57 protein-coding genes, 1 pseudogene and 1 riboswitch (1 of these 59 only partly in view) are annotated in these 55217 nt (G+C 72.6%); of the genes and pseudogenes, 29 read left to right on the forward strand and 29 right to left on the reverse strand.

The annotated features are described in order from the left end of the window. Positions 1 to 237: 237 nt before the first annotated feature. The 4 genes from ACFY6S_RS07550 to ACFY6S_RS07565 form a co-directional block, all read right to left on the reverse strand. On the reverse strand, positions 238 to 756 hold the full coding sequence (locus ACFY6S_RS07550; RefSeq protein ID WP_388819909.1) for a SixA phosphatase family protein: 519 nt from the start codon (positions 754 to 756) through the stop codon (positions 238 to 240). A gap of 93 nt (positions 757 to 849) precedes the next feature. Then, positions 850 to 1059 (reverse strand): hypothetical protein, encoded by a 210-nt coding sequence (locus tag ACFY6S_RS07555; protein WP_388819911.1) that lies wholly within the window; start codon positions 1057 to 1059, stop codon positions 850 to 852. A gap of 235 nt (positions 1060 to 1294) precedes the next feature. After that, entirely contained in the window at positions 1295 to 1411 is a 117-nt protein-coding gene (locus ACFY6S_RS07560) for an SGM_5486 family transporter-associated protein (RefSeq protein ID WP_388819914.1), read from the reverse strand. A 4-nt stretch (positions 1412 to 1415) separates the two neighbouring features. After that, positions 1416 to 2735, reverse strand: a complete 1320-nt coding sequence (locus ACFY6S_RS07565) for a CynX/NimT family MFS transporter (protein ID WP_388819917.1) — start codon at positions 2733 to 2735, stop codon at positions 1416 to 1418. 69 nt (positions 2736 to 2804) lie between these two features. Between ACFY6S_RS07565 and ACFY6S_RS07570 the strand changes: the two genes are divergently transcribed. Next, a complete protein-coding gene (locus tag ACFY6S_RS07570) occupies positions 2805 to 3479 on the forward strand; it encodes a FadR/GntR family transcriptional regulator (RefSeq protein WP_388819920.1) in 675 nt (224 codons plus the stop codon). Between the two features lie 52 nt (positions 3480 to 3531). Here the strand turns inward: ACFY6S_RS07570 and ACFY6S_RS07575 are convergent, their stop codons facing one another. From ACFY6S_RS07575 to fabG, 3 genes are all read right to left on the reverse strand, one after another. Next, positions 3532 to 3906 (reverse strand): hypothetical protein, encoded by a 375-nt coding sequence (locus tag ACFY6S_RS07575; RefSeq protein ID WP_388819923.1) that lies wholly within the window; start codon positions 3904 to 3906, stop codon positions 3532 to 3534. Positions 3907 to 4075: 169 nt separating this feature from the next. Further along, entirely contained in the window at positions 4076 to 4843 is a 768-nt protein-coding gene (gene fabI, locus ACFY6S_RS07580) for an enoyl-ACP reductase FabI (RefSeq protein ID WP_388819926.1), read from the reverse strand. 4 nt (positions 4844 to 4847) lie between these two features. Next, positions 4848 to 5567, reverse strand: coding sequence for a 3-oxoacyl-[acyl-carrier-protein] reductase (fabG, locus tag ACFY6S_RS07585; RefSeq protein ID WP_388819929.1), 720 nt, complete (start codon positions 5565 to 5567; stop codon positions 4848 to 4850). Positions 5568 to 5797: 230 nt separating this feature from the next. On the opposite strand from fabG, the gene ACFY6S_RS07590 reads away from it, so the two are divergent. Genes ACFY6S_RS07590 through tyrS form a run of 3 tightly spaced genes read left to right on the forward strand, consistent with a single transcriptional unit; the run spans position 5798 to position 10042 of the window. Continuing rightward, positions 5798 to 7321 carry a TldD/PmbA family protein gene (locus tag ACFY6S_RS07590; protein ID WP_388819932.1) on the forward strand — a complete coding sequence of 508 codons (1524 nt, stop codon included), beginning with the start codon at positions 5798 to 5800 and terminating at the stop codon, positions 7319 to 7321. Then, a complete protein-coding gene (locus tag ACFY6S_RS07595) occupies positions 7318 to 8718 on the forward strand; it encodes a metallopeptidase TldD-related protein (RefSeq protein WP_388819935.1) in 1401 nt (466 codons plus the stop codon). Before ACFY6S_RS07590 ends, ACFY6S_RS07595 begins: the two co-directional genes overlap by 4 nt. Positions 8719 to 8773: 55 nt before the next feature. Further along, positions 8774 to 10042 carry a tyrosine--tRNA ligase gene (tyrS, locus tag ACFY6S_RS07600; RefSeq protein WP_388819938.1) on the forward strand — a complete coding sequence of 423 codons (1269 nt, stop codon included), beginning with the start codon at positions 8774 to 8776 and terminating at the stop codon, positions 10040 to 10042. Between the two features lie 105 nt (positions 10043 to 10147). Here tyrS and ACFY6S_RS07605 read toward each other — a convergent pair whose 3' ends face one another. Next, complete coding sequence (locus ACFY6S_RS07605) at positions 10148 to 10441, reverse strand: GlsB/YeaQ/YmgE family stress response membrane protein (RefSeq protein WP_388819941.1); 294 nt, start codon at positions 10439 to 10441, stop codon at positions 10148 to 10150. Positions 10442 to 10654: 213 nt separating this feature from the next. Between ACFY6S_RS07605 and ACFY6S_RS07610 the strand changes: the two genes are divergently transcribed. Continuing rightward, positions 10655 to 11011: a DUF3099 domain-containing protein gene (locus tag ACFY6S_RS07610; protein WP_388819944.1), complete on the forward strand. Its 357-nt coding sequence runs from the start codon at positions 10655 to 10657 to the stop codon at positions 11009 to 11011. A gap of 322 nt (positions 11012 to 11333) precedes the next feature. Beyond that, a complete protein-coding gene (locus ACFY6S_RS07615) occupies positions 11334 to 11621 on the forward strand; it encodes a hypothetical protein (protein WP_388819946.1) in 288 nt (95 codons plus the stop codon). Here the strand turns inward: ACFY6S_RS07615 and moaA are convergent. The 3 genes from moaA to ACFY6S_RS07630 all read right to left on the reverse strand — a co-directional run bounded on the left by moaA (position 11604) and on the right by ACFY6S_RS07630 (position 14825). Further along, positions 11604 to 12593: a GTP 3',8-cyclase MoaA gene (moaA, locus tag ACFY6S_RS07620; protein WP_388819948.1), complete on the reverse strand. Its 990-nt coding sequence runs from the start codon at positions 12591 to 12593 to the stop codon at positions 11604 to 11606. The two genes, ACFY6S_RS07615 and moaA, sit on opposite strands and share 18 nt — an antisense overlap. A gap of 208 nt (positions 12594 to 12801) precedes the next feature. Further along, on the reverse strand, positions 12802 to 14460 hold the full coding sequence (locus ACFY6S_RS07625) for a cation acetate symporter (RefSeq protein WP_388819951.1): 1659 nt from the start codon (positions 14458 to 14460) through the stop codon (positions 12802 to 12804). Beyond that, on the reverse strand, positions 14457 to 14825 hold the full coding sequence (locus ACFY6S_RS07630; RefSeq protein ID WP_388819954.1) for a DUF485 domain-containing protein: 369 nt from the start codon (positions 14823 to 14825) through the stop codon (positions 14457 to 14459). The genes ACFY6S_RS07625 and ACFY6S_RS07630 overlap by 4 nt, the downstream gene beginning before the upstream one ends. Positions 14826 to 15088: 263 nt before the next feature. Between ACFY6S_RS07630 and ACFY6S_RS07635 the strand changes: the two genes are divergently transcribed. Next, positions 15089 to 16642: a S8 family serine peptidase gene (locus ACFY6S_RS07635; protein ID WP_388819957.1), complete on the forward strand. Its 1554-nt coding sequence runs from the start codon at positions 15089 to 15091 to the stop codon at positions 16640 to 16642. Positions 16643 to 16886: 244 nt separating this feature from the next. Here the strand turns inward: ACFY6S_RS07635 and ACFY6S_RS07640 are convergent, their stop codons facing one another. Further along, positions 16887 to 17603 (reverse strand): VIT family protein, encoded by a 717-nt coding sequence (locus ACFY6S_RS07640; protein WP_388819961.1) that lies wholly within the window; start codon positions 17601 to 17603, stop codon positions 16887 to 16889. A gap of 164 nt (positions 17604 to 17767) precedes the next feature. Here ACFY6S_RS07640 and ACFY6S_RS07645 point away from each other — a divergent pair, with 164 nt between their 5' ends. The 4 genes from ACFY6S_RS07645 to ACFY6S_RS07660 all read left to right on the forward strand — a co-directional run bounded on the left by ACFY6S_RS07645 (position 17768) and on the right by ACFY6S_RS07660 (position 22479). Then, entirely contained in the window at positions 17768 to 18742 is a 975-nt protein-coding gene (locus ACFY6S_RS07645) for a DEDDh family exonuclease (RefSeq protein ID WP_388819964.1), read from the forward strand. A 181-nt stretch (positions 18743 to 18923) separates the two neighbouring features. After that, on the forward strand, positions 18924 to 19727 hold the full coding sequence (locus ACFY6S_RS07650) for an SURF1 family protein (RefSeq protein WP_388819966.1): 804 nt from the start codon (positions 18924 to 18926) through the stop codon (positions 19725 to 19727). Positions 19728 to 19864: 137 nt separating this feature from the next. Continuing rightward, positions 19865 to 21718 (forward strand): glycoside hydrolase family 15 protein, encoded by a 1854-nt coding sequence (locus ACFY6S_RS07655; protein ID WP_388819969.1) that lies wholly within the window; start codon positions 19865 to 19867, stop codon positions 21716 to 21718. Positions 21719 to 21723: 5 nt separating this feature from the next. Beyond that, on the forward strand, positions 21724 to 22479 hold the full coding sequence (locus ACFY6S_RS07660; protein WP_388819971.1) for an SDR family oxidoreductase: 756 nt from the start codon (positions 21724 to 21726) through the stop codon (positions 22477 to 22479). 84 nt (positions 22480 to 22563) lie between these two features. On the opposite strand, the gene amaP is transcribed toward ACFY6S_RS07660, so the two are convergent. The 5 genes from amaP to ACFY6S_RS07685 all read right to left on the reverse strand — a co-directional run bounded on the left by amaP (position 22564) and on the right by ACFY6S_RS07685 (position 24927). After that, complete coding sequence (gene amaP, locus ACFY6S_RS07665; RefSeq protein WP_388819974.1) at positions 22564 to 23142, reverse strand: alkaline shock response membrane anchor protein AmaP; 579 nt, start codon at positions 23140 to 23142, stop codon at positions 22564 to 22566. 4 nt (positions 23143 to 23146) lie between these two features. Further along, the gene (locus ACFY6S_RS07670; protein WP_388819977.1) at positions 23147 to 23827 is read right to left on the reverse strand and encodes a DUF6286 domain-containing protein; all 681 of its coding nucleotides are present in this window, start codon (positions 23825 to 23827) and stop codon (positions 23147 to 23149) included. Continuing rightward, on the reverse strand, positions 23824 to 24171 hold the full coding sequence (locus ACFY6S_RS07675) for a hypothetical protein (protein ID WP_388819980.1): 348 nt from the start codon (positions 24169 to 24171) through the stop codon (positions 23824 to 23826). The genes ACFY6S_RS07670 and ACFY6S_RS07675 overlap by 4 nt, the downstream gene beginning before the upstream one ends. 6 nt (positions 24172 to 24177) lie before the next feature. After that, complete coding sequence (locus ACFY6S_RS07680) at positions 24178 to 24369, reverse strand: hypothetical protein (protein WP_388819982.1); 192 nt, start codon at positions 24367 to 24369, stop codon at positions 24178 to 24180. 63 nt (positions 24370 to 24432) lie between these two features. Then, on the reverse strand, positions 24433 to 24927 hold the full coding sequence (locus ACFY6S_RS07685; protein ID WP_388819985.1) for an Asp23/Gls24 family envelope stress response protein: 495 nt from the start codon (positions 24925 to 24927) through the stop codon (positions 24433 to 24435). Positions 24928 to 25021: 94 nt separating this feature from the next. Here ACFY6S_RS07685 and ACFY6S_RS07690 point away from each other — a divergent pair, with 94 nt between their 5' ends. Next, positions 25022 to 25759 (forward strand): hypothetical protein, encoded by a 738-nt coding sequence (locus ACFY6S_RS07690; RefSeq protein ID WP_388819987.1) that lies wholly within the window; start codon positions 25022 to 25024, stop codon positions 25757 to 25759. A gap of 31 nt (positions 25760 to 25790) precedes the next feature. Here the strand turns inward: ACFY6S_RS07690 and ACFY6S_RS07695 are convergent, their stop codons facing one another. From ACFY6S_RS07695 to abc-f, 3 genes are all read right to left on the reverse strand, one after another. Next, a complete protein-coding gene (locus ACFY6S_RS07695; protein ID WP_388819990.1) occupies positions 25791 to 26612 on the reverse strand; it encodes an enoyl-CoA hydratase/isomerase family protein in 822 nt (273 codons plus the stop codon). A gap of 145 nt (positions 26613 to 26757) precedes the next feature. Beyond that, a complete protein-coding gene (locus ACFY6S_RS07700; protein WP_030753304.1) occupies positions 26758 to 26979 on the reverse strand; it encodes a helix-turn-helix domain-containing protein in 222 nt (73 codons plus the stop codon). A 382-nt stretch (positions 26980 to 27361) separates the two neighbouring features. Next, positions 27362 to 28960: a ribosomal protection-like ABC-F family protein gene (abc-f, locus tag ACFY6S_RS07705; RefSeq protein ID WP_388819992.1), complete on the reverse strand. Its 1599-nt coding sequence runs from the start codon at positions 28958 to 28960 to the stop codon at positions 27362 to 27364. Between the two features lie 199 nt (positions 28961 to 29159). On the opposite strand from abc-f, the gene ACFY6S_RS07710 reads away from it, so the two are divergent. Next, a complete protein-coding gene (locus tag ACFY6S_RS07710; RefSeq protein WP_388819995.1) occupies positions 29160 to 30050 on the forward strand; it encodes a neutral zinc metallopeptidase in 891 nt (296 codons plus the stop codon). A gap of 77 nt (positions 30051 to 30127) precedes the next feature. Here ACFY6S_RS07710 and ACFY6S_RS07715 read toward each other — a convergent pair whose 3' ends face one another. The 3 genes from ACFY6S_RS07715 to ACFY6S_RS07725 form a co-directional block, all read right to left on the reverse strand. Continuing rightward, complete coding sequence (locus ACFY6S_RS07715; protein WP_388819997.1) at positions 30128 to 31525, reverse strand: hypothetical protein; 1398 nt, start codon at positions 31523 to 31525, stop codon at positions 30128 to 30130. 148 nt (positions 31526 to 31673) lie between these two features. Further along, positions 31674 to 32801 carry an alpha/beta hydrolase gene (locus ACFY6S_RS07720; RefSeq protein WP_388820000.1) on the reverse strand — a complete coding sequence of 376 codons (1128 nt, stop codon included), beginning with the start codon at positions 32799 to 32801 and terminating at the stop codon, positions 31674 to 31676. Between the two features lie 103 nt (positions 32802 to 32904). Next, entirely contained in the window at positions 32905 to 33600 is a 696-nt protein-coding gene (locus tag ACFY6S_RS07725; protein ID WP_388820003.1) for a class II aldolase/adducin family protein, read from the reverse strand. Positions 33601 to 33772: 172 nt separating this feature from the next. Here ACFY6S_RS07725 and ACFY6S_RS07730 point away from each other — a divergent pair, with 172 nt between their 5' ends. From ACFY6S_RS07730 to ACFY6S_RS07760, 7 genes are all read left to right on the forward strand, one after another. Next, entirely contained in the window at positions 33773 to 35032 is a 1260-nt protein-coding gene (locus tag ACFY6S_RS07730; RefSeq protein WP_388820006.1) for an anion permease, read from the forward strand. 13 nt (positions 35033 to 35045) lie between these two features. After that, entirely contained in the window at positions 35046 to 35300 is a 255-nt protein-coding gene (locus ACFY6S_RS07735; protein WP_388820009.1) for a hypothetical protein, read from the forward strand. Between the two features lie 61 nt (positions 35301 to 35361). Continuing rightward, a riboswitch (cobalamin riboswitch) is annotated at positions 35362 to 35514 on the forward strand. Positions 35515 to 35547: 33 nt separating this feature from the next. Continuing rightward, positions 35548 to 36555 carry a cobalamin biosynthesis protein gene (locus tag ACFY6S_RS07740; protein WP_388820012.1) on the forward strand — a complete coding sequence of 336 codons (1008 nt, stop codon included), beginning with the start codon at positions 35548 to 35550 and terminating at the stop codon, positions 36553 to 36555. Next, on the forward strand, positions 36552 to 38096 hold the full coding sequence (locus ACFY6S_RS07745) for a cobyric acid synthase (protein ID WP_388820015.1): 1545 nt from the start codon (positions 36552 to 36554) through the stop codon (positions 38094 to 38096). The genes ACFY6S_RS07740 and ACFY6S_RS07745 overlap by 4 nt, the downstream gene beginning before the upstream one ends. A 61-nt stretch (positions 38097 to 38157) precedes the next feature. Beyond that, the gene (locus ACFY6S_RS07750) at positions 38158 to 40239 is read left to right on the forward strand and encodes a putative cobaltochelatase (protein WP_388820017.1); all 2082 of its coding nucleotides are present in this window, start codon (positions 38158 to 38160) and stop codon (positions 40237 to 40239) included. Then, the gene (gene cobO, locus ACFY6S_RS07755) at positions 40239 to 40838 is read left to right on the forward strand and encodes a cob(I)yrinic acid a,c-diamide adenosyltransferase (RefSeq protein WP_329069579.1); all 600 of its coding nucleotides are present in this window, start codon (positions 40239 to 40241) and stop codon (positions 40836 to 40838) included. Before ACFY6S_RS07750 ends, cobO begins: the two co-directional genes overlap by 1 nt. 13 nt (positions 40839 to 40851) lie before the next feature. After that, entirely contained in the window at positions 40852 to 42273 is a 1422-nt protein-coding gene (locus ACFY6S_RS07760) for a cobyrinate a,c-diamide synthase (protein WP_388820020.1), read from the forward strand. Between the two features lie 92 nt (positions 42274 to 42365). Here the strand turns inward: ACFY6S_RS07760 and ACFY6S_RS07765 are convergent, their stop codons facing one another. Further along, the gene (locus ACFY6S_RS07765; protein ID WP_388820023.1) at positions 42366 to 43160 is read right to left on the reverse strand and encodes a ZIP family metal transporter; all 795 of its coding nucleotides are present in this window, start codon (positions 43158 to 43160) and stop codon (positions 42366 to 42368) included. An 87-nt stretch (positions 43161 to 43247) separates the two neighbouring features. Between ACFY6S_RS07765 and ACFY6S_RS07770 the strand changes: the two genes are divergently transcribed. The 3 genes from ACFY6S_RS07770 to cobC all read left to right on the forward strand — a co-directional run bounded on the left by ACFY6S_RS07770 (position 43248) and on the right by cobC (position 45040). Next, on the forward strand, positions 43248 to 43652 hold the full coding sequence (locus ACFY6S_RS07770) for a cobalamin biosynthesis protein (RefSeq protein WP_388820026.1): 405 nt from the start codon (positions 43248 to 43250) through the stop codon (positions 43650 to 43652). 64 nt (positions 43653 to 43716) lie between these two features. Further along, the gene (locus ACFY6S_RS07775; protein ID WP_388820029.1) at positions 43717 to 43995 is read left to right on the forward strand and encodes a hypothetical protein; all 279 of its coding nucleotides are present in this window, start codon (positions 43717 to 43719) and stop codon (positions 43993 to 43995) included. Then, a complete protein-coding gene (gene cobC, locus ACFY6S_RS07780; RefSeq protein WP_388820032.1) occupies positions 43979 to 45040 on the forward strand; it encodes an Rv2231c family pyridoxal phosphate-dependent protein CobC in 1062 nt (353 codons plus the stop codon). The genes ACFY6S_RS07775 and cobC overlap by 17 nt, the downstream gene beginning before the upstream one ends. Before the next feature lie 148 nt (positions 45041 to 45188). Here the strand turns inward: cobC and ACFY6S_RS07785 are convergent, their stop codons facing one another. The 3 genes from ACFY6S_RS07785 to ACFY6S_RS07795 form a co-directional block, all read right to left on the reverse strand. Then, positions 45189 to 46196 carry an SCO1860 family LAETG-anchored protein gene (locus ACFY6S_RS07785; protein WP_388820035.1) on the reverse strand — a complete coding sequence of 336 codons (1008 nt, stop codon included), beginning with the start codon at positions 46194 to 46196 and terminating at the stop codon, positions 45189 to 45191. Between the two features lie 180 nt (positions 46197 to 46376). Further along, positions 46377 to 46841: an NUDIX hydrolase gene (locus tag ACFY6S_RS07790; RefSeq protein WP_388820038.1), complete on the reverse strand. Its 465-nt coding sequence runs from the start codon at positions 46839 to 46841 to the stop codon at positions 46377 to 46379. A gap of 18 nt (positions 46842 to 46859) precedes the next feature. After that, positions 46860 to 47081: a sulfatase-like hydrolase/transferase gene (locus ACFY6S_RS07795; RefSeq protein ID WP_388820041.1), complete on the reverse strand. Its 222-nt coding sequence runs from the start codon at positions 47079 to 47081 to the stop codon at positions 46860 to 46862. A gap of 435 nt (positions 47082 to 47516) precedes the next feature. On the opposite strand from ACFY6S_RS07795, the pseudogene ACFY6S_RS07800 reads away from it, so the two are divergent. Beyond that, a pseudogene (locus ACFY6S_RS07800) lies at positions 47517 to 48332 on the forward strand (hypothetical protein); the annotation flags it as partial. Positions 48333 to 48486: 154 nt separating this feature from the next. Here the strand turns inward: ACFY6S_RS07800 and ACFY6S_RS07805 are convergent. Further along, positions 48487 to 49578 (reverse strand): amidohydrolase family protein, encoded by a 1092-nt coding sequence (locus ACFY6S_RS07805; protein WP_388820043.1) that lies wholly within the window; start codon positions 49576 to 49578, stop codon positions 48487 to 48489. Positions 49579 to 49669: 91 nt separating this feature from the next. Here ACFY6S_RS07805 and ACFY6S_RS07810 point away from each other — a divergent pair, with 91 nt between their 5' ends. The 5 genes from ACFY6S_RS07810 (at position 49670) to thpD (ending at position 54515) form a co-directional block, all read left to right on the forward strand. Continuing rightward, complete coding sequence (locus ACFY6S_RS07810; RefSeq protein WP_388820046.1) at positions 49670 to 50773, forward strand: pyridoxal-phosphate-dependent aminotransferase family protein; 1104 nt, start codon at positions 49670 to 49672, stop codon at positions 50771 to 50773. Positions 50774 to 51109: 336 nt separating this feature from the next. Continuing rightward, positions 51110 to 51649: a diaminobutyrate acetyltransferase gene (gene ectA / locus ACFY6S_RS07815; protein ID WP_388820049.1), complete on the forward strand. Its 540-nt coding sequence runs from the start codon at positions 51110 to 51112 to the stop codon at positions 51647 to 51649. Between the two features lie 178 nt (positions 51650 to 51827). Next, positions 51828 to 53102 carry a diaminobutyrate--2-oxoglutarate transaminase gene (gene ectB / locus ACFY6S_RS07820; RefSeq protein ID WP_388820052.1) on the forward strand — a complete coding sequence of 425 codons (1275 nt, stop codon included), beginning with the start codon at positions 51828 to 51830 and terminating at the stop codon, positions 53100 to 53102. A gap of 115 nt (positions 53103 to 53217) precedes the next feature. Then, positions 53218 to 53616 carry an ectoine synthase gene (locus ACFY6S_RS07825; RefSeq protein WP_388820055.1) on the forward strand — a complete coding sequence of 133 codons (399 nt, stop codon included), beginning with the start codon at positions 53218 to 53220 and terminating at the stop codon, positions 53614 to 53616. Then, the gene (thpD, locus tag ACFY6S_RS07830; RefSeq protein ID WP_388821533.1) at positions 53613 to 54515 is read left to right on the forward strand and encodes an ectoine hydroxylase; all 903 of its coding nucleotides are present in this window, start codon (positions 53613 to 53615) and stop codon (positions 54513 to 54515) included. Before ACFY6S_RS07825 ends, thpD begins: the two co-directional genes overlap by 4 nt. A 199-nt stretch (positions 54516 to 54714) precedes the next feature. On the opposite strand, the gene ACFY6S_RS07835 is transcribed toward thpD, so the two are convergent. Beyond that, on the reverse strand, positions 54715 to 55217 hold the end of the coding sequence (locus ACFY6S_RS07835) for an aminotransferase class I/II-fold pyridoxal phosphate-dependent enzyme (RefSeq protein WP_388820058.1). The gene runs 889 nt beyond the window's last position; the window shows 503 of its 1392 coding nt (coding positions 890-1392); its start codon lies beyond the right edge, outside the window; its stop codon occupies positions 54715 to 54717.

Here is a 55217-nt window from a genome sequence, read left to right on the forward strand (position 1 = left end):
ATCCCCCGCGTTCGGGGGGGCGGGCCCGGCGGGCGCCCCCCCGGCCCCGCCCCCCCCCCCCCGCCCCCCCCCGGGGGGGGGGCGGGGGGGGGGCGGCGGGCCCCCCCCACGTCGGGCCGCACCGGGCGGGCGGCTCCGTACGTACGGACGGAGCGTAGGGGCGGACCGTGAGGGGCAGGCCATACGGAACCACCCGCCACGAACCGCTACGAAACGGTCGCCGGCGGCCACCCGCGGTCAGTCGTGCGGGCTCCAGAACTGGTCGAGCCTGCCCACGCCGTGCTCCACGGACTTCCAGGTGCCGCTGAAGCCGATCACGGCGAACGAGGAGGTCGGGAACCCGCTGCGCGTCATCCGCCCCAGCGCGCCGGGGTCCGCCTCGCCCGCGAGGGCGTCGGCGAGGGCGTGCGTGCCGGGGTTGTGACCGATCAGCAGGAGGTCGCCCACCTCGTCGGGCGTCTCGTTGACCACGGCGATCAGCTCGCCGAGAGACGCCTCGTAGAGCCGGTCCTCGTAGACGGTCCTCGGACGCTGGGGCAGCTCCTGCACGGCCAGCTTCCAGGTCTCGCGGGTTCTGACCGCGGTCGAGCAGAGAGCCAGGTCGAAGTCGATTCCGGTGCCGGCCAGAGTGCGGCCCGCGAGGGACGCGTCCGCACGGCCTCTCTCGGCGAGCGGACGCTCATGGTCGGACACCTCGGGCCAGTCGGCCTTCGCGTGCCGGAGTAGGACGATCCTTCGGGGTGTATCGACGCTCATGCACTCCAGCTTCGCATGAAAGGCGCCATGGGGCGCAGGGTGTTGACGGGCGGCCCCCGGCACCGGTGAACCCGGCCGGGGCCCCGGGCGCCGCTATCCGGCGAACGTCATACGGACGTGCTCCAGGATGCGCCCGACCGTCGGGTCGCCCGTCGCGGCGTGCGCCTGCTCGGGGCCGGTCATCAGCAGGAAGAGCGCCCCGAAGGCGAGCGCGGGAAGGGCTATGGACCACCACGGCAGACGGACGTCGAGGCCGCCGGAGGGGGCCTGGGGGCTGGTCCGGGAGTGCCTGTGGGCCGGCATGGCCACCTCCGTCGGTCTGGGGTCCGTGGGCTCCGAACCTGGCGGTTCGGGCTACCTCAGAACCTACGGATCGTGGAGCGCCGGGCCCATCCGGTGATCCACCCACTTCACCCTGACCCCTGCCCCCTAGGGGATGCGGGGGAAAGCCCCCCTGTGCTTCACGGCTCGGTTCGCCTCCCGGGTGCTTTCGGGCGCCTCCCGGGTGCTTCGGGTCCCTGTCGGGGGCCGGGCCGGCTCACGGACTGGCGAGGGTCGCGACGATGCCGATGATCACCATGATGCCGATGATGGCGCCGAAGACGAGGAGCAGCTTCCGCTGGCCGTTCTGGGGGTTCGGGTCGAGGACTGGCATGCGCTCAGTCTCGCACCCGGGTCTCGTCCTCGATCGTCCGGTCCCGCCCCGCGACCGCGCCCGCCAGCATCTGCGGCACGAGGAAGGCGGCCATCAGCGCGATCGGCAGCCCCCAGCCGCCGGTGTGCTGGTAGAGGACGCCGACCAGCAGCGGCCCGGGGATGGAGATCAGATAGCCGGTGCTCTGGGCGAAGGCGGAGAGCCGTACGACGCCCGCGCCGGTACGCGACCGCATGCCGATCATGGTGAGGGCCAGGGGGAAGGCGCAGTTCGAGATGCCGAGGAGCAGCGCCCAGAGCCAGGCGCCCTGGGCCGGTGCGAAGTACAGGCCCGCGTAGGCCACCAGTCCGCACAGCCCGAGGGCGAGGACGATCGGCGTCTGGTTCCTCATCCGCGCGGCCACGCGCGGGATCACGAAGGCCAGGGGCACGCCCATGACCATGGTCAGCGCGAGCAGCAGTCCTGCCGTGCCCGCCGAGACGCCCGCGTCCCGGAAGATCTGCGGCATCCAGCCCATGGTGATGTACGCGCCGGTGGCCTGGAGGCCGAAGAAGCAGGCCAGCGCCCAGGCCGTGCGGCTGCGTCGGAGCAGCAGGCCGGTGGGTGCCGCGGAGGGAGCGGCCGACCCGGGCCCGGTGCCGCGCTCGCGGATCAGTCCGAGCCAGGGCAGCACGGCCACGGCGGCGAGCACCGCCCAGATCCCGAGCCCGGGCCGCCAGCCGCCGAGCGCCCGCGTCATGGGGACGGTCACCGCCGCGGCGCCCGCCGTACCGAGGGCGAGGGCCATCGAGTACAGCCCGGTCATGGTGCCGACCCGGTCGGGGAAGTAACGCTTGACGATCACCGGCATCAGTACGTTGCTGACGGCGATGCCCATGAGCGCGCACGCGCTGGCGACCAGGAAGAGGGCCGTGCCGCCGGCGAGCGGGCGCAGGGCCAGCCCCGCGGTGATCGCGACCATGCCCGCGAGAACGACGGCGCCGGGCCCGAACCGCCGGGCCAGCCGGGGCGCGGCGAAGCCGAAGACCGCGAAGCACAGGGGCGGTACGGAGGTGAGGACGCCCGCGACGCTGCCGCTCATGTGCAGTCCGACCCGTACCTCTTCGAGGAGCGAGCCGAGGCTGGTGATGGCGGGGCGGAGATTGAGGGCGGCGAGCACGAGCCCGGCGACGAGGAGCCGGGTGCGCCAGAGCGACGCGCGGGAGAGCGGGGCAGGCGGGAGCGCGTCGGCCGGTCCGCCGGATGCGGGCACCGCCGTCGAGACGGCGGAAGGTATCGGGGAGGTGGTCCGGGGCTGTGTCGGAGGCTGCGGCTCATCGGGCATGGGCCCATCATAGAATGATGGGATGACTTACTCTCCCCTCCCCCTCGACTGATCACTCGGGAGCGACACATGGCGTTGACCTCACCCCGGCGTACGGCACTCTCCGACCAGGTGATCACCGAGCTGCGGACCCAGATCACCTCGGGCGCGTGGCCGGTGGGCTCCCGTATCCCGACCGAACCCGAACTGGTCGAACAGCTCGGCGTGGCCCGCAACACCGTCCGCGAGGCGGTCCGCGCGCTCGCCCACAACGGGCTGCTGGACATCCGGCAGGGCTCGGGGACCTATGTCGCCGCGACCAGCGAGCTGGCCGGGGTGATGCACCGCAGATTCGCCGACGCTGACCCCCGGGACATCGCCGAGCTGCGTTCGACGCTGGAGTCCTCGGCCGCGCGGCTGGCCGCCGAGCGGCGTACGGACCGGGACCTGCGCCAGTTGGAGGACCTGCTCGCCCGGCGCGAGGCCGCGTGGAGCGCGGGCGAGGCGGAGCCGTTCGTCGCGGCCGACGCGGCGCTGCACATGGCGGTCGTGGCGGCTTCGCACAACGAGGTGCTGGCCGCCGTCTACGCGGACCTCGGCCAGGTGTTGCAGGAGTGGCTGCGCCGCGACGTGGGCCAGGAGCTGCGCCCGGAGGACCACATGGACCACGCGCGGCTGGTGGCGGCGATCCGGGCGGGGGACGCGGAGACGGCGGCGAGGGAGGCGGCGGGGTACGCGCTCGCCTGCCTGGCCGACCGGGTCTGATCCGGGGCCCCGGGTGGGCGTCCCGTGCGCCGGAGGGGGGAGGCCGGTCCGGTCAGGGGCGCTCGTGGGTGACCCACGCCGCGCGTATCCCCTTCCAGCACCGGTCGGTGAGCGTGACGTAGCGCGCGGCCCCGACCTCGACGCGCGCGCTGTCGGTGCTCACGTCCCACCAGTGCTCGCACGTGACGTGGAGCTGGACGAGATCGGTGTCCGGGTACGGGTTGTGGCAGGACGCGGTCGCGCGTGAGCCCTCGATCTTCGTCAGACAGGTGGCGCGGGCCGGGGAGTCGCGGGATGGGGCAGCGCGGGACAGGGAGCGGGGTGCGGCGCGGTCCGGGACGGGACGGTCGCCGGCGGCCGCGAGGCCCGACGCGCTCGCCAGTACGGCCACGCCGAGCGCCACCGTACCGAGACGGAGCGGGCGCATGCGCACACCTCCTCCCCCGCGACGACCGGAACGCTCCGGTTCACCCAGTCTGCGGCGAACTGCCGTTCTTTTCGACTCGGGAGGGCGGGGGCGGGCCGGTGCTCACGAAAAGGCCGTGTGACCGTCCGGGGACGGTCACACGGCCTTCGGTCGATCAGGTGGGGCCGGGTCAGGCGCCCATCATGTGCACGCCGCCGTCGACGTGCACGATCTCACCGGTGGTCTTCGGGAAGAAGTCCGAGAGCAGCGCGACCACACCGCGGCCGGCCGGCTCCGGGTCGGTCATGTCCCACTCCAGCGGGGAGCGGTGGTTCCAGACGTCCGCCAGCTCCGCGAAGCCCGGAATGGACTTGGCGGCCATCGACTTGAGCGGTCCGGCGGAGACGAGGTTGCAGCGGATGTTCTGCTTGCCCAGGTCACGGGCGAGGTAGCGGGAGGTGGCCTCCAGCGCGGCCTTGGCCGGGCCCATCCAGTCGTACTGCGGCCAGGCGAACTGCGCGTCGAAGGTCAGGCCGACGACCGCGCCGCCCTCCTCCATCAGCGGCAGGCAGGCCATGGTCAGCGACTTCAGCGAGAACGCCGAGACATGCATCGCCGTGGAGACCGACTCGAACGGGGTGTTGAGGAAGTTGCCGCCGAGCGCGTCCTGCGGCGCGAAGCCGATGGAGTGCACGACGCCGTCCAGGCCGCCCAGCTCGTCCCGTACCAGCCCGGCCAGCCGGTCCATGTGCTCGGTGTCGGTCACGTCCAGCTCGATGACCTTGGCCGGCTTGGGCAGCTTCTTGGCGATGCGCTCGGTGAGCGTGGGCCGGGGGAAGGCGGTCAGGATGACCTCGGCGCCCTGCTCCTGGGCCACCTTGGCGGCGTGGAAGGCGATGGAGGACTCCATCAGCACACCGGTGATGAGGATGCGCTTGCCGGCGAGGATTCCACTCATGTGATCAGTGACCCATGCCCAATCCGCCGTCAACGGGAATGACGGCTCCAGTGATGTAAGAGGCGTCGTCGGAGGTGAGGAACCGCACCGTCGCGGCGATCTCCTCCGGCTGCGCGTAACGGCCGAGCGGCACCTGCGAGACGATGCCCGCGCGCTGCTCGTCGCTGAGGACCTTCGTCATGTCGGTGTCCACGAAGCCGGGCGCGACGACATTGAAGGTGATGTTCCGGGAGCCCAGCTCCCGGGCGAGCGAGCGGGCGAAGCCGACCAGCCCCGCCTTGGACGCGGCGTAGTTCGCCTGGCCCGCCGAGCCGAGCAGCCCGACGACCGAGGAGATGAGAACGACCCGGCCCTTCTTGGCGCGCAGCATGGCGCGGTTGGCGCGCTTGACGACACGGAAGGTGCCGGTGAGGTTGGTGTCGAGTACGGAGGTGAAGTCCTCCTCGGACATCCGCATCAGCAACTGGTCCTTGGTGACGCCGGCGTTGGCCACCAGCACCTCCACGGGACCGTGCTTCTCCTCGATCTCCTTGTATGCCTGCTCCACCTGTTCGGCATCGGTGATGTCGCAGCGGACCGCCAGGCACCCCAGCTCCGTCAGCGCCTCGGGCGGCTCGCCGGAGCGGTAGGTGATGGCGACCTTGTCGCCGTTGTCGGCGAAGGCGCGGGCGATGGCGAGGCCGATGCCCCGGTTTCCTCCGGTCACGAGAACCGAGCGGCTCAACGGATCAGCCTTTCCCTAGCGGTCTTGTATCGCTAGAAACCTATCGGCCCCGCACGGTCCGCAGGCACTCGGCCCCTGACAGCACCCGGGGACGGTCCCTGTCGGGTCCCTACAGAAAGGCGGCCGGCCCGAGCCGCCTCCGCCTCCCGCGTGCGACGACCGTGCTTCACTTCCGTCTGGTGGATTCAGTGGATTCAACGGCGCGAGCAAAGGAAATGGGGAGGCCGCACATGGCCCATGACATCGACCAGGAGTTCCTGGCGCTTCCGCTACGGGCCCTCGCCGACGCCGCGCTGGCCCGGGCGCGGGCGCTGGGGGCCGAGCACGCCGACTTCCGGTTCGAGCGGGTGCGCGGCGCGTCCTGGCGGTTGCGGGACGCGAAGCCGGCCGGGTCGTCGGACACCACGGACACGGGGTACGCGGTTCGGGTGGTGCACGGCGGGGCCTGGGGCTTCGCTTCCGGGGTGGATCTGACCATGGACGCGGCGGCGCGGGTCGCGGGGCAGGCCGTGGCGATGGCGAAGCTGTCGGCGAAGGTGATCGCCGCCTCGGGGTCCGACGAGCGCGTGGAGCTGGCGGACGAGCCGGCGCACGCCGAGAAGACATGGGTGTCGTCGTACGAGATCGATCCGTTCGATGTGCCGGACGAGGAGAAGGCGGCGCTACTGGCCGAGTGGAGCGGGCGGCTGCTCGGTGCCGAGGGGGTGGCGCATGTGGACGCGTCGCTGATGACCGTCCACGAGAACAAGTTCTACGCGGACACCGCGGGCACCGTCACCACGCAGCAACGGGTCAGGCTGCATCCGCAGTTCACCGCCGTGGCCGTGGACGGCGAGAGCGGCGGATTCGACTCGATGCGCACGATCGCGCCGCCGGTCGGCCGGGGCTGGGAGTACCTCACCGGGACCGGCTGGGACTGGGACGCGGAGCTGGAGCGGATTCCGGGGCTGCTGGCCGAGAAGATGCGCGCGCCGAGCGTCGAGGCGGGGACGTACGACCTGGTGGTCGACCCGTCGAATCTCTGGCTGACGATCCACGAGTCGATCGGCCACGCCACCGAGCTGGACCGGGCGCTGGGCTACGAGGCGGCGTACGCGGGCACGTCGTTCGCCACCTTCGACCAGCTGGGCACCCTGGCGTACGGCTCCCCGGTGATGAACGTGACGGGCGACCGCACCGCCGAGCACGGTCTGGCGACCATCGGGTACGACGACGAGGGCGTCGCGGCGCAGTCCTGGGACCTGGTCAAGGACGGCACGCTCGTCGGCTACCAGCTGGACCGGCGGATCGCGAAGCTGACGGGCCTCGGCCGGTCCAACGGGTGCGCGTACGCCGACTCGCCGGGCCATGTCCCCGTACAGCGCATGGCGAACGTGTCGCTGCGGCCGGATCCGGGCGGGCTGGCGACGGAGGATCTGATCGGGGGCGTGGAGCGCGGCATCTACGTGGTCGGGGACCGGTCGTGGTCGATCGACATGCAGCGCTACAACTTCCAGTTCACCGGTCAGCGGTTCTTCCGGATCGAGAACGGCAGGCTGGCCGGGCAGCTGCGCGATGTCGCCTACCAGGCGACGACCACCGACTTCTGGGGCTCCATGGAGGCGGTCGGCGGACCGCAGACCTATGTGCTGGGCGGCGCGTTCAACTGCGGCAAGGCCCAGCCGGGCCAGGTCGCGGCGGTGTCGCACGGCTGCCCGTCGGCCCTGTTCCGCGGCGTCAACATCCTCAACACCACGCAGGAGGCGGGCCGATGAGCAGCGCGATCAGGAGCAGCAAGCCGCACGAGATCGTCGAGCGCGCCCTCGAACTGTCCACGGCCGACGGCTGCGTGGTCATCGCCGACGAGCAGTCGTCGGCCAATCTCCGCTGGGCGGGCAACACGCTCACCACCAACGGCGTCACCCGGGGCCGCACGCTCACCGTCGTCGCCACCGTCGACGGCGCGCGGGGCACCGCCTCGGGCGTGGTGTCGCGCGCCGCCGTGACCGCCGACGAGCTGGAGCCGCTGGTGCGGGCCGCCGAGGCCGCCGCGCGCGGGGCCGGTCCCGCCGAGGACGCGACGGAGCTGGTCGGCGGCGGGCAGGTGTCGGGGGACTTCACCGACGCCCCGCTGGAGACGACCTCCGCCGTCTTCGCGGACTTCGCGCCGGCGCTCGGCGACTCCTTCGCCCGCGCCCGGTCCGGCGGCCGTGAGCTGTACGGCTTCGCCAACCATGAGATGACCTCGACCTACCTCGGCACCTCCACCGGCGTACGGCTGCGCCACGACCAGCCCACCGGGACACTGGAGCTGAACGCGAAGTCCCCCGACCGCACCCGGTCGGCCTGGGCGGGCCGGGCGACGCGCGACTTCAAGGACGTGGACCCGGCCGCGCTCGACGCCGAGCTGGCCCGCCGGCTGGCCTGGGCGGAGCGACGGATCGACCTGCCCGCCGGGCGGTACGAGACGCTGCTGCCGCCGACCGCCGTCGCGGATCTGCTGATCTACCAGCTGTGGTCGTCGGCCGCCCGCGACGCGGTGGAGGGCCGGACGGTCTTCTCCCGCCCGGGCGGTGGCACCCGCGTCGGGGAGACCCTCTCCGCGCTGCCGCTCACCCTGCGCAGCGACCCGCACGAGCCGGGCCTGGAGTCCGCGCCGTTCGTCATCGCGCACGCCTCGGGCGACGACGCGTCCGTCTTCGACAACGGTCTGCCGCTGGCGCCCACGGACTGGGTACGGGAGGGCACGCTGAACCGGCTGGTCACCACCCGGCACAGCGCCGCCCTGACCGGGCTGCCGGTCGCGCCCGGCATCGGGAACCTGATCCTGGACGGCGGCGGCGAGAAGTCGCTGGAGGAGATGGTGGCCGGCACCTCGCGCGGGCTGCTGCTGACCTGCCTGTGGTACATCCGTGAGGTCGACCCGGCGACGCTGCTGCTCACCGGACTGACCAGGGACGGCGTGTATCTGGTCGAGGACGGCGAGGTGGTCGGCGAGGTGAACAATTTCCGGTTCAACGAGTCCCCCGTCGATCTGCTGTCCCGGGCGACGGAGGCCGGGCGCACCGAGAAGACGCTGCCCCGCGAGTGGGGCGACTGGTTCACCCGGGCGGCGACACCCGCGCTGCGCGTCCCGGATTTCAATATGAGCTCGGTCAGCCAGGGCGTGTGACCCCCATAGACTGACCGGTGGTACATCCATTTGACGTGCGAGGAGAGACCCGACCGTGACGGACATCGTCGACGAGCTGAAGTGGCGTGGGCTGTTCGCCCAGTCCACTGACGAGGACGCTTTGCGCAAGGCGCTCGCGGACGGTCCCGTCACCTTCTATTGCGGCTTCGACCCCACGGCGGCCAGCCTGCACGTGGGACATCTGGTGCAGGTGCTGACCGTCCGCAGGCTCCAGCAGGCCGGGCACCGGCCGCTGGCGCTGGTGGGCGGGGCGACCGGGCAGATCGGTGACCCCCGGCCGACGGCCGAGCGGACGCTGAACGATCCGGAGACGGTGGCCGGCTGGGTGGCGCGGCTGCGGTCGCAGATCGAGCCGTTCCTGACGTTCGAGGGCCCGAACGCCGCCAGGATGGTCAACAACCTGGACTGGACGGCGGGGCTGTCCGCGATCGAGTTCCTGCGGGACGTCGGCAAGCACTTCCGGGTGAACAAGATGCTCACCAAGGACTCGATCGCCCGCAGACTGGAGTCGGACGAGGGCATCAGCTACACCGAGTTCAGCTACCAGCTGCTCCAGAGCATGGACTTCCTGGAGCTGTACCGGCGGTACGGCTGTGTCCTCCAGCAGGGCGGCAGCGACCAGTGGGGCAATCTCACCGCCGGTCTCGACCTGATCCACCGCGTCGAGCCGGGCGCCGAGGTGCACGCGCTGGCCACCCCGCTGATGACCAAGGCGGACGGCACCAAGTTCGGCAAGACGGAGGGCGGCGCGGTCTGGCTCGACCCGGAGATGACCACGCCGTACGCGTTCTACCAGTTCTGGCTCAACGTGGACGACCGGGACATCTCCGCGTACTCCCGCATCCTCAGCTTCAGGACGCGGGACGAGCTGGAGCAGCTCGAACAGCTCACGGCCGAGCGTCCGCAGGCCCGCGCGGCGCAGCGGGCGCTGGCCGAGGAGCTGACGACGCTGGTGCACGGCGCGGACCAGTGCGCGGCGGTCGTCGCCGCGTCCCGGGCGCTGTTCGGCCAGGGCGAGCTGACGGATCTGGACGAGGCGACGCTGGGCGCGGCGCTCTCCGAGGTGCCGCACGCCGAGGTGGCCGAGCCGCTGCCGGTGGTGGACCTGCTGGTCGAGGCCGGTCTGGCGCCGAGCAAGTCGGCGGCCCGCCGTACGGTCAAGGAGGGCGGCGCGTACGTGAACAACGTCAAGGTCGCCGACGCGGACGCGGTGCCCGGCCGGGCGGAGCTGCTGCACGGCCGCTGGCTGGTGCTGCGTCGGGGCAAGAAGAACCTGGCGGCGATCGAGGTCGCGGCGGGCTGACCGGGGTACGGCGGCGGCCGGGCCGTACGGGACATCCGTACGACCCGGCCGCCGTCGTCGTTCCGGTCCGTCCCGGCCCGGCAGGTGGGCGGAGGCGGGAGCGGGTCAGATGCGTTCCCTGGTTCCCCGGCTGCCCCGGTCGCCCCGGATCGCGCTCCACAGTTTCGCGCCCACGGCGACCACGATGATGGCCCCGATCAGCTGGAGCACATGGCGGGTCCAGTCGATTCCGCTGGTGTGGCGTACCCCGATCCAGCCGGCCACGGCGTTGCCGAGAATGCTGCCCAGGATGCCGAACACGGCCGTCAGCCACAGCGGGATGTGCTGTTTGCCGGGGATGATCGCCCGGGCGATCAGACCGAGCACCAGGCCCACAACGATGACCCACAACCAATTCATGGTCGCCTCCTCACGCGGCGCGATATGCGCATGAGCGTCAGTCTGCGGTGATCGCCCGGACGCCGCATGTCGGGCACGGCCGTACGGAGCCGGGCCGGAAGCCACCGGCGGGTCGGCGTCGCCCCGCTCTCGTGCCGGGGCGGGGCGCGGCGTACCGTGATAGGCGTCCGGGCCGGCGGCGCCCGGCACGGACACGTCGGGTGGTGGATCGGGATGCGGAAGCAGAGCGGCACGGAGGTCTTCCGGATCACGGGGGCGCGCCAGGGTCTCGCCGAGGATGTGCGGGGCCGTCAGCGCCGCTATGTGATCTCGATGCTGGTGCGGACCGTTTCGGTGATCGCGACCGTGGCGCTGTGGAACGTGCAGCGACCGGTGGCCATGGTGACGCTGGCCCTGGGGGTGCTGCTGCCCTATGTGGCGGTGGTGATCGCCAACGCGGGGCGTGAGAACGTCCCTTCGCTGCCGTCGACGTTCGTGACCCCGCCGGGCCCGACGATGATCGGGCCGCCGCCCGGCCCGGTCGTGGCGGCGGGGCCGTCGGCGGAGGGCGGGGCCGAGGACCGTCCGTAGGGCGGCACCTCCGCAGAGCGACCGCCGGCGGAGCGGCTGCCTGCGCGGTTCCGCCAAGCTCAAGAAAAGCTCAGATCAATCGTGAAGTTCTTGTGCACCACACCCCGTTGCGCGTGACATACTTTGCTTGCGCTCCGCATCCCCCGTCGGAGCGACGGACCGACGCCGGGCAGCTCCCCCCGTGGCTGCCCGGCGTCGCCTTTTCCGGTGTCGCGGCGCGCTCAGGGCCTCCGACGCCGGTGGCCTCGGACGGTGACTCTGCGCAGTGACCTCGGGCAGTGGTCTCGGGCAGTGACGTCGGGCTTGGGCCTAGGGTGGACGGGTGAACCTCCCCTTCCCCATCGGCCCCGCTTCCGGCGGCCACGATTCCGATGCCTCCGACACCGCGCCGGTCTGCTCCGCCAAGGGGTGCCGTACCGCCGCTGTCTGGGTGCTGGCCTGGAACAACCCCAAGCTGCACACTCCGGAGCGGCGCAAGACCTGGCTGGCCTGCGACGAGCACCGTGAGCATCTCTCGTCGTTCCTCGGGGTGCGCGGTTTCCTGAAGGACGTGGTGAGTCTGGCGGAGTGGGAGCGCGGGCCGGGCGCCGGGTCAGCCGCCGATGGCTGACATCGGGCGGTCCGGCTGAAGGAACGTCGGGTCGTCCAGCCCCGAACCGGCCTTCTTCCCCCACATCGCCAGCTTCCAGAGCCGCGCGATCTCCTCGTCGGGCGCTTCGGAGCGCAGCGCGCCGCGCAGGTCCGTCTCCTCTTGGGCGAACAGGCAGTTGCGCACCTGGCCGTCGGCCGTCAGCCGGGTCCGGTCGCAGGCGCCGCAGAACGGGCGGGTGACGGAGCCGATGACCCCGACGCGGTGCGGGCCGCCGTCCACGAGCCAGCGCTCGGCGGGGGCGGAGCCCCGGGCCTTCTCGTCCTCCTCGGTGAGCGTGAAGCGGGTGCGCAGCGAGGCGAGGATGTCACCGGCGGTTATCATCCCGTCGCGCTTCCAGCCGTGCTGGGCGTCGAGGGGCATCTGCTCGATGAACCGCAGCTCGTAGCCGTGTTCCACGGCCCAGGCCAGCAGGTCGGGCGCCTCGTCGTCGTTGAGACCGGGCATCAGGACGGTGTTGACCTTGACCGGGGTCAGCCCCGCTTCGTGCGCCGCGCGCAGCCCGTCGAGGACATCGGCGTGGCGGTCGCGCCGGGTGAGGGTCTTGAAGGCGTCGGGCCGCAGGGTGTCCAGCGAGACATTGACCCGGTCGAGCCCGGCGTCCCGCAGCGCGGCGGCCGTGCGCCGCAGACCGATGCCGTTGGTGGTCAGCGACAGCCGGGGACGGGGCTCCAGCGCCGCGCATCGCTCGACGATCCCCACCAGACCGGGCCTGAGCAGGGGTTCTCCACCGGTGAAGCGGATTTCGGTGATGCCCAGACGGGTCACGGCCAGCCGGATCAGCCGGACGATCTCGTCGTCGCTGAGCAGATCGGACTTGGTGAGCCACTGGAGGCCCTCCTCCGGCATGCAGTACGTGCACCGCAGATTGCAGCGGTCCGTCAGCGAGACGCGCAGGTCGGTGGCGACCCTGCCGTAGGTGTCGATGAGCACGATGACCCTCCTCCCGGTGGAACAGTCCGGTGGCCGATGAGACAAGCCCGGTGGGCGGCCCCGGTCCTCGGCCCGGACAACTCCGAGCCTACGTCAGGCCGCTGACAGCGCCGGGGGTCCTGCCGCCTCCGGGGACGGCCATGACCGGGTCGCGGGGCTCGCGACCCGGCCACGGCCGGGGTCCCGGAAGTGCGGACCGGTGCCCGGGTCAGTGCGCTCCCGTGCCGGTGAGGGACTTGACCTCCAGCTCCGCGTACTTGCCCGTGTCGGGCCGCTCCTTCGACAGGACGGTCCCGAGCCAGCCGAGCAGGAAGCCCAGCGGGATCGAGATCAGTCCGGGGTTCTCCAGCGGGAAGAAGTGGAAGTCGGCGTCGGGGAACATCGAGGTGGGCTTCCCCGAGACGACCGGCGAGAACAGCACCAGCAGGACGGAGGAGGCCAGACCGCCGTAGATCGACCACAGGGCACCCTGCGTGGTGAACCTCTTCCAGAAGAGGCTGTAGAGGATCGTCGGCAGGTTGGCCGAGGCCGCGACGGCGAAGGCGAGCGCGACCAGTCCCGCCACGTTCAGATCGCGGGCGAGGGCGCCGAGCGCGATGGAGACGATGCCGATGGCGACGGTCGCCCAGCGGGCGGCCCGTACCTCCTCCTGCTCGGTCGCCTCACCCTTGCGGATGACATTGGCGTAGATGTCGTGCGCGAACGACGAGGAGGAGGCCAGCGTCAGGCCCGCGACCACGGCGAGGATGGTGGCGAACGCGACCGCCGAGATCACCGCGAGCAGGATCGCGCCGCCGGTCGAGCCCGCGCCGCCGCCGATCTCCAGGGCGGCCAGCGGTGCCGCCGTGTTGCCCGCCTTGTTGGAGGCGATGATGTCGCCCGGCTTGAGCAGGGCTGCGGCGCCGAAGCCGAGCACGATGGTCATCAGATAGAAGGCACCGATGATGCCGATGGCCCAGATGACCGACTTCCGGGCGGCCTTCGCGGTCGGGACGGTGTAGAAGCGGATCAGGATGTGCGGCAGCCCCGCCGTGCCGAGCACCAGGGCGATGCCCAGAGAGATGAAGTCCAGTTTCGAGGTCGCGGTGGCTCCGTACTTGAGCCCCGGCTCCAGGAAGGCCGCGCCCTTGCCGCTGTTGCTCGCCGCCGAACCCAGCAGGTCGGAGAGGTTGAAGTGGAACTTCAGCAGGATGAGGAACGTGATCAGCAAGGTCCCGGCGATGAGCAGGACGGCCTTGACCATCTGGACCCAGGTGGTCCCCTTCATGCCGCCGATGGTGACGTACACGATCATCAGCAGGCCGACCAGCGCGACGATGGCGATCTTCCCGGCGTCGCTGGTGATGCCGAGCAGCAGCGAGACCAGGACGCCGGCGCCGGCCATCTGCGCCAGCAGATAGAAGATCGACACGACGATGGTGGAGGTACCGGCGGCCGTGCGCACCGGGCGCTGGCGCATGCGGTACGCGAGGACGTCACCCATCGTGTAGCGGCCGGAGTTGCGCAGCGGCTCAGCGACCAGCAGCAGCGCCACCAGCCAGGCGACCAGGAAGCCGATCGAGTAGAGGAAGCCGTCGTAGCCGAAGAGGGCGATGGCCCCGGCGATGCCGAGGAACGACGCGGCGGACATGTAGTCGCCGGAGACCGCCAGACCGTTCTGGAAGCCGGTGAACTGCCGTCCTCCCGCGTAGAAGTCGGAGGCGCTCCTGGTCTGGCGGCCGGCCCACACGGTGATGACCAGGGTGGCGACGACGAACAGTCCGAAGAGCGTGATGATCAGCGGCCGGTGCTCGCTGGCGTCCCCGGCGGCGGCGAGCCGCAGGGGCGCCTCGGCGGACGCGCCGACGAGTGCGAAGGGGTGGCTCATGCGTCCGCCTCCATACGGGACTTGATGGCCCGCGCGGCCGGGTCGAGGCGGCGGGCCGCGTGGCGCGAGTAGATCCAGGCGATCAGGAAGGTGGTGACGAACTGCGCGAGACCGAGGATCAGCGCGACGTTGATGTTGCCGAAGACCTTGGTGCCCATGAAACCGCCCGCGTAGTTGGACAGCAGCACGTACACCAGGTACCAGGCGATGAAGGCGAAGGTCAGCGGGAAGGCGAAGGAGCGGTACGTACGGCGCAGTTCGCCGAACTCGGCACTCTCCTGCACCTCGACGAACTGGGCCGTCGTGGGCCGGGCCGGCGTGGACGGGGCCGGCGCGGGCTCGGGCGGCGGGGCATCGGAAGCCACGGAATCTCCTCGTGACGCGGGTGCGGTGGAGTGGGACACGGGGGAATACCTCACAGGGTCGGGCGGACACTCGTCCCCCTGACAACGGCACGGGAAGCGCGGCGACTCGGTTCAACCCCGGGGTTTTTCTTCCGAAAGTGATTCCGGAAATGATTCCGGGAACGATTGAAGGTCACCGGTGATCAGCGATAACTTCACTGGTCATGTACCCGTCCAAGCGCGGCCCGCGCGGGGCGGCTCTCAAAAGATGATGTGGAGACCCCATGGCTCATCCGGGATCCAGACGGCGGCGCGCACTCGCCCTGCCGGTAGGTCTGGCACTCACCGTCTCGCTCGGCTTCCTCCCCGCGGCCTCGGCGTCGGCCGCCCCAGCGGGCGGGCCCACGCCGGTCGTGACGGACGGCCCGAAGCTGTCGTACGTGGTGAACACGTACGGCGGCATCCTGACGGCCAAGTCCGTCAGGAAGGCGATAGACCGGGCCGGCGGCACGGTGGTGACCACCTATGACCAGATAGGTGTCACCGTCGCCACCTCGCAGAACCCGGACTTCGCGAAGACCGTGCGCCGGACCCCCGGTGTCCTGTCGGCCGGCGCCACCCGCACCGCGCCGCTGCCCTCGCAGTCCACCACGGACATCGGCACACCCAGGGAACTGACGGCCGAGCAGGTCGAGGCGGCGACGGCGGCCACGGCGAAGGCGTCGAAGTCGGCGGGGGCCGACGCCCAGGACCCGCTGGAGCCGTTGCAGTGGGACCTGCCCGCCATCAACGCGGACAAGGCGCACCTGAAGACGCTGGGCAGCTCCAAGGTCACTGTCGGGGTCATCGACACGGGTGTCGACGACACCCACCCGGACCTCGCGCCGAACTTCAACCGCGCGGCGTCGGTCAACTGCGTGAGCGGCAAACCCGACACGGCGGACGGCGCCTGGCGCCCGACCACCGGGGAGAGCCCGCACGGCACGCATGTCGCGGGCGAGATCGCCGCGGCGAAGAACGGCGTCGGCGTCACCGGTGTGGCGCCGGGCGTGAAGGTGGCGGGCATCAAGGCGTCCACGCCGGCCGGCTACTTCTACGCCGAGGCCGTCGTGTGCAGCTTCGTCTGGGCCGCCGAGCACGGCATCGACGTGACGAACAACAGCTATTACACCGACCCGTGGTACTTCAACTGCCTGAACGACCCGGACCAGAAGGCCCTGGTCGACGCGATCACCCGGGCCACCCGGTACGCGGAGAAGAAGGGCACGGTCAACGTGGCCGCGGCGGGCAACGAGAACTACGATCTCGCGTCCCACTCGATCACCGACTCGTCCAGCCCGAACGACTCGACCCCCGGTGACCGTGTCGTCGACCCGGCCAAGTGCTTCGACATCCCGACCCAGCTGCCGGGTGTGGTGACGGTCGCCTCCACCGGCGCCAAGGGCCTGAAGTCCTCCTTCTCCAACCACGGTCTGGGCGTCATCGACGTCGCGGCCCCCGGTGGCGACTCCACCCGCTACCAGACCCCGGCGCCCCCGGCGACCAGCGGTCTGATCCTCGGCCCGCTGCCGGGCGGCACCTGGGGCTACATGGCCGGTACGTCGATGGCCTCCCCGCACGTCGCGGGCGTGGCGGCGCTGCTGAAGTCGACGCACCCGCACGCCTCGCCGGCGGCCATCAAGGCGCTGCTGAAGGTCCAGGCGACTCCGACCGTCTGCCCGGAGACGTACGACATCGACGGTGACGGCGAGGTCGACGCCGTGTGCACCGGCGGCAAGCGCCACAACAGCTTCTACGGGGCCGGTCTGGTCGACGCCCTGGCGGCGGTGCGCAAGTAACGTCCGCACGGCAGGCGTCCGTTCGGACGCGCCGACGCACGGCGGCGGGCCGTCCCCCGAAAGCGGGAGGCGGCCCGCCGTCGTGCGTCGGGTCGTACGGCGGTGGGCGCGGCGGTCCGCCGGACGGTGAGGCTGTCGGTGACCGACGGCGCTGTCGTCGCGCGCCCGCCGGGCATGACGGAACAGCCCTTGGCCCCTCACGGCCATCGGCGAGCCCGGAGGACCTCGGCGGACAGAGGGCAAGCTAAACGCCCGCCGCCCCCAGCAACGTCCCCGCCGCGTACGTCACCCCCATCGCCAGCGCCCCGCCGCCCATGTTCCGCAGCAGCGCGGGGCGCAGGGGCGCCGTGCCGAGGCGGGCGCTGCCCCAGCCCGTCAGGGCGAGTGCGGCCAGCACCGAGAGCACCGTGACCGTCAGCCGCAGCGAGGCCGGGGGCAGGACCATCGCGAGCAGCGGCAGCAACGCGCCCGCCGTGAAGGCGAGGAAGCTGGCGCCCGCCGCGTGCCAGGGGTTGGTGAGGGCGTCCGGGTCGATGCCCAGTTCCACGCGCGCGTGGGCCTGCAGGGCGTCACGGCGGGTGAGTTGCTCCGCGGCTTCGCGCGCGACGTCCTCGGTCAGACCGCGGTCGGCCAGCATCCGGGTGAGTTCGTCGAGTTCGGCCTGCGGCTCCTCCCGCAGTTCACGGCGTTCCTGTTCCAGGGCGGCCCGCTCCGAGTCGCGCTGGGTGGACACCGATACGTACTCCCCCGCCGCCATCGACATCGACCCGGCCAGCAGCCCGGCGAGACCGGCCGTCAGAAGAGTGGTGCGCGCGTCGGTGGCCCCCGCCACGCCGACCACGATGCCGGCGGTCGAGACGATGCCGTCGTTGGCGCCGAGGACCGCGGCGCGCAGCCAGTTGAGGCGTGAGCCGAGGGCGCCGCCGTGCGGTTCGCCCTCGTGAGGGGTGGGGTCGGTCACCCGGGGAGCCTCTCACGGCCCGGACGGGACGGGCCGGTGGCACGGGGAGCGCGGCCGCTCGCCTTCCCCCGTAAGGGCCTTGACGCGACGGATGTTCGGGCGGCGGTCGGGGCGGGCGGCGGTGGACCGGACTGTGTGGCTGTCAGTGGCGGCCCGTATTCTCTGTGACCATGCTCGACGACCAAACGACAGCAGCGACCTGGCCGACCGCCTACCCCGAGGGATACGCGGTCGTCGACGTCGAGACCACCGGCCTCGCCCGCGACGACCGGATAGTCTCCGCCGCCGTCTACCGTCTGGATTCCCGGGGGAACGTCGAGGACCACTGGTACACCCTGGTCAATCCGGAACGCGATCCGGGACCCGTGTGGATCCACGGACTGACGACCGATGTCCTGGCGGACGCCCCGCTCTTCCCCGAGGTCGCCGGCGCGCTGGCGGAGCGGCTCGACGGGCGGGTGCTGGTGGCGCACAACGCGATCTTCGACTGGTCGATGATCGCCAGGGAGTACGCGCGCGCTGAGCGGACCGCGCCCACCCGGCAGCGGCTGTGCACCATCGCGCTCTCCAAGGAGCTGGGGCTGCCGCTGCCCAACCACAAGCTGGAGACGCTCGCGGCGCACTTCGGTGTCGTGCAGCAGCGCGCGCACCACGCGCTGGACGACGCGCGGGTGCTGGCCGAGTCGTTCCGTCCGAGTCTGCACGCGGCGGCCAGAAGCGGTGTACGGCTGCCGCTGCTGGAGTGCCGGCCGCTCACCGAGTGGTCCGACGGGCCCGCCCGGCCCCGGGTCGGCTATCAGGCGTCGTACCGGCAGCCGAGCTGGCGGGCCTCGCGCAAGCGGCCGGCCTGCCCGTATCCGAACCCCGGCCGGTACGAGCCGGGTGGCCGGCTGCGGCAGGGGATGCGGGTGGCGTTCTCGGGGGACACCTCCATCGACCGTGAGCTGCTGGAGGACCGGGCGGTGGAGGCGGGGCTGCATGTCGCGACCAGCGTCTCGCGGCTGACCAGCCTGCTGGTGACCAACGACCGGGACTCCACCACGTCCAAGACGGTCAAGGCGGCCTCCTTCGGCACGCCGGTGATCGACGAGGCGGCCTTCACCCAGCTGCTGCGGGACGTGGCCCCGGCGACCGAGTAGGGAGGAAAGGGATGAACGGGGCGGGCTGACGGCCCTTCACGCCCCACGACGGCGCGCGCCACGCCACCGCGCCGCGCCGCCGCCGAAGGGCGGGCACGGCGGCCGACCGCCGCCCGGGCGGCCGAGTGAAATGTCCACCCCCCGTCCCGGCCCCGGATTCCCGCCGAGTAACGTCAACGGCGTGTACCGCTTCCTGTTGTCCCGGCAGTGGGTGATCCTCACCCTCCTTGGCCTCGCCCTCGTCCCCGCGATGATCGAGCTGGGCTTCTGGCAGCTGCACCGGCACGAGCACAAGGTCGCCCAGAACGCCCTGATCACGGACAATCTCCAGGCGAAGCCCGTCCCGGTCACGGAGCTGACGTCCCCGGGGCACACCGTCCCGCGCGCCGACTACTGGCGCACGGTCACCGCAACCGGCACGTTCGACCCCGCGCACGAGGTCGTCGTACGCCGCAGGACCTCCAACGAGGACCGGGTCGGCTACCACGTCCTCATCCCCTTCATCCTGAAGGACGGCCGGGCGGTCATGGTGAACCGCGGCTGGATCCGCGCCGACGGGGACCAGTCCTCCTTCCCCGCCGTCCCCGCCCCGCCGAAGGGCGAGGTCACCATCGCCGGCCGGCTCAAGGCCGACGAGACGGCGGCCTCCGGCATCAAGGACATCAAGGACCTGCCGCCGCGCCAGGTCATCCTGATCAACAGCGAACAGCAGCGGCGGGAGCTGGGCCGCACCGTCCTCGGCGGCTACATGGAGCTGACCTCTCCCGTGCCGGAGGACGGCAGCCCCGAGCTGATCCAGAAGCCCGACGACAGCTCGATCGGGCCGCACATGGCGTATGCCGTCCAGTGGTGGCTGTTCACCGCCGCCGTGCCCGTCGGCTGGCTGATCCTCGTACGGAACGAGAAGCGCGAACGCGCCGAGGCCGCGCGGAAGAAGGCCGGCGAGGCGCGCGCCGAGCAGGACCCCGTACCCGCGGGCGCCTGACCGGCGCTCGCGCGCCGCGTCCCTCCCCGTCCCGGCCGCACCCGCTCCGCTCCCCCCGGCCGGGCCATCCGGTCACTCGATCATGCGACGCGCCGAACCCCTGCTTAACGCCCGTGTACTGCGGGAACAGGCTTCACGTGACCCAACGTATCGAGGACTACGCACTCATCGGCGATCTTCAGACCGCCGCCCTGGTCGGCAGGAACGGCTCCATCGACTGGTTGTGCCTTCCTCGTTTCGACTCCGCCGCCTGCTTCGCCGCCCTGCTCGGCTCCGAGGACAACGGCCACTGGCGGCTCGCCCCGACCGGCGCCCGCACGTGCACCCGGCGCGGCTACGTCGGCGAGTCGCTCGTCCTGGAATCCGTGTGGGAGACCAGGACCGGCACCGTCAAAGTCACCGACTTCATGCCGCAGCGCGATGTGGCACCCGAGATCATGCGGATCGTGGAGGGCGTCAGCGGCCGGGTGGAGATGTCCGCCACTCTCCGGCTGCGCTTCGACTTCGGTTCCGTGGTGCCGTGGATGCGCCGCTCGCAGGGCCACCGGGTGGCCGTCGCCGGGCCCGACTCGGTCTGGCTGCGCAGCGAGCCGCAGGTCAAGACGTGGGGACAGCACTACAGCACCTGTTCCTCGTTCACCGTGGCCGAGGGCGAGAAGGTGGCCTTCGTCCTCACCTGGCACCCCTCCCACAAACCCCGCCCCCGTCGCCTCGACCCGTACGAGTCGCTGGAGCGCAGTCTGGCGGACTGGCGGGAGTGGGCGGCGCGCTGCCGCTACGAGGGGCCGCACCGGTCCGCCGTCATGCGCTCGCTCATCACGCTCAAGGCGCTGACCTACGGCCCGACGGGCGGCATCGTCGCCGCCCCCACCACCTCTCTGCCGGAGGAGCTGGGCGGCGTGCGGAACTGGGACTACCGGTACTGCTGGCTGCGCGACTCCACCCTGGTGCTGGGCGCGCTGGTGTCGGCGGGGTATCTGGCCGAGGCGGCGGCCTGGCGCGACTGGCTGCTGCGCGCCGTCGCCGGTGACCCGGCCGATCTCCAGATCATGTACGGCCTGGCCGGTGAGCGCCGGCTGCCGGAGGTCGAGCTGCCGTGGCTGAGCGGCTACGCGCACTCCACCCCGGTGCGCACCGGCAACGACGCGGTGAAACAGCTCCAACTCGACGTGTACGGCGAGGTGATGGACTCGCTGAACGTGGCGCGGACGGCCGGTCTGGTCGGGAAGCCGCACGCGTGGAACCTCCAGCTCAGCCTGTTGGGGTTCCTGGAGTCGAAGTGGCGCGACCCCGACGAGGGGCTGTGGGAGATCCGGGGCCCGCGCCGGCACTTCACGCACTCCAAGGTGATGGCGTGGGTCGCCGCCGACCGGGCGGTACGGACGCTGGAGGCCGATCCGTCGCTCAGCGGTGACGTCGGGCGGTGGCGGGCCATGCGGGACGAGGTGCACCGGGAGGTGTGCGAGAAGGGGTACGACCCGGAGCGCAACACCTTCACCCAGTCGTACGGCTCCACCGAGCTGGACGCGGCGACCCTGCTGATCCCCCGGGTCGGTTTTCTGCCGCCGGACGATCCGCGGGTGATCGGCACGGTCGACGCGGTACGGGCGGAGCTGGGGCACGAGGGGCTGCTGCGCCGTTACAGCACCACGGGGAGCGGGGTGGACGGACTGCCGGGGCGCGAGGGGACGTTCCTGGTCTGTTCGTTCTGGCTGGCCGACGCGCTCCACATGACGGGGCGTACCGAGGAGGCGGCGGAGCTGTTCGAGCGGCTGCTCGGTCTCCGCAACGACGTGGGGCTGCTCTCCGAGGAGTACGACCCGGTGGCCGGGCGTCAACTGGGCAACTATCCGCAGGCGTTCAGCCACATCGGACTGGTGGTCACGGCGCTGACCCTGGCCGGGTACAGCACCGGGGGCGGCGACGCGGAAGGTGCCGCGGCAGACGACGCGGCGGGCGGTGACACGGCGGCGGGCGGCACGGCAGGATAGGAGCCATGGATCTTGGACTGAAGGACCGGGTGTACGTCGTCACCGGCGCCTCGCGCGGCCTGGGCCGCGCGGCGGCCGGGGCGCTCAGCGCGGACGGCGCGCGCGTCGTCGTCTCCGGGCGGGACGCGCGGAGCATCGAACAGACGGCGTCGGAGATCGGCCCCGGCGCGTACGGGGTGGCCGCCGACAACGCCGACCCGGCCGCCGCGCGGCGTCTGATCGGTACGGCCCGGGAGCGGTTCGGGCGCTTCGACGGCATTCTGATCAGCGTCGGCGGCCCGACGCCCGGCACGGCGGCCGGCAACACGGACGAGCAGTGGCAGTCGGCGTTCGAGTCGGTGTTCCTGGGGGCGGTACGGCTGGCCCGCGCCGCCGCCGCCGAGCTGGGCGAGGGCGGGGTCATCGGCTTTGTGCTCTCCGGTTCCGTCCACGAACCGATCCCGGGCCTGACCATCTCCAACGGGCTGCGTCCGGGCCTGGCCGGTTTCGCCAAGTCGCTCGCCGAGGAACTCGGCCCGCGCGGTATCCGGGTGATCGGTCTGCTGCCGGCCCGGATCGACACGGACCGGGTCCGGGAGCTGGACTCGCTCGGCGGTGACCCGGCGGCGGCGCGGGCGGTGCAGGAGGCGCGGATCCCGCTGCGGCGCTACGGGACGCCCGAGGAGTTCGGGCGGACGGCGGCGTTCCTGCTCTCGCCCGCCGCTTCGTATCTGACGGGCCTGATGCTCCCGGTGGACGGCGGGGCGCGCCGGGGGTTCTGAGCGCGTCGGGGGTGGCGGACGCCTCGCGGGCGGGCCGGGCGTGCGGTCGCCCGTACGCCCGGCCCCCGCAAGCGAGCGCGCCGGTCAGCTGACCCGTTCCGCCTGGTGCCGGGCCGCGCGCAGCCGTACCTCCGCCGGGAGCGAGGTGAGCCCCGCCGAGTCGCGCGCGTGCGCCAGCGCCTCGTCGCCGAGGCGGCGCAGCGTGCCGGCCGGGGCCGCGTGCGGTTCGAGGAGCAGGCGTACGCGCGCGGCCGGGCTCGTACGGCGGCCGGTCAGCCGCACCCGGGCCCTGGCCACCCCGTCGAGGGACCGCGCGTCGTCCTCCACCGCCTCTTCGAGGGCCCGCCCGCTCAGCGCGGCGCCCTCGCCGTCGCCGCTGTCCACCAGTACCTCCGGCAGGCGGGCGCGCCGTGTCTGGGCCAGCAGCCACCACAGGGCCAGTACGACCAGGACCGCGAGTACGGCGATCACCACCGGCCACCACCAGTCCGCCCCGTGCCAGCGCTCCCGGGCTGACCGGCTGAGCAGTACGTCGTGCGGCCCTCGATAGGGCCACCAGGACGGCACCGGCCAGGCCAGCCCCCGAGCGAGCGCGATACCGCCCGCGCAGAGCAGGATCAGGCCGATGAGGGCCAGCAGTACGCGGTTGACCGGGCGGAGCATCCTGTCATCCCTTCCTCACGGGCCTGCGGACACGCACCGTCAGGGCGGGCCGTCTGTCGAGTCCCAGTTCGCCGATGCCGGCGGTCAGCGTCCGGTCGAGGTCGTCCCGTACGGCGTCCAGTTCGCGGAAGTGCGACAGGGCCCGCACCCCGACCTTCGAGCGGCGCAGCCGCACCTGCGCCGACTGGACGCCGGAGACCTCCATGGCCCGGTCGCGCAGGGCGAGTTCGGCGGCCTCCCGGTCGAGTCCGGCGCGTACGTGCGCGGAGTCCCGGCGCATGGGGAGCAGCGCGCGCAGCCCCGGAGTGAGGGCGAGTGCGAGCAGCCAGACGCCGAGGGCCATGGCGACGGCCGCGGCGACCAGCACCCAGGTCTCGTCGAGCGGCTGCCTGGCGAGCTGGTCGGCGAGTTCGCGGCGCCAGGCCATCGCGGGGCGGCCGGCCCGTACCGCGGCGATGTCGTACAGCAGCAACCCGGTGGCGCCGAGCGCGACCAGCGCGGTCAGTGCGGCGGGGATGCGGCGGGTGGACCAGAAGCGGTGGGCCCTGGCGGCCGGTTCGTCGTCGTGGTCCGAAAGGGTGGGGACGGACTCGCGGGACGCCCCGGAGTCCGCCGGGTCGAGCGCGACACCACCGCCGCGTGACCGCTCGGGCGGCTCGGGCTGCTCCGGCGCGGCGTGGCTCATCGGGTCCTCCCCTGTGCGGCGACGCGGGACCGGTCGGAGTGCAGCCGCTCGACCCGTACCGCCACCTCGCGCACGTCCATGCCCGCCAGCGTCGTGACGCGGTGGGCGACTTGGCTGCGTACGGCGCCGCACCGCGCGCCGATGTCGGAGGGGTAGTCCAGTTCGACACCGACCCGGACGCGTGCGCTCCCGTGGTGCACGGTGACGCTCGCGTGCGGCGGGGCGCCGCCCTCGGGTACGTCGTCGAGCGCTTCGCGCGCGGCCCGCGCGGCGATCTTGGCGACGACCCGGTCGGCGATCACCGTCGCACCGCGTTCGGCCGCCGCCACCTGGTCACCGGCCACGCGGGATCACCGCCGCCGGTCGTCGCGGTTGCGGGTGCGGAACAGATCGCCGGGTTCCAGATCGCCGTCCACGAACCTGCCGATCACGAATCCGACCACGCCCAACGCGGCCACCAGCACAAAGGCTCCGAAGCCGCCGAAGTATCCGGCGAATCCGAGGGCCATACCGGCCAACAGGCCGACCACCGCCATGCTCATGATGTGCTCCTCTTCGGCTGTACGGGCCGGCTGCGCGCGGCGTCCACCAGCTGCGCGCGGCCGCTACTGGAGGCGGGAGTCCGACTCCTCGTCGTCGTCCTCGTCGGGCAGCTTGACGTCGCTGACCGCGATATTGACCTCTACCACTTCGAGACCCGTCATGCGCTCGACGGCCGCGATGACGTTCTCCCGCACGGCGGCGGCGACTTCGGTGATGGCGACGCCGTACTCGACGACGATCTCCAGGTCGAGCGCGGTCTGTACCTCGCCGACCTCGGCCTTCACGCCCCGGCTGACCGTCTTGCCGCCGCCACCGGGCACCCGGTCGCGTACGGCGCCGAAGGTGCGGGAGATCCCGCTGCCCATGGCGTGGACGCCGAACACGTCGCGGGCCGCGAGACCGGCGATCTTCTCGACCACCCCGTCGGCGATGGTGGTACGGCCCCGGCCGGCCGGGTCGCCGCCGCCGCGTTTGGTGACGGGGGTGGATCCGCCCTGATCACCGGAGAGCCTTCTGTCGGGGGGCGCGGACTGATTGCGGGGTGCGGTGTCTGACATCGCCATTCATCCCTTCCGGGGCGGTGGGGGACTCCGCTGCCCACATTAGGTGTGCTTGCCCGTTCCCGCGCCGTGGATGCGGCAGAGTGGAGGAATGACGACTGCGCACGGCACCGACGGATGGACGGCCGCGGTACGGCAGCGACTCGCCCTGGGGCGACTGCTGCCCCTCGGCGAAGCGGCGGACGGCACCTGGCTCGCGGAGCGCGCGGCCCGGGCGGAGTTGCGGCGCGCGGCGGACGGGGTGCGGGGCGTCGTCCTCGCCGACGGGCTCCGGATCGGGGCGGCGGGTCCGGGGGCCGACGGTGAACCCGTCGTACCGCTCCCGCCGAGCGCGCTGCCGCCGGGTCCGCTCCGGATCGACGGGCGGTTCACCGCCGTGAGTCCCCCGGTCGGCTCCGCGGCGCCGGCCGAGTCGCTGCCCGCCCTCGCCGAGCGGCTGCGCGAGGCGCTGTCGGCCGGTGCGCGGGAGCGGCTGGGACTCGTGGTGACGGAGATCGACCTGCGGGTGACGGCCCTGGTGACGGAGGCTCCCGCCGAACCGGCGGAGCCCGTTGCTCCGCACGAGGGACAGGCCGTCTCCCCGCAGGACGACGTGGAGCGCGCGGTGGCCGCCGTACCGGGGGTCGCGTATCTGACCGGCGCGCTGGGCGGCCCCGTGGTCACCGCCCCGGGCCAGGTGCGGGTCGAGCTGGCCACGGCGGCCGGGCACCATCCCGTGGCCGTCGCGCGGGAGGTGCGCGCCGGGCTGGCCCGCTCCCTGCCCGGCGCGCCCTCGGTCGCGGTCCTGATCACAGCGGTGGAGGCCACGGTCGCCGACCGGGTGTCGTGACCCGTTCGGCACCGCGGCCGGTGGTCCGTGGTCAGTCGCCGAGCCCCGCGAGGTCGCGCAGCCTGCGGGCCTGGGCGGCGCGTTCGGCGGCGCGCTGGGCTTCGAGGGTGCGGGCCGAAGCGCCCTGGAGGAGCGCCTTGGTCTCGATCAGCGCGTCCCTCGGCGCGGCCAGCAGGGCGGCGGCCAGGTCCCGCACGGCGGCGTCCAGCTCATCGGCGGGTACGACCAGATTGGCGAGGCCGGTGCGCTCCGCCTCCTCCGCCTGGACGTAGCGGCCGGTGGCGCAGATCTCCAGGGCGCGCGCGTAGCCGACCAGGCCCACCAGGGGGTGGGTGCCGGTGAGATCGGGGACCAGCCCGAGGCTGGTCTCGCGCATGGCGAACTGCACGTCGGGCGCGACGATCCGCAGGTCGCAGGAGAGGGCCAGCTGGAAGCCGGCCCCGATCGCGTGTCCCTGGACGGCCGCGATCGACACGAGGTCGCTGCGGCGCAGCCAGACGAACCCGTCCTGGTAGGCGGAGATGGCCGCGTCGAGCTGCTCGTCCGATCCGCCTGCGAGATCGCCGAACGACGGCTCGCCGTCGAACCCCTCGGGGGCGAACGCCTGCCGGTCGAGCCCCGCGGAGAAGGACTTGCCCTCCCCGCGCAGCACCACGACCCGCACGCTGCCCGGCAGCGACCGGCCGGCTTCCGTCAACGCCCGCCACAGAGCGGGAGACTGGGCGTTGCGCTTCGCCGGGTTGGTCAGTGTCACCGTGGCAACGGCGTCCTCGACGGTGAGCCGTACGCCGTCCTTGTCGAGTACTGGTTCCCGTACCGCTGCTGGTTCCTGTACGGGTTCGAGCGACGTCATGGGGTGCCTCCGGTCCGGGCAGTCGCGTACGGAAATAAGTGACTGCACAGTAACCACCCGGTCGATCGGGTGATCGACCCGGGTGGCCACCGTCCGAACCAGTGGCCGGTGCCCTGGGGCACCGGGGAGGAACCGCGGCCGGCGGTCAGGCCGACGCGGCCTTCTTGCCTCGCGTAGCCCCGCCGCGTCCCCGCAGCGTGACTCCGGACTCGCTGAGCATCCGGTGGACGAATCCATAGGAACGGCCGGTTTCCTCGGCCAGTGCCCGGATGCTCGCACCGTTGTCGTACTTCTTCTTCAGGTCTGCCGCGAGCTTGTCGCGCGCGGCGCCGGTTACCCGGCTGCCCTTCTTCAGAGTCTCGGCCACCCGTGCCTCCTCATGGGAAGTGCGCTCTGGACTTCTCATGATCACCCCTAGCGGGCTTCCTGGCCACCCATTCGGCAAGGTCCGTACGACGATCTTGCGCGGGAACCGGGCGTCGAGTGCGAACGGAATCACCCATACCAGACGTGACAGGGGCCACATCCAGCCGACCGTCCGGACGAAGTTCCAGGTCAGCGCGGTTTCGGACCGAGCGGGTGCGGATCATGGCTCGAACTGCCCGTTCGGTCACGCACCACGCCGACGGTACGAGACGCACTCACACAGATGAAGGATCACCACTGGGCCGAATGATCCATACGGCGTGGATCACGCGTCGGCGCGCGGGCGGGCGCCGGGCGCGCGGGCGGGCGCCGGGCGGGACGGGTCAGGCGAGGGCGACCAGGTCCGCGTAGTCCGCGCCCCAGAGGTCCTCGACCCCGTCGGGCAGCAGGATGATCCGCTCCGGCTCCAGCGCGTGGACCGCGCCCTCGTCATGCGTGACGAGGATGACGGCGCCCTTGTACGTACGCAGCGCCCCGAGGATCTCCTCGCGGCTCGCGGGGTCCAGGTTGTTGGTGGGCTCGTCGAGCAGCAGCACGTTGGCGGAGGAGACGACCAGCGTGGCCAGCGCCAGCCGGGTCTTCTCGCCGCCGGAGAGCACGCCGGCGGGCTTGTCGACGTCGTCGCCGGAGAAGAGGAAGGAACCCAGCGTCTTGCGCACGTCGACCAGGTCGAGGTCGGGGGCTGAGGAGCGCATGTTCTCCAGGACGGAGCGCTCCGGGTCGAGGGTCTCGTGCTCCTGGGCGTAGTAGCCGAGCTTGAGCCCGTGGCCCGGGGTGACCTGTCCGGTGTCCGGCTTCTCGACCCCGGCCAGCAGCCGCAGCAGCGTGGTCTTGCCCGCGCCGTTCAGGCCGAGGATGACGACGCGCGAGCCCTTGTCGATGGCGAGATCGACATCGGTGAAGATCTCCAGCGAGCCGTACGACTTGGACAGCCCCTCGGCCGTCAGCGGCGTCTTGCCGCAGGGCGAGGGCTCGGGGAAGCGCAGCTTGGCGACCTTGTCGGACTGGCGCACCTGTTCGAGGCCCGACAGCAGCCGCTCGGCGCGGCGGGCCATGTTCTGCGCGGCGACGGTCTTGGTGGCCTTGGCGCGCATCTTGTCGGCCTGGGAGTTGAGGGACGCGGCCTTCTTCTCCGCGTTGGCCCGCTCGCGCTTGCGGCGCTTCTCGTCCGACTCGCGCTGCTGCTGGTAGAGCTTCCAGCCCATGTTGTAGACATCGATCTGGGAGCGGTTGGCGTCCAGATAGAAGACCTTGTTGACGACGGTCTCGACCAGCTCGACATCGTGGGAGATCACGATGAAGCCGCCCCGGTAGGTCTTGAGGTACTCGCGCAGCCAGACGATCGAGTCCGCGTCGAGGTGGTTGGTGGGCTCGTCCAGGAGCAGGGTGTCGGCGTCCGAGAAGAGGATGCGGGCCAGCTCGACCCGGCGGCGCTGACCGCCGGAGAGCGTATGCAGGGGCTGGCCGAGGACCCGGTCGGGCAGGCCGAGCGCGGCGGCGATGGTGGCGGCCTCGGCCTCGGCGGCGTATCCGCCCTTGGTGAGGAACTCCGTCTCCAGGCGCTCGTACTTCTTCATCGCCTTCTCGCGGGTGGCGCCCTGTCCGTTCGCCATCCGGTCCTCGTTCTCGCGCATCTTCTTCAGTACGGAGTCGAGGTCACGGGCGGAGAGGATGCGGTCGCGGGCGAGGACGTCGAGGTCGCCGGTGCGCGGGTCCTGCGGCAGGTAGCCGACCTCGCCCGAGCGGGTGATGGTGCCGGCGGCGGGCATGCCCTCACCGGCGAGGCACTTGGTGAGCGTGGTCTTGCCCGCTCCGTTGCGGCCGACCAGGCCGATGCGGTCGCCCTTGGCGATACGGAACGAGGCCGACTCGATGAGGATGCGGGCGCCGGCGCGCAGCTCTACACCGGTTGCGGTGATCATGGAAAGACTCCAGGGCGGTATGGACGGCGGAAGAGGGCAGGCGGAGGAGATTCTTCGACGCCGGCTAATGCACAAGGAGAAATGCCATACGGCTCAGTCTACCGGGCGCCGCAACTGCTTTCCCCGGGCCGGTGCGTACGCCGATATTGTGCCCGGGGCGACGGGCCGCTGGGGCCGTCGGAACGGAGAGTGGTGGCACATGCGGTTCGATGACGACGCCGAACTGGACACATCGGAGGTCCAGGACGAGCGCGGCGGCGGGGTCCCCGGTGGAGCGGCCACGGTCGGGGGCGGCATCGTCGGGATCATCGCGCTGCTGATCGGTCTGTACTTCGGGGTCGGCCCCGAGCAGCTCGGGCTCTCCTCGGGCGGCTCCACCCCCGCGTCGGGTTCCTCGGCCACCGACGGCGTCCAGCAGAACTGCCGGAGCGGCCGGGACGCCAACACGCGCGAGGACTGCCGGATCGTCGCGGTGGTCAACAGCGTGCAGACCTTCTGGCGCGCGGAGTACCAGCGGCGCGGCGAGCGCTACACGGACGCGGACACGAAGTTCTTCACCGACCGGGTCAGCACCGGCTGCGGCGCGGCGACCTCGGCGGTCGGGCCCTTCTACTGCCCCGCCGACCGGATGGCGTATCTGGACCTCGGCTTCTTCCAGGAGCTGAAGACCACCTTCGGGGCGAGCGGCGGGCCGTTCGCCCAGGCGTACGTGGTGGCCCACGAGTACGGCCACCATGTGCAGAACCTGAAGGGCACGCTGGGCCGGGCGCACGACGGCAGCAAGGGCCCGGACAGCAACGCGGTCAAGGTGGAGCTCCAGGCCGACTGCTACGCCGGGGTCTGGACCCACCACGCGACGACCACGCCCTCCCCGTCCACCGGGAAGCCGCTGCTCAGCAGCCTCACGGACGAGGACATCCAGGACGGTCTGGACGCGGCGGCGGCCGTCGGGGACGACCGGATCCAGGAGAAGTTCCAGGGCAAGGTCACCCCGGAGTCGTGGACCCACGGGTCGGCGGCGCAGCGCCAGGAGTGGTTCCGCACCGGCTACGGCACGGGCGACGTGGAGCGGTGCGACACGTTCCGCTGACGGACAGCGACGTGCGGGGCCGTCGCGCGTACGCCCCCGGCCGGGCCGGAACGGCCGGCCGGGAGCGGCGGCGCGGGTCAGGAGCCTCCGGTGTGCACCTGGAAGGCGGCGCGGCGCACGGCCTTGGCCAGGGCCGGGTCCGGATGGGCGGCGGCCAGGGCGACCAGGACCTGGACCGTACGGGGATGGCCGATGGCCCTGACCTCGTCGAGCAGGGCGGGCACATTGCCCTGCACGGCGGATTCCAGATGGCGTACGAGCAGATCGCTCTCGCCGTGGTCGGCGACGGCCGCCGCCGTGTCGACCCAGAGCCAGGTCGACTCCTCGCGGGTCAGCACCTCGGAGGCGTCGTCGGGGTCGGCCCCCTCGTACTCGGCGAGCCAGAGCAGGGCGTAGGGCCGCAGCGAGACATCGGACGCCGCGGCGCGCACCTCGCTCTCGGCGGGGGCCCCGACGACGCGCAGCGCCTCGAAGGCGAGTCCGCGCAGCAGGGCGTCCTCGCCCCGGGCGACGGAGAGGAGTTCGGTGACCGCGCTGCCGACGGTACGGGCGGCGAGCCAGGCCCGGTACTCGGCGCGGGCCGGGCCGGGAGTCAGCCGGGCGCAGCCGCGCAGCATGTGCTCGGCGGACTGCTCGATATTGCCCGCGGGGCTCTGGGCGGCGACGCAGATCTGCTCCAGCTTGACCCAGACCGCCCAGTTGCCGAGCGGAGTGAGGGTGGCCTGCCCCTCCCCCAGGGTCAGCGCGCCGACGCCGGCCAGCCCCTCCAGGGCCCAGTCGAGCAGCGGGGGCAGCAGGTCCTCGGCCACCGGCTCGGGGGTGCCCGGCGCTGCGGGGGCGGGCTGCGGCCCGTAGGGGACCTCGCAGTGCTCCTCGTGGAGTTCGGCGACGCGCTGCTGGAGCAGGTCGAGCAGGGCCGGTACGGTCACGGGCCCGGCCGACAGGTGCAGGAGGGAGAGCACTTGGGGGACGGCCTCGACGACCTCGGCGACCGTGGCCGGGGCGACGTCGTCGGGGGCGGGGTGCACCAGCGACCAGGCGTCGAAGAGGGCGACCCAGCCGCGCTGGACGGCACTGTCGTCCCGGTCCCACGCCTGGAGCCGCCAGCCGGGACGTACGGCGGCGCCGTGCAGCTCGACAAGTCCGGCCAGCCTGGCGCGGTCCCAGCCGGCACCGACCTGCTCCGGGGTCAACTCCAGCGCGGCGGCGGCCCGTTCGCGCGCGGGCCCGGCGAGCGGGCCCGCGCCGGGGTCCCGGTCGCCGGCCGCCCAGCGGGCGACCCGTACCGCGTGGGCGAGCACCTCCCTCGCCTGGCGGGCCAGCTCCGCCGGGGGCGGAGTCCCCTCGGGCGGCCGGGGTGCCGGCCGGTCGCGCCCGCCGGTCACGGCCCGTCGGGCCGTGGTCAACGGCCGCGCGCGGACGAGTCGGAGTCTGGAGTTGCGCGCCAATTGCTCATCAGGCTTTCTGGACGTCACGGGGGCAGTCTTCCCGGTGACTGCCCGAAAGCCCAAACGGAGCCTGCCGCGATGTCTCCCGGGGCAGCGCGGGAGCCCCTCCGGCAGCCGGGGCACCGGGGCTGCCGAAGGGGCTCACAGGGGTACGGAAGGGGCGATACGGGCGGGCCTACATAAGGGGGGTGAGGAAGCGCCGGAGCGTCTCCTCGTACTCCGTCGGATCGGCGTTCCACATGGCCGCGTGCGGCGCCTGCGCCACGGGGTGCAGGCCGATGAGGTCCGGCCGGTGGGCGGCGAGTTCCCGGGAGGGCTGCCAGGGCGCGAGGGTGTCGCCGGGGCCGTGGAAGATCAGCGTGGGCACATGGAGATTGCGCGGGTCGGCGGCTTCCAGCAGCCGGTCGCCGTGCAGCCCGGTCCTGCCCTGGGCCGCCCTGACCGCGAGCGGCAGCAGCGGCCCCGGTACCCGGCGGGCGGTGGCCAGCGCGCGCAGGGTGGCCTCCCAGTCCAGCACCGGCGAGTCGAGCACCAGCCCGGAGATCCGCTCGCTGAGCGCCGAGTTGGCGGCGGCGTGCAGGGCCATGGAGGCGCCGGTGGACCAGCCGTGCAGGACGACGCGCTCGGCGCCGTACCGCACGGCGTAGCGGATCGCCGCGTCCAGATCGCGCCACTCGGAGTCCCCGAGGTGGCCGAGACCGCCCGGGGTACGGGGCGCGCCGGGGTCGCCCCGGTAGGCGAGGTCGAGCACGGGGAGCTGCTGTCCGGCCAGGAACTCCATGATGTTCATGGGGTGCTCGCGGGTGGTGCCCAGGCCGTGGACGGTGATCACCCAGGTGTCCCGCGTGCCGGGGACGAACCAGGCGGGCAGCGGGCCCAACTCGCCGGGGACCGACACCTCGCGGTGTTCCAGGCCGAGGGCGGTGCCGGGGTCGCCGCTGTGGACCTGCGGGGTGAGGCGGACCCGGGTGCCGGTGCGCAAGGTGCCGTGGCTGACGCGTTCCAGCCGGCGCACGACGGTGTCGGCCGGGTGTTCCACGCCGTGCAGGACGGGCCCGACGACGGCGTGCACGCCGGGGCCCTGGATTCCGTACGTGCCGGGGCGCAGGGCCGCGAGACAGCGGGTCAGGGTGACCTGCCCGGCCGCGGTGGCGTGGACGGTGAGACGGGGGTCGCTGGGCAGGGGCCGCCCCGGCGGTGCCTTGAGCGCGGCATCGCTGGCGTACCGGCCGGCCGCGACCGCGGCCGCGCCGACCCCGAGGACTGTGGTGACGGCAGCTGCCGTTGCTTTGGCCGGGCGCACGCTCCCAGTCTCGCGGTCACCCCCCGCCGGGGCCACCGGGCGGGGCCGTCGGGGTGTCCGGGCCCGGAGCGCACGGGCGCGCGGGCGCTCGCGGGCGGGGCCGTCAGTCCTCGGCGCCGTCCCGCGGCCGGCGGTCGCCGTCCCGCTGGCCGTATCCGCTCAGTTTCCGGCCCACCTCGGCCACCTGCTCCTCGGACAGCAGCGTGGGCGCACGTCCGGGCAGCGCGGCGGCGGTGAGCCAGAGGCGGGACATCCACTCCAGCTGCGCCGTGCGGTCGTACGCCTGGTCGAGACCGGCGCCGTAGGTGACGGTGCCGTGGTTGCGGAGCAGACAGCCGGTGCGGTCGCGCAGCGCTTCGAGCATGTGCGCGGCCAGTTCCGCCGAGCCGTACAGCGCGTACGGAGCGACCCGGACCGGTCCGCCGAAGGCCGCCGCCATGTAGTGGATCAGCGGCAGCTCAGGAACGAGCGTGGAGACGGCGGTGGCGTGCACGGCGTGGGTGTGCACCACGGCGAGCGCTTCGGTCTCCCGGTACAGGGCCAGATGCAGGGGCAGTTCGCTGGTGGGGACCAGCTCACCGACGACCTGCCGCCCTTCGAGGTCGACGGCGACGGTGTCCTCGGGGGTGAGCCGGTCGTACGGCACTCCGCTCGGTGTGACCAGGACCAGATCACCGACCCGGACGGAGACATTCCCCGAGGTGCCGACGACCAGCCCCTCGGCAGCCGTCCTGCGGGCGGTGGCGACCAGTTCCCGCCATGCCTCTTCCGTCGTGTCGCGCCCTCTCCGATGCGTCATGGGCCGATCCTGTCAGGTGCCGGGCCGAGGGCAGTGCCGTCTCGGTGAACCGATGACGGAGGGCTCCGCGAGAGCGAACACCGCGAAGTCCCGCCCAGTTCATCTTCCGTTCACCCTGACTCCTTACGTTCACCGAGGCCACCGACGTCGAACGATTGCCTGGGTCAGGTCAATGGAACACATCACGCTGCTGCTCGCGATCGTGATCGTGACAGCTCTCGTGTTCGATTTCACGAACGGTTTCCACGACACCGCCAACGCGATGGCCACCACCATCTCGACCGGCGCTCTGAAGCCCAAGGTCGCGGTGGGCATGTCCGCGGTCCTGAATCTTGTCGGCGCGTTCCTGTCGGTGGAGGTCGCCAGAACGATCTCCGGCGGCCTCATCAACGAACAGGGCATCAGAACAGAAGTGATCTTCGCGGCGCTCGTCGGCGCGATTCTCTGGAATCTGTTCACCTGGCTCCTCGGTCTGCCCTCCAGCTCCTCGCACGCGCTGTTCGGCGGTCTGATCGGCGCCACGCTGATGTCGGTCGGCGCCTCCGGCGTGAACGGCGGCGTCGTCGTCACCAAGGTGCTGATCCCCGCCCTCGCCGCGCCCGTCGTCGCCGGTGTGGCCGCCATGCTGGCCACGAGGCTGACGTACCGGATCGGCCGGAACACGGACGAGAAGGCCACCGCCAAGGGGTACCGCGCGGGCCAGATCGCCTCCGCCGGTCTCGTCTCCCTCGCGCACGGCACCAACGACGCGCAGAAGACCATGGGCGTCATCACGCTCGCGCTGGTGACCGGCGGCGTGCTCGCCCCGGGCTCCAACCCGCCGGTGTGGGTCATCGTCTCGGCCGGTCTGGCGATCGCGCTCGGTACGTACCTCGGCGGCTGGCGCATCATCCGCACCATGGGCACCGGGCTCACCGATCTCCGCCCGCAGCAGGGCTTCGCCGCGCAGACCAGCGCAGCGACCGTGATCCTGGCCTCCTCGCACCTGGGCTTCTCGCTCTCCACCACGCAGTCCTGCTCCGGCGCCGTGATGGGCGCCGGTCTCGGCCGCAAGGGCGGGGTGGTCCGCTGGTCCACCGCCACCCGGATGTTCGTCGCCTGGGGGCTGACCCTGCCGGCCGCCGGACTGGTCGCCGCGGGCGCCGAGTTCCTCACCGGTCAGGGCACCTGGGGGATCGCGGCCGTCGCCGTCCTGCTCGTCGCGGGATCGGGAGCGATCTGGCTCGTCTCGCGGCGGCAGCCGATAGACCACACGAACGTCACCGACGGCGCGGAGTCCCCGGCCACCGCGGCCCCCGACGTGACGGATGTCGTGACGACCGCCGTCGTCGCCGTCACCCCGCCGCCCGCCGGGTCCGCGCAGGATCTGTCGGCCACCATCCACGCCCCCACCGGTCCCGCCGGTGAGCCCGCGCGCACCGCCACGGTCTGAAGGAAGTCATCGCATGAACATCGACTGGGCGGCGCTCGGCTCCGTCTTCGGCGTCAGTCTCGTGACCACCGTGGCCCTGGTGGGCCTGTTCACCCTGGGCATCGTGGCCCTCGCCAGGCCGGAGCGGCAGCCGGCCGAGAGCGGCGCGCGGGGCGCCGGGCCCGGCGCCACCGGATCGGCCGTGGCCGTCCGCACGGCGGGCGCCTGCGTCTGCTTCGCACTCTGTCTGGCCGCCGTGGCGTACGGGATCTATCTGATCGTGGCCTGACCCGCCACCTCGTGTGGGGCTCGGCACACTGCCCCGTCGCAGGTCAAGGCGGAGTTGACGGGTCTTTCGACGGCGTGGTGGACTGCCGGGGCCATACACGGCGGCAGAAGAGGAAGCCGGTGCGAATCCGGCGCGGTCCCGCCACTGTCACCGCGAGCGACCCGCGTGGCCGCTCCGGAAGCCAGGAACTCCTGCCGCCGCGTCACGTCGAACCGGGGCGCGGACCCTGAGTGAGGACAATTTCGCCATGCCTGGCCGCGCTTCCGCCGCCGCGCGCGGCGGCGGCTCAGCCGTCGCCGAGCGGGTCTTCGCCTACGGTGCCACCGCCGGCCTGCTGGCCGACCTGGTCCTCGCCGACCCCCGCCGGGGCCATCCGGTCGCGGCGTTCGGCCGGGCGGCCGGGGCCGTCGAGCGCGTCCTGTGGCGCGACCACCGCGGCTGGGGCGCGCTGCACACGGCGGTGTGCGCCGGTGGCGCCGCCGGGGCCGCCGCGCTGGCGGCCCGTGCCGTACGCCACCGTCCCGCCGTCGCCACCGCCCTCACCGCCGCCGCCACCTGGTCCGTGGTCGGCGGGACCTCGCTGGGCCGCGAGGCGCGGGCGATCGGCGCGGCGCTGGCCGCCGGGGACGTCGAGGGGGCCAGGGAGCGGCTGCCGCACCTGTGCGGGCGGGACCCGCAGGCGCTGGACGCGGCTCAGATCGCGCGGGCCGTCGTGGAGTCCGTCGCCGAGAACACCTCGGACGCCGTCGTGGGCGCGCTGGTGTGGGGCGCCGTCGCGGGTCCCGCCGGGCTGGCCGGGTTCCGGGCCGTGAACACGCTGGACGCGATGGTGGGGCACAGGAGCGCGCGGTACCGCCGCTTCGGCTGGGCCTCCGCGCGGCTCGACGACGCCGCCGGATGGCCGGGCGCCCGGCTGACCACCGCGCTCGCGATCGTCGCGGGCGGCGATCCGCGCGGCGCGCTGCGGGCCGTACGGCAGGACGCGGCGCGGCACCCGAGCCCCAACGCGGGCCCGGTGGAGGCGTCGTTCGCGGGCGCGCTGGGGGTACGGCTGGGCGGCACCCTCGCGTACGGCGGCCGGGTCGAGCACCGGCCGGTGCTGAACGGCGGCGGGCGGCCCGTCGAGGTCGGGGACATCGAACGCGCGGTACGCCTGTCGCGCCGGGTCAACGCGCTGGCCCTGGCGGCCTGTGTGGCCGGCCGGATCGGGTACGGCGCCATGCGGCGGTCGGCCGCGCGAAGGAGGAACGGATGAGCCGGGGCGGGCGCGGCGGTGGTCTCCTGATAGCCGGGACCACCTCCGACGCGGGCAAGAGCGTCGTCACGGCGGGAATCTGCCGGTGGCTGGCGCGACGCGGGCTGAAGGTGGCGCCGTTCAAGGGGCAGAACATGTCCCTGAACTCGTTCGTGACGCGTGAGGGCGCCGAGATCGGGCGCGCCCAGGCGATGCAGGCGCAGGCCGCGCGGGTGGAGCCGACCGCGCTGATGAACCCCGTCCTCCTCAAGCCGGGCGGCGACCGCAGCAGCCAGGTGGTGCTGATGGGTCGGCCCGTCGGGGAACTGAGCGCGACCGACTACCACGGGGGCCGGCGCGAGGCGCTGCTCGGCACCGTACTGGAGTGCCTGGAGGAGCTGCGGGCCGGCCACGACGCGGTGATCTGCGAGGGCGCGGGCAGCCCGGCCGAGATCAATCTGCGCCGTACGGACATCGTCAACATGGGCATCGCGCGGGCCGCGCGGCTGCCGGTGGTCGTGGTCGGGGACATCGACAGGGGCGGGGTCTTCGCGTCGTTCTTCGGCACGACGGCGCTGCTGGCGCCGGAGGACCAGGAGCTGCTCGCGGGCTATCTCGTCAACAAGTTCCGGGGCGACGTGTCGCTGCTGGAGCCCGGTCTGGAGATGCTGCGCGGGCTGACCGGGCGGGCGACGCTCGGCGTGCTGCCCTTCCGGCACGGTCTGGGCATCGACGAGGAGGACGGGCTGCGTGTCTCCCTGCGCGGCACGGTGCGCGAGTCGGCGGTGGCTGCCCCGTACGGCGAGGATGTGCTGCGGGTCGCGGTCTGCGCCGTACCGCTGATGTCGAACTTCACGGATGTGGACGCGCTGGCGGCCGAGCCGGGGGTCGTCGTGCGGTTCGTGGACCGGCCGCAGGAGCTGGCCGACGCGGATCTGGTGGTCGTGCCGGGCACCCGCGGCACGGTGCGGGCGCTGGCGTGGCTGCGCGAGCGCGGACTCGCGGACGCCCTCGCCCGGCGGGCCGCCGAGGGCCGTCCCGTGCTGGGGATCTGCGGCGGCTACCAGGTCCTGGGCGAGCGCATCGACGACGAGGTGGAGTCGCGGGCGGGCACGGTGTCCGGGCTGGGGCTGCTGCCGGTGCGCGTCGCGTTCCACCGGGAGAAGACCCTCGCCCGGCCGGTCGGGACGGCCCTCGGCGAGCGGGTCGAGGGGTACGAGATCCACCACGGGATCGCCGAGGTGCTCGGCGGTGAGGCGTTCGTCACGGACGCGGCGGGGCAGCCTCTCGACGGCTGCCGGGTGGGGTCCGTGCAGGGGACGCACTGGCACGGGGCGCTGGAGAGCGACGCGTTCCGGCGGCGGTTCCTGACCGGGGTGGCGCGGGCGGCCGGCCGGCGTTTCGTCCCGGCGCCCGACACGAGCTTCGGCGCGCTGCGCGAGGAACAGCTCGACCTCCTCGGTGACCTCGTCGAGGAGCACGCGGACACGGACGCGCTGCTGCGGCTGATCGAGGAGGGGCCGCCGCCGGGGCTGCCCTTCATTCCCCCGGGGGCGCCGTGAGCGTCTCCCCGGTCGGTCGTATGCGAGCCCCGAGCGTCATCTTCGAAGGAGCGATCCGTACATGAGCACACCCTTTCCGTTCACCGCAGTCGTGGGCATGGACGATCTGCGGCTCGCGCTGGTCCTCAACGCGGTCAGTCCCGCCGTGGGCGGGGTGCTCGTACGCGGCGAGAAGGGCACGGCCAAGTCCACGGCCGTGCGGGCGCTCTCGGCGCTGCTGCCCGAGCTGAGGGTCGTCCCCGGCTGCCGGTTCAGCTGCGACCCCGGCGCGCCCGACCCCGGGTGCCCGGACGGGCCGCACGAGCCGGGTCCCGGCGCGGCCAGGGCCGCCCGGGTGGTCGAGCTGCCGGTCGGCGCCTCCGAGGACCGGCTGGTCGGCGCGCTGGACATCGAGCGGGCGCTGTCCGAGGGCGTGAAGGCGTTCGAGCCGGGGCTGCTCGCCGACGCGCACCGGGGGGTCCTCTATGTCGACGAGGTCAACCTCCTCCACGACCATCTGATCGACGTGCTGCTGGACGCCGCCGCCATGGGCGCCTCGTACGTCGAGCGCGAGGGCGTCTCCGTCCGGCACGCCGCGCGCTTCCTGCTGGTCGGGACGATGAACCCCGAGGAGGGCGAGCTGCGGCCACAGCTGCTGGACCGCTTCGGGCTGACGGTCGAGGTCGTGGCCTCCCGTGAACCGGAGTCGCGGGTGGAGGTGGTGCGGCGGCGCCTCGCGTACGACGACGACCCGGCCGCGTTCGCCGCGCGCTGGGCCGGCGAGGAGACGGCGCTGCGGGAGCGGATCGCGACCGCGCGGGCGCTGCTGCCCGAGGTGCGGCTCGGCGAAGCGGCGCTCCTCCAGATCGCCGCGACCTGCGCCGCGTTCGAGGTGGACGGGATGCGCGCGGACATCGTGATGGCGCGGACCGCGACGGCGCTGGCCGCCTGGGCGGGCCGTACGGACGTGCTGGCCGAGGACGTACGGCAGGCCGCGCTGCTCGCGCTGCCGCACCGGCGGCGGCGCAATCCCTTCGACGCGCCGGGGCTGGACGAGGAGAAGCTCGACGACACGCTGGAGGAGTACAAGGGGGACGACGACCCGGACCCCGACGGCCCGGACGGTCCTGACGGCCCCGGCGGCGGTGGCGGGCTGCCGCCGCAGCGCGGCCCCGAGGACCCCCGGGACCCCGGCGCGCCCGGCGAGTCCCCCTCGGGCCAGGACGACACGCCGGACAGCACCGGGACCGAACAGCCCGAGGCGCAGCCCGCACCCCAGCCCCAGCAGCGCGCGGGCGGGGCGGGAGCCGGTGAGCAGGCGGCCGTGGGCGCCACCGAGCCGTTCCGTACGAAGACGCTCAGCGTGCCCGGTCTGGGCGAGGGCGCGACCGGACGGCGCTCCCGGGCCCGTACCGAACACGGCAGGACGACCGGGTCCCGGCGGCCCCGGGGCGCGCTGACCAAGCTGCATCTCTCGGCGACCGTGCGGGCGGCGGCGCCGCACCAGCGGGCGCGCGGGCGGGTCGGCACCGGTCTGGTGGTGCGCAAGGACGATCTGCGGCAGGCGACGCGGGAGGGGCGCGAGGGCAATCTCGTGCTGTTCGTGGTCGACGCCTCCGGTTCGATGGCGGCCCGGCAGCGGATGAGCGCGGTGAAGGGCGCGGTGCTCTCGCTGCTGCTGGACGCTTACCAGCGGCGGGACAAGGTCGGTCTGGTCACCTTCCGGGGCAAGGAGGCGGAGGTGGCGCTGCCGCCCACCTCGTCGGTGGACGCGGCGGCGGCGCGGCTCGAATCGCTGCCCACGGGCGGGCGCACACCGCTCGCCGCCGGGCTGCTCAAGGCCCATGACGTGCTGCGGGTGGAGCGGATGCGCGACCCCGCGCGCCGCCCGCTGCTGCTCGTGGTGACGGACGGCCGGGCGACCGGCGGCCCCGATCCGGTGGCGCTGGCCGCCCGCGCGGCCCGGCTGCACGCCTCGGAGGGGACGGCCTCGGTGGTCGTGGACTGCGAGACGGGGCCGGTGCGGCTCGGGCTCGCTGGCGCGCTCGCGAGGGATCTGGACGGTACGGCGATCACGCTGGACGAATTGCGCGCCGACCGGCTCGCGGGGCTGGTCAGGGACGTACAGCAGGCAGGCGACGAACGACGCGGGAGGGCAGCGTAATGCCGCAGGGACAGCCGGAGAACGTACCGGACGACGGCCTGACCACACGTCAGCGGCGCAACCGTCCGCTGGTGCTCGTCCACACGGGCACCGGCAAGGGCAAGTCGACGGCGGCGTTCGGGCTCGCGCTGCGCGCCTGGACGCAGGGGTGGCCGATCGGCGTCTTCCAGTTCGTGAAGTCGGCGAAGTGGAAGGTCGGCGAGGAGCAGGCCCTGAAGACGCTGGGCGCGAGCGGCGAGGGCGGCAGTGTCGCCTGGCACAAGATGGGCGAGGGCTGGTCGTGGGTGCAGCGCGACTCGCAGCTCTCCAACGAGGAGGCGGCGCGCGAGGGCTGGGAGCAGGTCAAGCGGGACCTCGCGGCCGAGACCCACAAGCTGTACGTCCTGGACGAGTTCGCCTATCCGCTGCACTGGGGCTGGGTGGACACCGCCGAGGTGATCGAGGTGCTGCGCGACCGGCCGGGAACCCAGCATGTGGTGATCACCGGGCGCAACGCCCCGCGGGAGCTGATGGACTTCGCGGATCTCGTCACGGAGATGACGAAGGTCAAGCACCCGATGGACGCGGGGCAGAAGGGCCAGCGGGGCATCGAATGGTGAACGGGAGCGCCGCGTGGTGAACATCCCGAGGCTGGTCATCGCCGCGCCCGCCTCGGGCAGCGGCAAGACCACGGTCGCGACGGGGCTGATGGCCGCCTTCTCGGAGCGCGGTCTCGCCGTCTCCCCGCACAAGGTCGGCCCCGACTACATCGACCCGGGCTACCACGCGCTGGCGGTGGCCTCGTCGGCGCGGGGCCCGGTGGCCAGGCCCGGCCGGAACCTCGACGCCTACATGTGCGGGACGGGGCTGATCGGGCCGCTGTTCGCGCACGGCGCGGCCGGGGCGGACCTCGCGGTGGTCGAGGGGGTGATGGGGCTGTACGACGGCGCCTCCGGCCAGGGCGAACTGGCCTCCACCGCCCAGGTGTCGAAGCTGCTGCGGGCCCCGGTGGTGCTGGTGGTGGACGCCTCGTCGCAGTCGCGTTCGGTGGCCGCGCTGGTGCACGGCTTCGCGTCCTGGGATCCGGAGGTGCGGATCGGCGGGGTGATCCTCAACAAGGTCGCCACCGACCGGCACGAACGGCTGCTGCGGGAGGCGCTGGACGAGTCGGGCGTGCCGGTGATGGGCGTGCTGCGCCGGACCGACGGGGTCGGTACGCCCTCGCGCCATCTGGGTCTCGTGCCGGTCGCCGAGCGGCACGCGGACGCGCTCGCGGCCATGCGGGAGCTGGCCGGGCGGGTGCGGGAGGGCTGTGACCTGGAGGCGCTGCTGGCGCTGGCCAGGAGCGCGCCGCCGCTGGACGCGGTGGCCTGGGAGCCGGCGGCCGAGCCGGTCGCGGGGCCGGGGCTCTCGGCGGTGTCCGGGGCGGGGCCGGGTTCCGGGCGGCCGGTGATCGCGGTGGCCGGCGGTTCGGCGTTCACCTTCTCGTACGCCGAGCACACCGAACTGCTGACGGCCGCGGGCGCGGAGGTCGTCCCCTTCGATCCGCTGCGCGACGAGGAACTCCCGGAAGGGACGCGGGGGTTGGTGATCGGCGGCGGCTTCCCCGAGGTGTACGCCCCCGAGCTGTCCGCCAACGAGCCGCTGCGCAAGGCCGTGGCCGAGCTGGCGTTCTCCGGCGCCCCGGTGGCCGCCGAGTGCGCCGGGCTGCTCTATCTGGCGCGCTCCCTGGACGGGAAGCCGATGTGCGGTGTGCTGGAGGCCGACGCGCGGATGTCGGGGCGGCTGACCCTGGGCTACCGCGAGGCGGTGGCGATCGGTGACAGTGCGCTGGCGGCGGCCGGTACGCGGGTACGGGGGCACGAATTCCACCGTACGGTGCTGGAGCCGGGCGCCGGGGCGGCTCCCGCCTGGGGGCTGGTGCACCCGGAGCGCCGGGTGGAGGGGTTTGTCCGGCGAGGTGTGCACGCGAGCTATCTGCACACCCACTGGGCGGCGGTGCCGGAGATGGCACGGCGGCTGGTGGCGGGATGCGCCGGGGAAAACACGGTGTGAGCGGCGTGAGCGGCAGGGTACGGCTCCGTGACCGGCGGGGACACGGCGTGAGCGGCCCGTGCGCGCGGGTCCGCCCGCCGGGCCGGGACGTCTCATCCGGCGACGCCGACCACCAGCCAGACGAAGCAGACGCCCAGGACGGTGCAGAGCACCGTGGAGCGCGCCGGGTGATCGTGGTGCGCCTCGGGCAGGATCTCGGCGGCGGCGAGATAGAGCAGCGCGCCGCCGAAGAAGCCGAGATAGCTGCCGAGCGCCTCCTCCGGGAGGGTGAACAGCAGCGTGGACGCCGCTCCGATCACCGGGGCGACGGCGTCCGCGACGAGCATCGTGACGGCCCGCCGCCGGTCGTTCCCGTACAGGCTGGTCAGGGTGTACGTGTTGAAGCCGTCGGCGAAGTCGTGGGCGATGACGGCGAGCGCGACGGCGAGTCCCATGCCGCCGCCGACCTGGAAGGCGGCGCCGAGCGCGATGCCGTCCATCAGGCTGTGCCCCACCATGGCCGCCGCCGCGGTGAGCCCGACCTGCGGCACCCGGTGGTTCCCGGGCGTACCCGGAGGGCTCTCGGACGTACCCCGGTGGCTCTCCGTGTCCGCGCCGGTGACGGCGTCGGCGCCGTGCGGACCGCCGGACTGACGGAAGGCGAGGAGCCGTTCGACCATATGGGCGACGAGGAACCCGCCGACGAACAGCAGCAGCGCCTGCGGCACCCCGAAGAGTTCGTGCCCCGCCGCGTGTATCGCCTCGGGCAGCAGGTCGAGACCGACCACTCCGAGCATCAGTCCCCCGGCCAGGCCCAGCACCAGATGGCGGCGGTCGGTGACCCGCTGCGCCGTCCAGCCGCCGAACAGCGTCATGAGGAACGCGCCGAGCGCGACGAAGACCGCCATGGGCCCCTGCATAGCCGATCGGACCGGCACGGCGCATCTCCCGCACCGGACGGACGGGACCCGCGTGCGGCGGACGGACGCGACCTGGTGGTCGGAGTCGGCGCCGGCAGCCGCGCCCGCGTCGAGGAGGTGCTCGCGCTGATCGCGCTCACCCTGCGCGAGGCGGGGCTCTCGCCCGGCCGGGTGCGGGAGCTGGCGACCGTGGCGTCCGCAGCGGAGCGGCCCGCGATCATCGGGGCCGGGGCGCGGCTGGGGGTGCCGGTGCGGAGCTGGCCGGCGGAGCTGCTGGCCCGGGTCGCCGTACCGAATCCGTCGGCCGCGCCGCTGGCGGCGACCGGGACCGCGTCCGTCGCCGAGGCCGCCGCGCTGGTGGGCGGGGGCACCTTGCTGGTGGCGAAGCGGAAGTCGGTGGTGGAGGGCCGGCGATCCGCCGCCACCTGCGCCGTGGCGAGTAGGGGCCACTCGGAGTGGAACGGGCCGGGACGGACATGATGAGGGAGACGGAAGTCAGCACGACAGGCGCCCCGGGATACCGGTGGCAGGGGGAAGGAGCCCGGTGACCCGTGTCGTCCAGCACAGTGAGAGCAGCGCGCGCGGCGGCGGCGCCGCGTGCGCCCGGACAGCCGAGCAGACCGCAAACGCCGAGCAGACCGTGAACGCCCAGCGGACCGTGAACGCCGAGCAGACCGCGAACCCCGAGCAGACCGCGAACGCCCAGCAGACCGCGAACCCCGAGCAGACCGTGAACGCCCAGCGGACCGTGAACCCGCGGATCGCGGAGCCCCTGACCGTACGTACCGCCCGGAGAGCCGACGGCCATGTCTACGCGCGCTGACCCCCACGACCTGCGCCACCACGGCGACGCCGAGGTGCGGGACGGGGCGGCGGGGCTGATCGACCTCGCCGTCAACGTCCGTACGGGCACTCCCCCCGACTGGCTGCGTGAGCGGATCGCCGCCTCGCTGACCGGGCTGGCCGCCTACCCCGACGGCCGGGCGGCGCGCGCGGCGGTCGCGGCGCGGCACGGGCTGCCGGTGGAGCGGGTGCTGCTGACGGCGGGCGCGGCGGAGGCGTTCGTGCTGCTCGCCCGCGCGCTGCCGGTCCGCCGACCCGTGGTCGTGCACCCTCAGTTCACCGAGCCGGAGGCGGCCCTGCGGGACGCGGGACACACGGTGCGGCGGGTGCTGCTGCCCGCGTCGGACGGCTTCCGGCTCGATCCGGCGGCGGTGCCCGACGACGCGGATCTGGTCGTGATCGGCAATCCGACCAACCCGACCTCCGTGCTGCATCCTGCCGAGGACATCGCGAAGCTGGCCCGTCCGGGGCGGACCCTGGTGGTGGACGAGGCGTTCATGGACGCGGTGCCGGGCGAGCCGGAGGCGCTGGCGGGCCGCCGGGACGTGCCGGGGCTCGTGGTGCTGCGCAGCCTGACCAAGACCTGGGGGCTGGCGGGGCTGCGCATCGGCTATGTGCTGGCGGAGCCGGGGACGGTGGCGGCGCTGGAGCGCGCGCAGCCGCTGTGGCCGGTGTCGACTCCCGCGCTGGCGGCGGCGGAGGCGTGCGTGTCGCCCGAGGCGCTGGCCGAGGCGGAGCGCGCGGCGCTGGGGATCGCGGTGGAGCGGGCGCATCTGCTCGCGGGTCTGGCGGAGTTCGAGGAGATACGGACGGTGGAGGCGGCGCGCGGCCCCTTCGTGCTCGTACGGATGGACCGCGCGGACGCGGTGCGGGCCAGGCTGCGCACGCTGGGCTTCGCGGCCCGGCGCGGTGACACGTTTCCCGGTCTGGGGGCGCAGTGGCTGCGGCTCGCGGTCCGCGACCGCGCCACGACGAATCGTTTCCTCCAGGCCCTGGACCAGGCGCTGACGGCGGTGGGTGGCTGAGGGGCGCGGAGGGGCGCGGCGCGACCGCCACGCCCCTCACTCCTCCGATCGGTCCTCTCAGTCCTCCGGCTGCCCGGCGGGCGGAAAGCGGTGCTCCGGGATCCGAGCACCGCTCCCCTCATCCGCCTCGTGTGTTCAGCGCGTCGCGTCAGCGCTTGGCGCGGGCCTTCCTGGCCACGAGCAGCGCGCCGCCGCCGGCCGCGAGCAGGGCCGCCGCGCCGCCCGCGAGGTAGGGCGTCGTGGAACTGCCTCCGGTCTCCGCGAGGTTGGCCTCGACCGGCTCCGCCGCGGTCTGCGGCTCGACCTCACTCTTCGGCCCCTCGTCGGCCGGCTTGCCGGCCTCCGGCGTGTCCGACTCCTCGGGCTTCGGCTGCGGCTTCTCCGCTTCCGGCTTCGACTCCTCGGGCTTGGGCTCCGGCTTCTCCGGCGCGGGCGCGTCGGGTGACTCGCAGGTGGCGCCGGCGAGCGTGACGGTGCCCTCGACCTCGGCGACGTTCAGCTTCAGCGGATTGACCGACACCTTGAGCTCCAGCGCCGAGGCCGCCGCCGTACGGGACGTGGTGTGCGTCTTCGACAGGTCGAGCGAGACCTCGCCGACGCCCGGCACCCGCACCTCGGTGGTGCCGCCCGCCGACAGGGTGACCTTCTTGCCGAGGACGGTCACAGGACCGAGGATGTTCGATTCGGCGACCGGCCGCTTCCCGGCCTCGCAGACCGCCTTGGAGGTGACCTCCTGGATCTCGATCAGGGAGAGCAGCGGCAGCCCGGGGACGTGCACCTTGGCGTGCGCGATGTTGCTGTAGCCCTCGGCCCTGTCCGCGTCGGCCGTCGCCTTCGAGGTGGCCACGTCGGCGCGCAGCAGGGTGAACGGCTTGCCCTGGTCCACGCCGTCCAGCTGGGCGCTGAGCGCCGTCTTCTCGGCGCTCGCCGGCGCCTGGACCTCGTTGAGCGAGACCTTGAGCGGCAGATTGACAGTCTTGTTGAGCAGGGACACGTCGAGTCCGACGCCGAGCACGACCGCGCTCGCCCGCCCCTCGCGCTGGCCTCCGGTGGCCTGCGCCGGAGCGGCGAGGAGGACCGGCCCCGCCGTCAGCGTGGCGGCCGCCATGACGGCGGCGCACCGGCGCGCGGGCATGCGGAAGGTGTTGCTGTTCAAAATGGTGGAACCCCCACAAGAGATCTGGCGTCGCGGCACCGCCTACGGGGACACGTGGCGATGGCGACTGAGACACCGGAATCCTTACGCACTGAGAGTGAACGGGAGGGCACCTGAAGTGAGTTCACTCTAAAGTGGCGTTTTCGGGGCCATATTCGATTCTTGTGGCACGTGCGTTCCTCAGAGGCGCTCGCGTTCCCGTCGGACCGAGGTCGCCTGCTGGGTCAGCAGCAGCGCCAGAGGACCGCCCTGAAGCAGGAAGCGCCCCTGAGCGGCGGCCTGGATCGCGCCGGCCATCGGCCACCACATCAGCTTGAAGTCCGCTTCACTGGGAGCGAGTTGACGCGGCCCACAGGTGAGACCCTCGGCCAGGAAGAGGTGGATACGGGCCGGGGAGTTCAGAGTGATGGCGTAGGAACCGAGGAGGCACCAGGTGTCGGCAGTGACACCGGCTTCCTCGCGAAGTTCGCGCCGCGCGCACTCCTCCGATGTCTCGTCGCCTTCCCGGCGCCCCCCGGGCAGGAACACGTACTCGCCACCGTGCCGGGGGAATTCGGCGCTCAGGACGGCGACCGTGCCGTCCAGGTCTCGGGCCACGATGACAGAGGCGTCGCGCGTCGCCCCTCGCCCGGATGTGTCGCTCATGGCCCGGGAGCGTAGTCCTCACGGGGTGAGCAGGGCGGCGAACGGTACGTTCAGCACGGTGGGGTGTGCGATGCCACGGCCGTGGTAGCCGTCCTCGCCGAAGGCGTCGCCGTGGTCGGCGCACATGATGATCAGCCATCTCCTTTTGGTGGTGAGCGCTTCGACCAAGCGGCCGAGGTGTGCGTCCGCGTAGGCGAGCGCGGCGGGCGGCCATCGTGGCGACGGTGGAGGCGGGTTCACTGGAATCCGGTGGCGCACGGAGCCGGGGAGGTCAGCGCGCCAACGGCTGTCATTTGGCCAGCAGGGCCAGAGCCATGGCGTCCAGCAGCCCGGCAGTGTCAGCGACCAGACTTCCCAGCTGCGTGTCAGCGGGATGTGACTTCCCTTTACCTGACAGAAAGAAATCGCGCCGCTACGGTGCGGATGTCAGAGCACGGGCATAGTTCCAACAGCTTTGCTGACGCCGTGAACGGAGCCCTTGAGCGCCTTACCGGGCGGGTCGGAGGGCTGGACGGCTCATCGATCCGGTCCTGGAAAGCGGGCCGGGTCAAGTGGCCCAAATCGGCTACCCGCAAGGCCCTTGAGGACGTCACCGGCCTGCCCGCCATCGCTTTAGGGTTCGTTCCACGACACCGGACCTCGCTCACACCGGCCCCGGCGCGGGAGGACCCCGATATGAAGCGCCGTACCCTCGTCGGCGGCATCGCTGCCGCCGACGCAGCGGCAGCCGCCCCCGGCACATCGCCCCGCCGTATCGGTATGAGCGATGTCGACCGTCTGCGGGCCCGCTTCGCCGAGGTCTTCGCCGGCGACCACCGCCACGGCGGACAACTCGGCATCGAGCAGCAGGCCGCCGCGCTTGCCGACGAGGCGCTGAGTCTTCAGATCTCGGGCAGCGCGACGCAGCGCGTGCGCAGCAGCCTGTACGCGTGTGCGGCGTCGTTCCGGTCCTCGGCGATGTGGGCGGCGATCGACGGCCGCCGCTACGACGACGAGAAGGGACACATGCGCGAAGCGCAGGCCCTGGCCGAGATGTCCGGCGACCAGGCGGTCAAGTTCCGCATCTGGAGTCACACGGGGCCCATGTACCGGCACATGGGCCGCCCTGCCGATGCGCTCGCCGCGAACGATGTCGCCCGCAACCTGAACATCACGCGCCGTGATCCCTTGTTCGCCTCCCTGGGGCATGCCCGTCAGGCCGCCACCTACGGCCTCACCGTCAACACCGCGGCGGTGGAGCGCTCCCTCGGCTGCGCTCAGGACGCACTCGAACGCGCCGATCCGGATCTCGCTCGGCCGATGTGGATGGCCGCGGTTCACACAGGAGCAGAATTCGAAACGCTCGCTCTCGCCGCGCACTTTCGCCTCGGAAACTTCGAACAAGCCGAAACGCATGCCCACCGGAGCCTGACACTGCTCCGCCCCCAGATGCGGCGCGACCGGGCCATCAACACCGCCCGGCTCGCCGCCGCCCAACTCGGGCACGGCGATGCCCTCGATGTGTACGCCCCCCGTGCCCCGCCGCTCCACCTGCCGAACTACGCGGTCACCGCGTTCGGTGAGCGCTGGACCGGCACGAGGGCGGACGGGGTTCGTCGCGATCCTCGGGTACGCAGAGGGGCACCCGCCGGACCGGCACGGACATTCAGCCGACCACCCGCCCGTTCAGCACGATCCGGCGCGGCGCCGCCAGGGCCCGCACGTCCGCCCGGGGGTCCTCGGCGTAGACGACCAGGTCTCCCGGGGCCCCCTCCTCCAGCGCCGGACGTCCCAGCCAGCTCCTGGCTCCCCAGGCAGTGGCGGAGAGCGCTTCCAGCGGCGGGATGCCGGCCTTCGTCAGCTCCTCGACCTCCGCCGCCACCAGACCGTGGGCCAGGCCGCCGCCCGCGTCCGTGCCGACGAAGACCGGGACGCCCGCGTCGTACGCCGCGCGCACCGTGTCGTACCGACGTTCGTACAACCGGTTCATATGAGCGGACCAGCGTGGATAGCGCTCCTGGCCGCCCACCGCGAGCTGCGGGAAGGTCGCGATGTTGACGAGCGTCGGGACGATCGCCACGCCGCGTTCGGCGAAGAGCGGGATGGTGTCCTCGGTGAGCCCGGTGGCGTGCTCGACGCAGTCGATCCCCGCCTCCACCAGATCGCGCAGCGCGGCCTCCGCGAAGCAGTGCGCGGTGACCCGCGCGCCGAGCCGGTGCGCCTCGGCGATGGCCGCCTCGACCTCGGCGCGGGGCCAGCAGGCGGTCAGGTCGCCCGCGTCCCGGTCGATCCAGTCGCCGACGAGCTTGACCCAGCCGTCGCCGCGCCGCGCCTCCCGCGCCACGTACGCGACCAGCTCCCCGGGCTCGATCTCGTGGGCGTAGTTGCGGATGTAGCGGCGGGTGCGGGCGATGTGGCGGCCCGCCCTGATGATCTTCGGGAGGTCCGGGCGCGCGTCGGTCCAGCGGGTGTCGGCGGGCGAACCCGCGTCCCTGAGCAGCAGGGCGCCCGCGGCGCGCTCGGTGAGCGCCTGCCGCTCGCTGGTCTCCGCGTCGACGGCGCCGTGCCGGTCCAGTCCGACATGGCAGTGGGCGTCGACCAGCCCGGGCAGCGCCCAGCCCTCGACCGTGAGCACGTCACGGGCGCCCGGGGGGCGTTCGTAGCTGATCCGGCCGCCCACGACCCACAGCTCGTCCCTGACCTCCTCGGGCCCGACCAGGACCCGGCCCCTCACCCGCAGCACTGTGTGATCAGTCATGAGCAGCACTGTACGAGCCCGTGGGTACCCTCGACCGGGAGGGATTCCCCTCCCCCGCCCCACCTCCGTCGTTCCCGAAGAGAGCCCCGCCGTGACCCATCCCCTGCTGGATCTGCCCCCGTTGACCGCCGCGCGCTTCGCCGCGATCGAGCGCCGCGTCGCCGCGCTCCTGGCCACCGGGAACGATGTCGTGATCATGCAGGGCGAGGCCCTGCTGCCGCTGGAGGGATGCGTGCGCGGCGGCGCGCGGCCCGGCTCGACCGCGCTGAACGTGGTCACGGGCCCCTACGGACAGACCTTCGGCAACTGGCTCAGGGACTGCGGCGCGACGGTCGTCGACCTGGAGGTGCCCTTCCACACGGCCGTGACCGCCGCCCAGGTCGAGCGCGCCCTCGCCGCCCACCCCGAGATCGACTTCGTCTCGCTCGTGCACGCCGAGGCGGCCACCGGCAACACCAACCCGGTCGCCGAGATCGGCGAGGTGGTACGGGCCCACGGCGCCCTGTTCATGCTGGACGCCGTCGCCTCGGTGGCCGCCGAACCGCTGCTGCCGGACGCCTGGGGCGTCGACCTGTGCGTCATCGGCGCGCAGAAGGCGATGGGCGGGCCGGCCGGGGTCTCGGCGGTCTCGGTGAGCCCGCGCGCCTGGGAGCGGTTCGCGGACAATCCGGGGGCGCCCCGGCGCTCCTACCTCTCGCTGCTCGACTGGAAGGAACGCTGGATCGACGCGGGCCGCACGGCGCTGCCGCACGCACCGGCCCAGCTGGAGATGCTGGCGCTCGACGCGTGCCTGGAGCGCGTCGAGTCGGCCGGTCTCGACGCGGTGACGGCCCGGCACGCCTCGGCAGCCGCCGCCACCCGCGCGGGAGCGCTGGCGCTGGGGGGCGGCCTGGAGCCGTTCGTCCACGAGGCGGCGGACGCCGCTCCGGTGGCCACGACGCTCCGTACCCCCGCCGGGGTGGACGCGGCCGAGCTGGTGGCGAAGGCGCTGGCGGCCGAGCCGGCCCTGCCGCTGATCGGGGTCGGCGGCGCGGCGGCGGCCGGCGGGATGGTCCGGGTCAACCACTACGGCCCGCACGCGACCCGCGAGACGGTGCGGTCCTCGCTGGCGGCGCTGGGCGCGGCACTCGGCGCCGCGGGCGCCCCGGTGGACCTGGACGGCGCCGCGCGCGCGGTCGGCGAAGCGTGGAAGTGAGCATCCCTCGGAGCAGGCATCCGGAAAATTAAATGGGACCCACCCGATAATCAATTCACGAATACGGGAAGCTACTTATCGCAAGTAGCTTCCCGTATTCGTCTGCCCGCTTCTCCCGGAGCTAAACGCCTCGATTTCAGCGCGGCCTCACGAGCGTTACGGATATGTGACCGAGCCCACGATCACGCCCGCTTTGCCCCTTATTTCGGCGTATAGTACCCCAGTTTTGGTCAGGGCGACAGCGGTGCCCGCGCCCGCGTGATAACACAGAGCCGCTTCTCACCCAACCCCTCCAGAAGATGCATGTTTTGAATTTGCTCGGTAAATTCAATGCGTATGACCGCCGCACAAGCAGACCTTGCAGGCGCCCGAAGCGAATTCAACCGACACCGCACGATCGACACCCCGCGAGTGGAGGACGGAGCCGCGATCTGGCGCATCGCCCGCGACTCCGAGGTCCTGGACCTCAACTCCTCGTACAGCTATTTGCTCTGGTGCCGTGACTTCGCCGCCACCTCCCTCGTCGCCCGCGACGACGGCGGAGCGCCGATCGCGTTCGTCACGGGGTACGTCCGGCCCGAGCGTCCCGAGGCCCTCGTCGTCTGGCAGGTGGCCGTCGACAGCGCCCAGCGCGGGAAGGGGCTCGCCGGCACGCTGCTGGACGAGCTGACCGCCCGGGTCACCGACGAGCTGGGAGTCACCGCCGTCGAGACGACCGTGACCCCCGACAACACCGCCTCGGACCGGCTGTTCACCGCGTACGCGGCGCGCCACGGCGCGCGGCTGGAGCGCGAGGTCCTCTTCGACGGCGGGCTGTTCCCCGACGGGGTGCACCAGCCGGAGGTGCTGTACCGCATCGGACCGCTCTCGCCCTGACAGGGCCGTCCCGGGGTCGTGGGCCGCAGGCCCCCGCCCCCGGGCCGACGTGTGCCCGCCCACCCCGATGGGCGCACGCTCCGGTCGACACGCGTCCGCTCCACCTCGGGCCGGTCCGTGTCCCGGTCGTCCGAGCGCTTCCCCGCACTTCTCCCACACCCCATGGCTGGAGATTCCCGTGACCATCACCCCGCCCGCACTGAGCGTCTTCGAAACCCTTGAGTCCGAGGTCCGCAGCTACTGCCGCGGCTGGCCCGCCGTGTTCGACCGCGCGCAGGGCGCCCGGCTCACCGACGAGGACGGCCACAGCTATCTGGACTTCTTCGCCGGCGCCGGCTCACTCAACTACGGCCACAACAACCCGGTCCTGAAACGCGCGCTGATCGACTACATCGAGCGTGACGGCATCACCCACGGCCTGGACATGGCCACGACCGCGAAACGCGCCTTCCTGGAGTCCTTCCAGAACGTGGTGCTGCGACCGCGCGACCTGCCGTACAAGGTGATGTTCCCCGGCCCGACCGGCACCAACGCGGTCGAGTCCGCGCTGAAGCTGGCCCGCAAGGTCAAGGGCCGCGAGTCGATCGTCTCGTTCACCAACGCCTTCCACGGCATGTCGCTGGGCTCGCTCGCCGTCACCGGCAACGCGTTCAAGCGCGCCGGAGCAGGTATCCCGCTGGTGCACGGCACCCCGATGCCGTTCGACAACTACCTGGACGGCCAGACGCCGGACTTCCTCTGGTTCGAGCGGCTGCTGGAGGACCAGGGGTCCGGGCTCAACAAGCCCGCCGCCGTGATCGTCGAGACCATCCAGGGCGAGGGCGGCATCAATGTCGCCCATCCCGACTGGCTGCGCGCGCTCGCCGACCTGTGTCACCGCCAGGACATGCTGCTGATCGTGGACGACATCCAGATGGGGTGCGGCCGTACCGGTGCCTTCTTCTCCTTCGAGGAGGCGGGCATCACACCGGACATCGTGACGCTTTCGAAGTCGATCAGCGGGTACGGGCTCCCTATGTCCCTCTGCCTCTTCAACCCGGAACTCGACATCTGGGAGCCGGGCGAGCACAACGGCACCTTCCGGGGCAACAACCCGGCCTTCGTCACCGCCGCCGCCGCGCTCAACACGTACTGGGCCGACGGCCAGATGGAGAAGCAGACCATCGCCCGGGGCGAGCAGGTCGAGCGGGCGCTCCTGTCGATCAGCGCGGAGGCCACCGGTGACGTCCCCACGTTCCGCGGCCGCGGCCTGGTCTGGGGGCTGGAGTTCGCCGACAAGAAGCGGGCCTCCGCCGTCTGCGCCCGCGCCTTCGAGCTGGGTCTGCTGCTGGAGACCTCGGGCCCGCAGAGCGAGGTCGTCAAGCTGCTGCCGCCGCTGACCATCACCGCCGACGAGCTGGACGAGGGTCTGCGCACGGTGGCCCGCGCGGTGCGCGACACCGCCACCGCCTGAGCCACGCCGGCGCGAGCCGGCAGGGCCAGGGGCGAAGGGTCGAGGGGCAGCACGCGAAAGAGAAGAAGCGCACCGAAGCGCACGAGAGAAGCACGAGAGAAAGGGTCGACCCACTGTGATCGTCCGATCGTTCAAGGACATCGAGAACACCGACCGCCATGTGAAGTCGGCGTCGGGCACCTGGGAGAGCAAGCGCATCGTGCTCGCCAAGGAGAAGGTCGGCTTCTCCCTGCACGAGACGATCCTGTACGCGGGCACGGAGACGTCGATGTGGTACGCCAACCACATCGAGGCCGTGCTCTGCGTCGAGGGCGAGGCCGAGCTGACCGACGACGAGACCGGCGAGACCCACTGGATCGAACCCGGCACGATGTATCTGCTGAACGGGCACGAGCACCACACGCTCCGCCCGAAGACCGATTTCCGCTGCGTGTGCGTCTTCAACCCGCCGGTGACCGGGCGGGAGGACCACGACGAGAACGGCGTCTACCCGCTGCTGACCGAGGAGGGCTGACCATGACCACCACCCCCGTACGCACCGACCTGTACCCGACCCGGGGAGTCGGCGAGGTGACCACCCCGCGCCAGGACCCCGTCGTGTGGTCCGCGCCCGACGCGCCGGGCCCCATCGACCCGGTGGACCTCGGCTCGTTCGAGCGGGACGGTTTCCTCGCCATCGACCAGCTGATCGGCCCCGACGAGGTCGCGCTCTACGGCGCCGAGCTGGAGCGGCTGATCAACGACCCGGCGGTACGGGCGGACGAGCGCTCCATCATCGAGCCGTCGTCCGGGGATGTGCGGTCGGTCTTCGAGATCCACCGGCTGAGCGAGGTCTTCGCCGGCCTCGTGCGCGACGAGCGGGTGGTGGGCCGCGCCCGCCAGATCCTCGGGTCGGACGTCTACGTCCACCAGACGCGGATCAACGTCAAGCCCGGTTTCGGGGCCTCGGGGTTCTACTGGCACTCGGACTTCGAGACCTGGCACGCCGAGGACGGTCTGCCGAACATGCGGGCGGTCTCCGTCTCCATCGCGCTGACCGAGAACTATGACACCAACGGCGGCCTGATGATCATGCCGGGGTCGCACAAGTCGTTCCTCGGCTGCGCGGGCGAGACACCGCGCGACAACTACAAGAAGTCGCTCCAGATGCAGGACGCCGGTACGCCGTCGGACGAGGCGCTGACCGCGCTCGCCGGTCAGCACGGCATCAAGCTCTTCACGGGCAAGGCCGGTTCGGCGACGTGGTTCGACTGCAACTGCATGCACGGCTCGGGCGACAACATCACGCCCTACCCGCGCAGCAATGTCTTCATCGTCTTCAACAGCGTGGAGAACACGGCGGTCGAGCCGTTCGCGGCGCCGGTCCCCCGGCCGGAGTTCATCGGGGCGCGGGACTTCACACCGGTGCGCTGACGCCGGAGGTGGGTACGCGGTGGCGCGGGGCCGGTCGTCTTGACCGGCCCCGCGCCCGCGTGTCCGGTCAGGTCGACGGACCCGGAGCCCTCGCCTCGACCGTGCCCCGGATGCTCCGGCGGATGCGGCCCATCCGTACCCGCCCATCCGTACCCGCCGCCCATCCGTACCCGCCGGTCCCGTACCCGCGCGGCCGGTGTCAGTGCAGCCGGTCCGCCGACGCCGTGGCCGCGAGGGCGATCAGGGTGGCCGTCTCGTCGAGCGCGTGCGCGTCGTCCGTCAGTCTGCTGGTCGCGATCCGCACATGGGGGCGGGAGTACGCGACGCAGAAGCGGCTGCCCGGTGACACCGTGACGCCCCTGGCCGCCAGCGTGACCAGCGCGGACGCCTCGTCCGCCACCGGCACCCAGAGCATCAGCCCGTCCCGGTTCCCGGTGGGCACGCCCCGGCGCGCGAGCCGCTCGGCGAGGCCGCTCCGGCGCTCGCCGTAGCGGTGGGCGGCGGTCCGCACGGTACGGACCGCGCCCTCGTCGGTGAGCAGATGGGCCAGCGCGTCCTGGAGGATCCGGCTGGTCCACCCCGTACCGAAGGTGCGCAGCACCCGGGCCCGTTCGACGATCTCGCGGGGGCCGCCCACGACTCCGATGCGCAGATCGGGTCCGTACGCCTTGGAGTACGAGCGGACCAGGACCGTCCGTCCGG

Origin of the sequence: Streptomyces sp. NPDC012835 (genome assembly GCF_042900885.1) — a bacterium.
Lineage (GTDB): Bacteria > Actinomycetota > Actinomycetes > Streptomycetales > Streptomycetaceae > Streptomyces.

Excerpts from the sequence above, each read along its gene's own strand:
- ACFY6S_RS07725 (WP_388820003.1), bottom strand. The coding sequence starts at position 33,600 with ATGACGCATCGGAGAGGGCGCGACACGACGGAAGAGGCATGGCGGGAA.
- ACFY6S_RS07625 (WP_388819951.1), bottom strand. The coding sequence starts at position 14,460 with ATGAGCCACCCCTTCGCACTCGTCGGCGCGTCCGCCGAGGCGCCCCTG.
- ACFY6S_RS07685 (WP_388819985.1), bottom strand. The coding sequence starts at position 24,927 with ATGTCAGACACCGCACCCCGCAATCAGTCCGCGCCCCCCGACAGAAGG.
- ACFY6S_RS07695 (WP_388819990.1), bottom strand. The coding sequence starts at position 26,612 with ATGACGTCGCTCGAACCCGTACAGGAACCAGCAGCGGTACGGGAACCA.
- ACFY6S_RS07605 (WP_388819941.1), bottom strand. The coding sequence starts at position 10,441 with ATGAATTGGTTGTGGGTCATCGTTGTGGGCCTGGTGCTCGGTCTGATC.
- ACFY6S_RS07570 (WP_388819920.1), top strand. The coding sequence starts at position 2,805 with ATGGCGTTGACCTCACCCCGGCGTACGGCACTCTCCGACCAGGTGATC.
- ACFY6S_RS07680 (WP_388819982.1), bottom strand. The coding sequence starts at position 24,369 with ATGAGCATGGCGGTGGTCGGCCTGTTGGCCGGTATGGCCCTCGGATTC.
- cobO (WP_329069579.1), top strand. The coding sequence starts at position 40,239 with ATGCCGCAGGGACAGCCGGAGAACGTACCGGACGACGGCCTGACCACA.
- amaP (WP_388819974.1), bottom strand. The coding sequence starts at position 23,142 with ATGCTCCGCCCGGTCAACCGCGTACTGCTGGCCCTCATCGGCCTGATC.
- ACFY6S_RS07690 (WP_388819987.1), top strand. The coding sequence starts at position 25,022 with ATGACGACTGCGCACGGCACCGACGGATGGACGGCCGCGGTACGGCAG.
- ACFY6S_RS07635 (WP_388819957.1), top strand. The coding sequence starts at position 15,089 with ATGGCTCATCCGGGATCCAGACGGCGGCGCGCACTCGCCCTGCCGGTA.
- cobC (WP_388820032.1), top strand. The coding sequence starts at position 43,979 with ATGTCTACGCGCGCTGACCCCCACGACCTGCGCCACCACGGCGACGCC.
- ACFY6S_RS07740 (WP_388820012.1), top strand. The coding sequence starts at position 35,548 with ATGCCTGGCCGCGCTTCCGCCGCCGCGCGCGGCGGCGGCTCAGCCGTC.
- ACFY6S_RS07565 (WP_388819917.1), bottom strand. The coding sequence starts at position 2,735 with ATGCCCGATGAGCCGCAGCCTCCGACACAGCCCCGGACCACCTCCCCG.
- ACFY6S_RS07660 (WP_388819971.1), top strand. The coding sequence starts at position 21,724 with ATGGATCTTGGACTGAAGGACCGGGTGTACGTCGTCACCGGCGCCTCG.
- ACFY6S_RS07595 (WP_388819935.1), top strand. The coding sequence starts at position 7,318 with ATGAGCAGCGCGATCAGGAGCAGCAAGCCGCACGAGATCGTCGAGCGC.
- ACFY6S_RS07765 (WP_388820023.1), bottom strand. The coding sequence starts at position 43,160 with ATGGCGGTCTTCGTCGCGCTCGGCGCGTTCCTCATGACGCTGTTCGGC.
- ectA (WP_388820049.1), top strand. The coding sequence starts at position 51,110 with ATGACCGCCGCACAAGCAGACCTTGCAGGCGCCCGAAGCGAATTCAAC.
- ACFY6S_RS07590 (WP_388819932.1), top strand. The coding sequence starts at position 5,798 with ATGGCCCATGACATCGACCAGGAGTTCCTGGCGCTTCCGCTACGGGCC.
- ACFY6S_RS07575 (WP_388819923.1), bottom strand. The coding sequence starts at position 3,906 with ATGCGCCCGCTCCGTCTCGGTACGGTGGCGCTCGGCGTGGCCGTACTG.
- ACFY6S_RS07750 (WP_388820017.1), top strand. The coding sequence starts at position 38,158 with ATGAGCACACCCTTTCCGTTCACCGCAGTCGTGGGCATGGACGATCTG.
- ACFY6S_RS07670 (WP_388819977.1), bottom strand. The coding sequence starts at position 23,827 with ATGAGCCACGCCGCGCCGGAGCAGCCCGAGCCGCCCGAGCGGTCACGC.
- ACFY6S_RS07735 (WP_388820009.1), top strand. The coding sequence starts at position 35,046 with ATGAACATCGACTGGGCGGCGCTCGGCTCCGTCTTCGGCGTCAGTCTC.
- ACFY6S_RS07550 (WP_388819909.1), bottom strand. The coding sequence starts at position 756 with ATGAGCGTCGATACACCCCGAAGGATCGTCCTACTCCGGCACGCGAAG.
- ACFY6S_RS07730 (WP_388820006.1), top strand. The coding sequence starts at position 33,773 with ATGGAACACATCACGCTGCTGCTCGCGATCGTGATCGTGACAGCTCTC.
- ACFY6S_RS07710 (WP_388819995.1), top strand. The coding sequence starts at position 29,160 with ATGCGGTTCGATGACGACGCCGAACTGGACACATCGGAGGTCCAGGAC.
- ACFY6S_RS07790 (WP_388820038.1), bottom strand. The coding sequence starts at position 46,841 with ATGAGCGACACATCCGGGCGAGGGGCGACGCGCGACGCCTCTGTCATC.
- abc-f (WP_388819992.1), bottom strand. The coding sequence starts at position 28,960 with ATGATCACCGCAACCGGTGTAGAGCTGCGCGCCGGCGCCCGCATCCTC.
- ACFY6S_RS07555 (WP_388819911.1), bottom strand. The coding sequence starts at position 1,059 with ATGCCGGCCCACAGGCACTCCCGGACCAGCCCCCAGGCCCCCTCCGGC.
- fabI (WP_388819926.1), bottom strand. The coding sequence starts at position 4,843 with ATGAGTGGAATCCTCGCCGGCAAGCGCATCCTCATCACCGGTGTGCTG.
- ACFY6S_RS07805 (WP_388820043.1), bottom strand. The coding sequence starts at position 49,578 with ATGACTGATCACACAGTGCTGCGGGTGAGGGGCCGGGTCCTGGTCGGG.
- ACFY6S_RS07560 (WP_388819914.1), bottom strand. The coding sequence starts at position 1,411 with ATGCCAGTCCTCGACCCGAACCCCCAGAACGGCCAGCGGAAGCTGCTC.
- ACFY6S_RS07610 (WP_388819944.1), top strand. The coding sequence starts at position 10,655 with ATGCGGAAGCAGAGCGGCACGGAGGTCTTCCGGATCACGGGGGCGCGC.
- ACFY6S_RS07745 (WP_388820015.1), top strand. The coding sequence starts at position 36,552 with ATGAGCCGGGGCGGGCGCGGCGGTGGTCTCCTGATAGCCGGGACCACC.